General features: G+C 65.6%; 70 protein-coding genes (1 of these 70 only partly in view). 30 read left to right on the forward strand and 40 right to left on the reverse strand.

The window, feature by feature from the left end; genetic code table 11:
• The first annotated feature begins 188 nt into the window (after positions 1-188).
• Positions 189-965 carry a hypothetical protein gene (locus JHY01_RS17455; RefSeq protein ID WP_205326944.1) on the forward strand — a complete coding sequence of 259 codons (777 nt, stop codon included), beginning with the start codon at positions 189-191 and terminating at the stop codon, positions 963-965.
• Positions 966-1,094: 129 nt separating this feature from the next.
• Here the strand turns inward: JHY01_RS17455 and JHY01_RS17460 are convergent, their stop codons facing one another.
• The gene (locus tag JHY01_RS17460; RefSeq protein ID WP_240192925.1) at positions 1,095-1,874 is read right to left on the reverse strand and encodes an RNA ligase family protein; all 780 of its coding nucleotides are present in this window, start codon (positions 1,872-1,874) and stop codon (positions 1,095-1,097) included.
• Positions 1,875-2,072: 198 nt separating this feature from the next.
• On the opposite strand from JHY01_RS17460, the gene JHY01_RS17465 reads away from it, so the two are divergent.
• The 3 genes from JHY01_RS17465 to JHY01_RS17475 all read left to right on the forward strand — a co-directional run bounded on the left by JHY01_RS17465 (position 2,073) and on the right by JHY01_RS17475 (position 3,835).
• Positions 2,073-2,423, forward strand: coding sequence for an Lsr2 family protein (locus JHY01_RS17465; protein ID WP_205326946.1), 351 nt, complete (start codon positions 2,073-2,075; stop codon positions 2,421-2,423).
• A 182-nt stretch (positions 2,424-2,605) separates the two neighbouring features.
• The gene (gene hemC, locus JHY01_RS17470; RefSeq protein ID WP_205326947.1) at positions 2,606-3,535 is read left to right on the forward strand and encodes a hydroxymethylbilane synthase; all 930 of its coding nucleotides are present in this window, start codon (positions 2,606-2,608) and stop codon (positions 3,533-3,535) included.
• Positions 3,536-3,574: 39 nt separating this feature from the next.
• Positions 3,575-3,835 carry a hypothetical protein gene (locus JHY01_RS17475; protein ID WP_205326948.1) on the forward strand — a complete coding sequence of 87 codons (261 nt, stop codon included), beginning with the start codon at positions 3,575-3,577 and terminating at the stop codon, positions 3,833-3,835.
• Here JHY01_RS17475 and JHY01_RS17480 read toward each other — a convergent pair whose 3' ends face one another.
• The 4 genes from JHY01_RS17480 to JHY01_RS17495 all read right to left on the reverse strand — a co-directional run bounded on the left by JHY01_RS17480 (position 3,836) and on the right by JHY01_RS17495 (position 8,013).
• Entirely contained in the window at positions 3,836-5,104 is a 1,269-nt protein-coding gene (locus tag JHY01_RS17480) for a hypothetical protein (protein WP_205326949.1), read from the reverse strand.
• A 172-nt stretch (positions 5,105-5,276) separates the two neighbouring features.
• Positions 5,277-6,071, reverse strand: a complete 795-nt coding sequence (locus tag JHY01_RS17485; protein WP_205326950.1) for a hypothetical protein — start codon at positions 6,069-6,071, stop codon at positions 5,277-5,279.
• 163 nt (positions 6,072-6,234) lie between these two features.
• Positions 6,235-6,930: a GntR family transcriptional regulator gene (locus tag JHY01_RS17490; protein ID WP_205326951.1), complete on the reverse strand. Its 696-nt coding sequence runs from the start codon at positions 6,928-6,930 to the stop codon at positions 6,235-6,237.
• Positions 6,931-7,176: 246 nt separating this feature from the next.
• The gene (locus tag JHY01_RS17495; RefSeq protein ID WP_205326952.1) at positions 7,177-8,013 is read right to left on the reverse strand and encodes a phage antirepressor KilAC domain-containing protein; all 837 of its coding nucleotides are present in this window, start codon (positions 8,011-8,013) and stop codon (positions 7,177-7,179) included.
• A 176-nt stretch (positions 8,014-8,189) separates the two neighbouring features.
• Between JHY01_RS17495 and JHY01_RS17500 the strand changes: the two genes are divergently transcribed.
• Together JHY01_RS17500 and JHY01_RS17505 are read left to right on the forward strand one after the other, a co-directional pair.
• Positions 8,190-8,675, forward strand: coding sequence for a GNAT family N-acetyltransferase (locus JHY01_RS17500; protein WP_205326953.1), 486 nt, complete (start codon positions 8,190-8,192; stop codon positions 8,673-8,675).
• Positions 8,676-9,115: 440 nt separating this feature from the next.
• Positions 9,116-9,481, forward strand: coding sequence for a histone-like nucleoid-structuring protein Lsr2 (locus JHY01_RS17505; RefSeq protein ID WP_205326954.1), 366 nt, complete (start codon positions 9,116-9,118; stop codon positions 9,479-9,481).
• Positions 9,482-9,497: 16 nt separating this feature from the next.
• Here the strand turns inward: JHY01_RS17505 and JHY01_RS17510 are convergent, their stop codons facing one another.
• Complete coding sequence (locus JHY01_RS17510) at positions 9,498-10,175, reverse strand: RibD family protein (protein WP_205326955.1); 678 nt, start codon at positions 10,173-10,175, stop codon at positions 9,498-9,500.
• A gap of 81 nt (positions 10,176-10,256) precedes the next feature.
• Between JHY01_RS17510 and JHY01_RS17515 the strand changes: the two genes are divergently transcribed.
• The gene (locus JHY01_RS17515) at positions 10,257-10,676 is read left to right on the forward strand and encodes an NUDIX domain-containing protein (RefSeq protein ID WP_205326956.1); all 420 of its coding nucleotides are present in this window, start codon (positions 10,257-10,259) and stop codon (positions 10,674-10,676) included.
• A gap of 41 nt (positions 10,677-10,717) precedes the next feature.
• On the opposite strand, the gene JHY01_RS17520 is transcribed toward JHY01_RS17515, so the two are convergent.
• The 13 genes from JHY01_RS17520 to JHY01_RS17580 form a co-directional block, all read right to left on the reverse strand.
• The gene (locus tag JHY01_RS17520; protein ID WP_205326957.1) at positions 10,718-11,299 is read right to left on the reverse strand and encodes a plasmid pRiA4b ORF-3 family protein; all 582 of its coding nucleotides are present in this window, start codon (positions 11,297-11,299) and stop codon (positions 10,718-10,720) included.
• 49 nt (positions 11,300-11,348) lie between these two features.
• Positions 11,349-11,612 carry a hypothetical protein gene (locus JHY01_RS17525; protein ID WP_205326958.1) on the reverse strand — a complete coding sequence of 88 codons (264 nt, stop codon included), beginning with the start codon at positions 11,610-11,612 and terminating at the stop codon, positions 11,349-11,351.
• Entirely contained in the window at positions 11,605-13,359 is a 1,755-nt protein-coding gene (locus tag JHY01_RS17530) for a HEAT repeat domain-containing protein (RefSeq protein ID WP_205326959.1), read from the reverse strand. The genes JHY01_RS17525 and JHY01_RS17530 overlap by 8 nt, the downstream gene beginning before the upstream one ends.
• Before the next feature lie 149 nt (positions 13,360-13,508).
• Positions 13,509-13,763: a hypothetical protein gene (locus JHY01_RS17535; protein WP_205326960.1), complete on the reverse strand. Its 255-nt coding sequence runs from the start codon at positions 13,761-13,763 to the stop codon at positions 13,509-13,511.
• Positions 13,764-13,839: 76 nt separating this feature from the next.
• On the reverse strand, positions 13,840-14,520 hold the full coding sequence (locus tag JHY01_RS17540; protein ID WP_205326961.1) for a GNAT family N-acetyltransferase: 681 nt from the start codon (positions 14,518-14,520) through the stop codon (positions 13,840-13,842).
• A 47-nt stretch (positions 14,521-14,567) separates the two neighbouring features.
• Positions 14,568-15,233, reverse strand: coding sequence for a GNAT family N-acetyltransferase (locus tag JHY01_RS17545; protein WP_205326962.1), 666 nt, complete (start codon positions 15,231-15,233; stop codon positions 14,568-14,570).
• Between the two features lie 69 nt (positions 15,234-15,302).
• Positions 15,303-16,040, reverse strand: coding sequence for a hypothetical protein (locus JHY01_RS17550; protein ID WP_205326963.1), 738 nt, complete (start codon positions 16,038-16,040; stop codon positions 15,303-15,305).
• Entirely contained in the window at positions 16,037-16,846 is an 810-nt protein-coding gene (locus JHY01_RS27810) for a DddA-like double-stranded DNA deaminase toxin (protein WP_205326964.1), read from the reverse strand. The genes JHY01_RS17550 and JHY01_RS27810 overlap by 4 nt, the downstream gene beginning before the upstream one ends.
• A gap of 598 nt (positions 16,847-17,444) precedes the next feature.
• The gene (locus tag JHY01_RS17560; protein ID WP_205326965.1) at positions 17,445-18,176 is read right to left on the reverse strand and encodes a 5-formyltetrahydrofolate cyclo-ligase; all 732 of its coding nucleotides are present in this window, start codon (positions 18,174-18,176) and stop codon (positions 17,445-17,447) included.
• Positions 18,173-18,412, reverse strand: coding sequence for a DUF397 domain-containing protein (locus JHY01_RS17565; protein WP_205326966.1), 240 nt, complete (start codon positions 18,410-18,412; stop codon positions 18,173-18,175). Before JHY01_RS17565 ends, JHY01_RS17560 begins: the two co-directional genes overlap by 4 nt.
• Positions 18,412-18,609, reverse strand: coding sequence for a DUF397 domain-containing protein (locus JHY01_RS17570; RefSeq protein ID WP_205326967.1), 198 nt, complete (start codon positions 18,607-18,609; stop codon positions 18,412-18,414). The genes JHY01_RS17565 and JHY01_RS17570 overlap by 1 nt, the downstream gene beginning before the upstream one ends.
• A gap of 265 nt (positions 18,610-18,874) precedes the next feature.
• Positions 18,875-19,075 (reverse strand): DUF397 domain-containing protein, encoded by a 201-nt coding sequence (locus JHY01_RS17575; RefSeq protein ID WP_205326968.1) that lies wholly within the window; start codon positions 19,073-19,075, stop codon positions 18,875-18,877.
• The gene (locus tag JHY01_RS17580; protein WP_205326969.1) at positions 19,072-19,938 is read right to left on the reverse strand and encodes a helix-turn-helix transcriptional regulator; all 867 of its coding nucleotides are present in this window, start codon (positions 19,936-19,938) and stop codon (positions 19,072-19,074) included. The genes JHY01_RS17575 and JHY01_RS17580 overlap by 4 nt, the downstream gene beginning before the upstream one ends.
• A 742-nt stretch (positions 19,939-20,680) precedes the next feature.
• On the opposite strand from JHY01_RS17580, the gene JHY01_RS17585 reads away from it, so the two are divergent.
• The 4 genes from JHY01_RS17585 to JHY01_RS17600 all read left to right on the forward strand — a co-directional run bounded on the left by JHY01_RS17585 (position 20,681) and on the right by JHY01_RS17600 (position 22,221).
• A complete protein-coding gene (locus tag JHY01_RS17585; RefSeq protein ID WP_205326970.1) occupies positions 20,681-20,956 on the forward strand; it encodes a hypothetical protein in 276 nt (91 codons plus the stop codon).
• Positions 20,953-21,255, forward strand: a complete 303-nt coding sequence (locus JHY01_RS17590) for a hypothetical protein (RefSeq protein WP_205326971.1) — start codon at positions 20,953-20,955, stop codon at positions 21,253-21,255. The genes JHY01_RS17585 and JHY01_RS17590 overlap by 4 nt, the downstream gene beginning before the upstream one ends.
• Positions 21,252-21,623: a hypothetical protein gene (locus JHY01_RS17595; protein ID WP_205326972.1), complete on the forward strand. Its 372-nt coding sequence runs from the start codon at positions 21,252-21,254 to the stop codon at positions 21,621-21,623. Before JHY01_RS17590 ends, JHY01_RS17595 begins: the two co-directional genes overlap by 4 nt.
• A 163-nt stretch (positions 21,624-21,786) precedes the next feature.
• On the forward strand, positions 21,787-22,221 hold the full coding sequence (locus JHY01_RS17600) for a hypothetical protein (RefSeq protein ID WP_205326973.1): 435 nt from the start codon (positions 21,787-21,789) through the stop codon (positions 22,219-22,221).
• Between the two features lie 264 nt (positions 22,222-22,485).
• Here JHY01_RS17600 and JHY01_RS17605 read toward each other — a convergent pair whose 3' ends face one another.
• A complete protein-coding gene (locus JHY01_RS17605) occupies positions 22,486-23,481 on the reverse strand; it encodes a DUF4238 domain-containing protein (RefSeq protein WP_205326974.1) in 996 nt (331 codons plus the stop codon).
• 93 nt (positions 23,482-23,574) lie between these two features.
• Here JHY01_RS17605 and ligA point away from each other — a divergent pair, with 93 nt between their 5' ends.
• Positions 23,575-25,659, forward strand: coding sequence for an NAD-dependent DNA ligase LigA (ligA, locus tag JHY01_RS17610; RefSeq protein WP_205326975.1), 2,085 nt, complete (start codon positions 23,575-23,577; stop codon positions 25,657-25,659).
• Between the two features lie 90 nt (positions 25,660-25,749).
• Here the strand turns inward: ligA and JHY01_RS17615 are convergent, their stop codons facing one another.
• The 3 genes from JHY01_RS17615 to JHY01_RS17625 are packed head-to-tail and all read right to left on the reverse strand — an operon-like array spanning position 25,750 to position 27,753.
• Complete coding sequence (locus tag JHY01_RS17615; RefSeq protein ID WP_205326976.1) at positions 25,750-26,157, reverse strand: hypothetical protein; 408 nt, start codon at positions 26,155-26,157, stop codon at positions 25,750-25,752.
• Positions 26,157-26,987 (reverse strand): phosphoribosylaminoimidazolesuccinocarboxamide synthase, encoded by an 831-nt coding sequence (locus JHY01_RS17620; RefSeq protein ID WP_205326977.1) that lies wholly within the window; start codon positions 26,985-26,987, stop codon positions 26,157-26,159. The genes JHY01_RS17615 and JHY01_RS17620 overlap by 1 nt, the downstream gene beginning before the upstream one ends.
• Before the next feature lie 4 nt (positions 26,988-26,991).
• Complete coding sequence (locus JHY01_RS17625; RefSeq protein ID WP_205326978.1) at positions 26,992-27,753, reverse strand: GntR family transcriptional regulator; 762 nt, start codon at positions 27,751-27,753, stop codon at positions 26,992-26,994.
• 219 nt (positions 27,754-27,972) lie between these two features.
• On the opposite strand from JHY01_RS17625, the gene JHY01_RS17630 reads away from it, so the two are divergent.
• On the forward strand, positions 27,973-28,755 hold the full coding sequence (locus JHY01_RS17630) for a hypothetical protein (protein ID WP_205326979.1): 783 nt from the start codon (positions 27,973-27,975) through the stop codon (positions 28,753-28,755).
• On the forward strand, positions 28,752-29,918 hold the full coding sequence (locus JHY01_RS17635; protein ID WP_205326980.1) for an acyl-CoA dehydrogenase family protein: 1,167 nt from the start codon (positions 28,752-28,754) through the stop codon (positions 29,916-29,918). Before JHY01_RS17630 ends, JHY01_RS17635 begins: the two co-directional genes overlap by 4 nt.
• A gap of 16 nt (positions 29,919-29,934) precedes the next feature.
• Here JHY01_RS17635 and JHY01_RS17640 read toward each other — a convergent pair whose 3' ends face one another.
• Both JHY01_RS17640 and JHY01_RS17645 read right to left on the reverse strand, forming a co-directional pair.
• Positions 29,935-30,459, reverse strand: coding sequence for an NUDIX hydrolase (locus tag JHY01_RS17640; protein ID WP_205326981.1), 525 nt, complete (start codon positions 30,457-30,459; stop codon positions 29,935-29,937).
• Positions 30,452-31,807, reverse strand: coding sequence for a M20 family metallopeptidase (locus tag JHY01_RS17645; protein ID WP_205326982.1), 1,356 nt, complete (start codon positions 31,805-31,807; stop codon positions 30,452-30,454). The genes JHY01_RS17640 and JHY01_RS17645 overlap by 8 nt, the downstream gene beginning before the upstream one ends.
• Between JHY01_RS17645 and JHY01_RS17650 the strand changes: the two genes are divergently transcribed.
• Complete coding sequence (locus JHY01_RS17650; protein WP_205326983.1) at positions 31,806-32,048, forward strand: NUDIX domain-containing protein; 243 nt, start codon at positions 31,806-31,808, stop codon at positions 32,046-32,048. The two genes, JHY01_RS17645 and JHY01_RS17650, sit on opposite strands and share 2 nt — an antisense overlap.
• 250 nt (positions 32,049-32,298) lie before the next feature.
• Here JHY01_RS17650 and JHY01_RS17655 read toward each other — a convergent pair whose 3' ends face one another.
• The 5 genes from JHY01_RS17655 to JHY01_RS17675 form a co-directional block, all read right to left on the reverse strand.
• The gene (locus tag JHY01_RS17655; RefSeq protein ID WP_205326984.1) at positions 32,299-32,511 is read right to left on the reverse strand and encodes a hypothetical protein; all 213 of its coding nucleotides are present in this window, start codon (positions 32,509-32,511) and stop codon (positions 32,299-32,301) included.
• An 80-nt stretch (positions 32,512-32,591) separates the two neighbouring features.
• Positions 32,592-33,143: an HAD domain-containing protein gene (locus JHY01_RS17660; RefSeq protein WP_205326985.1), complete on the reverse strand. Its 552-nt coding sequence runs from the start codon at positions 33,141-33,143 to the stop codon at positions 32,592-32,594.
• 329 nt (positions 33,144-33,472) lie between these two features.
• Entirely contained in the window at positions 33,473-33,709 is a 237-nt protein-coding gene (locus tag JHY01_RS17665; protein WP_205326986.1) for a hypothetical protein, read from the reverse strand.
• Positions 33,710-33,713: 4 nt separating this feature from the next.
• The gene (locus JHY01_RS17670; protein WP_205326987.1) at positions 33,714-34,082 is read right to left on the reverse strand and encodes a hypothetical protein; all 369 of its coding nucleotides are present in this window, start codon (positions 34,080-34,082) and stop codon (positions 33,714-33,716) included.
• The gene (locus JHY01_RS17675) at positions 34,082-34,381 is read right to left on the reverse strand and encodes a hypothetical protein (RefSeq protein WP_205326988.1); all 300 of its coding nucleotides are present in this window, start codon (positions 34,379-34,381) and stop codon (positions 34,082-34,084) included. The genes JHY01_RS17670 and JHY01_RS17675 overlap by 1 nt, the downstream gene beginning before the upstream one ends.
• A gap of 198 nt (positions 34,382-34,579) precedes the next feature.
• Here JHY01_RS17675 and JHY01_RS17680 point away from each other — a divergent pair, with 198 nt between their 5' ends.
• The 5 genes from JHY01_RS17680 (at position 34,580) to JHY01_RS17700 (ending at position 38,290) form a co-directional block, all read left to right on the forward strand.
• Positions 34,580-35,776 (forward strand): helix-turn-helix transcriptional regulator, encoded by a 1,197-nt coding sequence (locus tag JHY01_RS17680; RefSeq protein WP_275889814.1) that lies wholly within the window; start codon positions 34,580-34,582, stop codon positions 35,774-35,776.
• Between the two features lie 7 nt (positions 35,777-35,783).
• Positions 35,784-36,275, forward strand: coding sequence for a hypothetical protein (locus tag JHY01_RS17685; protein ID WP_205326990.1), 492 nt, complete (start codon positions 35,784-35,786; stop codon positions 36,273-36,275).
• A gap of 18 nt (positions 36,276-36,293) precedes the next feature.
• Positions 36,294-36,884, forward strand: a complete 591-nt coding sequence (locus JHY01_RS17690; RefSeq protein WP_205326991.1) for a class IV adenylate cyclase — start codon at positions 36,294-36,296, stop codon at positions 36,882-36,884.
• Positions 36,885-37,055: 171 nt separating this feature from the next.
• Positions 37,056-37,823 carry an XRE family transcriptional regulator gene (locus JHY01_RS17695; RefSeq protein WP_205326992.1) on the forward strand — a complete coding sequence of 256 codons (768 nt, stop codon included), beginning with the start codon at positions 37,056-37,058 and terminating at the stop codon, positions 37,821-37,823.
• The gene (locus tag JHY01_RS17700) at positions 37,820-38,290 is read left to right on the forward strand and encodes an NUDIX domain-containing protein (RefSeq protein ID WP_205326993.1); all 471 of its coding nucleotides are present in this window, start codon (positions 37,820-37,822) and stop codon (positions 38,288-38,290) included. The genes JHY01_RS17695 and JHY01_RS17700 overlap by 4 nt, the downstream gene beginning before the upstream one ends.
• Here the strand turns inward: JHY01_RS17700 and JHY01_RS17705 are convergent.
• On the reverse strand, positions 38,287-38,844 hold the full coding sequence (locus tag JHY01_RS17705; protein WP_307814491.1) for an HD domain-containing protein: 558 nt from the start codon (positions 38,842-38,844) through the stop codon (positions 38,287-38,289). The two genes, JHY01_RS17700 and JHY01_RS17705, sit on opposite strands and share 4 nt — an antisense overlap.
• Positions 38,845-38,940: 96 nt before the next feature.
• On the reverse strand, positions 38,941-39,972 hold the full coding sequence (locus JHY01_RS17710) for an NAD-dependent epimerase/dehydratase family protein (protein WP_205326994.1): 1,032 nt from the start codon (positions 39,970-39,972) through the stop codon (positions 38,941-38,943).
• A gap of 124 nt (positions 39,973-40,096) precedes the next feature.
• On the opposite strand from JHY01_RS17710, the gene JHY01_RS17715 reads away from it, so the two are divergent.
• The 9 genes from JHY01_RS17715 (at position 40,097) to JHY01_RS17755 (ending at position 46,530) form a co-directional block, all read left to right on the forward strand.
• Positions 40,097-40,579 (forward strand): SAM-dependent methyltransferase, encoded by a 483-nt coding sequence (locus JHY01_RS17715; RefSeq protein WP_205326995.1) that lies wholly within the window; start codon positions 40,097-40,099, stop codon positions 40,577-40,579.
• A 36-nt stretch (positions 40,580-40,615) separates the two neighbouring features.
• Positions 40,616-40,942, forward strand: coding sequence for a PCC domain-containing protein (locus JHY01_RS17720; protein ID WP_307814495.1), 327 nt, complete (start codon positions 40,616-40,618; stop codon positions 40,940-40,942).
• The gene (locus JHY01_RS17725) at positions 40,939-41,469 is read left to right on the forward strand and encodes a flavoprotein (RefSeq protein ID WP_205326997.1); all 531 of its coding nucleotides are present in this window, start codon (positions 40,939-40,941) and stop codon (positions 41,467-41,469) included. The genes JHY01_RS17720 and JHY01_RS17725 overlap by 4 nt, the downstream gene beginning before the upstream one ends.
• A gap of 114 nt (positions 41,470-41,583) precedes the next feature.
• On the forward strand, positions 41,584-42,186 hold the full coding sequence (locus JHY01_RS17730; protein WP_205326998.1) for a hypothetical protein: 603 nt from the start codon (positions 41,584-41,586) through the stop codon (positions 42,184-42,186).
• A gap of 117 nt (positions 42,187-42,303) precedes the next feature.
• A complete protein-coding gene (locus JHY01_RS17735) occupies positions 42,304-42,870 on the forward strand; it encodes a class IV adenylate cyclase (protein ID WP_205326999.1) in 567 nt (188 codons plus the stop codon).
• A gap of 317 nt (positions 42,871-43,187) precedes the next feature.
• A complete protein-coding gene (locus JHY01_RS17740; RefSeq protein ID WP_205327000.1) occupies positions 43,188-44,012 on the forward strand; it encodes a hypothetical protein in 825 nt (274 codons plus the stop codon).
• Between the two features lie 157 nt (positions 44,013-44,169).
• A complete protein-coding gene (locus JHY01_RS17745; RefSeq protein ID WP_205327001.1) occupies positions 44,170-45,369 on the forward strand; it encodes an RNA ligase in 1,200 nt (399 codons plus the stop codon).
• 398 nt (positions 45,370-45,767) lie between these two features.
• Positions 45,768-45,992 carry a hypothetical protein gene (locus JHY01_RS17750; RefSeq protein ID WP_205327002.1) on the forward strand — a complete coding sequence of 75 codons (225 nt, stop codon included), beginning with the start codon at positions 45,768-45,770 and terminating at the stop codon, positions 45,990-45,992.
• 31 nt (positions 45,993-46,023) lie between these two features.
• Entirely contained in the window at positions 46,024-46,530 is a 507-nt protein-coding gene (locus JHY01_RS17755; RefSeq protein WP_205327003.1) for a hypothetical protein, read from the forward strand.
• A gap of 105 nt (positions 46,531-46,635) precedes the next feature.
• Here JHY01_RS17755 and JHY01_RS27815 read toward each other — a convergent pair whose 3' ends face one another.
• Both JHY01_RS27815 and JHY01_RS17765 read right to left on the reverse strand, forming a co-directional pair.
• The gene (locus JHY01_RS27815; protein WP_307814493.1) at positions 46,636-48,408 is read right to left on the reverse strand and encodes a TROVE domain-containing protein; all 1,773 of its coding nucleotides are present in this window, start codon (positions 48,406-48,408) and stop codon (positions 46,636-46,638) included.
• 304 nt (positions 48,409-48,712) lie between these two features.
• A complete protein-coding gene (locus JHY01_RS17765; protein ID WP_205327004.1) occupies positions 48,713-49,495 on the reverse strand; it encodes a DNA polymerase beta superfamily protein in 783 nt (260 codons plus the stop codon).
• A 142-nt stretch (positions 49,496-49,637) separates the two neighbouring features.
• On the opposite strand from JHY01_RS17765, the gene JHY01_RS17770 reads away from it, so the two are divergent.
• The gene (locus tag JHY01_RS17770; RefSeq protein ID WP_205327005.1) at positions 49,638-50,150 is read left to right on the forward strand and encodes a DUF6221 family protein; all 513 of its coding nucleotides are present in this window, start codon (positions 49,638-49,640) and stop codon (positions 50,148-50,150) included.
• Between the two features lie 331 nt (positions 50,151-50,481).
• Here JHY01_RS17770 and JHY01_RS17775 read toward each other — a convergent pair whose 3' ends face one another.
• The 6 genes from JHY01_RS17775 to JHY01_RS17800 all read right to left on the reverse strand — a co-directional run.
• Entirely contained in the window at positions 50,482-50,895 is a 414-nt protein-coding gene (locus tag JHY01_RS17775; RefSeq protein ID WP_205327006.1) for a hypothetical protein, read from the reverse strand.
• 9 nt (positions 50,896-50,904) lie between these two features.
• On the reverse strand, positions 50,905-51,132 hold the full coding sequence (locus tag JHY01_RS17780) for a hypothetical protein (RefSeq protein ID WP_205327007.1): 228 nt from the start codon (positions 51,130-51,132) through the stop codon (positions 50,905-50,907).
• A gap of 366 nt (positions 51,133-51,498) precedes the next feature.
• Entirely contained in the window at positions 51,499-51,852 is a 354-nt protein-coding gene (locus JHY01_RS17785) for an ead/Ea22-like family protein (RefSeq protein WP_205327008.1), read from the reverse strand.
• 23 nt (positions 51,853-51,875) lie between these two features.
• Positions 51,876-52,220 carry a hypothetical protein gene (locus tag JHY01_RS17790; protein WP_205327009.1) on the reverse strand — a complete coding sequence of 115 codons (345 nt, stop codon included), beginning with the start codon at positions 52,218-52,220 and terminating at the stop codon, positions 51,876-51,878.
• A 99-nt stretch (positions 52,221-52,319) separates the two neighbouring features.
• Entirely contained in the window at positions 52,320-52,739 is a 420-nt protein-coding gene (locus JHY01_RS17795; RefSeq protein WP_205327010.1) for a hypothetical protein, read from the reverse strand.
• On the reverse strand, positions 52,736-53,070 hold the 3' portion of the coding sequence (locus JHY01_RS17800; protein WP_205327011.1) for a hypothetical protein. Its footprint extends 217 nt past the window's final position; 335 of the gene's 552 nt are visible here — the last part of the coding sequence; its start codon lies off the right edge, out of view; the stop codon is at positions 52,736-52,738. The genes JHY01_RS17795 and JHY01_RS17800 overlap by 4 nt, the downstream gene beginning before the upstream one ends.

A 53,070-nucleotide genomic window follows, 5' to 3' on the forward strand; every position in this document is an offset into this window, starting at 1 on the left:
CCGGGGGTTTCGCTGGGTTTGGCGTCCATGGTTTTGGGGGGGGGGGCCGCCCGGGGGGGGGGGGCCCGCCACACTGTTGCCTCGGGTAGGGAACCGGTGACGACTCGGCTCGCTTCGATCTTGCCACAATCGGGCAACAACCACTGTTTTTGCAGGTCAAGTGCCATACTGCACGACAACATTGGGGTATGGAACCTGCAGCGTTCAAGCGAGCCACTGCGCATCTTCGCCCCCCGATCTGGGTGATGCACCTTCCTGTCGACGGTGCATGGACCCTGGCTGGCACGTACCGGCACGACACCGGGTTCGGCCTGGCTGTGACGATCGAACGGGTGCTCGGCGACGCACCATTCCTCAGTGTTGCCTTGACGTGCCAGCGTCTTGACCAGCCCCACAGCCCTGTCATGCCCCTCGCGGAAGCCACTCTCCCCGACCCGGGGGATCTCGTCAGCATGCGTGCCGCGCTGGCCCACTGCGACTCGGTCCTCATCCCATGGGAGGTGGAGACGATCTTCAACTTCGACCCCGACCAGTACCGCCAGTTTGAGGCCGATCATGCCGTCGCGTACGCCGCCGAAGCAGCCGTCCAAGATGCGGACTTCCCTGACGAGGACGACGGCTGGGAGGATGACTGGGACTGCGACGTTGACTGGTTCGCAGCCGAGTTCGAACGTGACGACGTGGACTTGTGGGAAGGCCAGACAGCAGCTGACCTGACCAAGGAAGATCCCGGCCGCGACCAGGTGGACGTGTTCGACGCGCTCACCGCTGCCATCACAGCCGTAGCGGACCACGAGAGCGCGGCCCCGGTCGTGTGCCGCGAGGTCCGGCACGCCCTCGTGAGGCTTGCTGTCGTCGTTGGCGACACCGTAGCCACACCCGCGGAACGAGCCGACCTTGACCGTGAGGTCATGGCGCTGGCCGATCGGCTCGTCCACATCGAACAGCGGGCGACGATAGACTGAACCTGTCGCCCCTAGCTAACCGCGACATGGCGGCGCTCTGCTGGTACCAGGGCCCGCATCGGCCGTTCACGGCAGGCAGGAACACCGAAGCCGCCGCACTCGATGAGTGCGGCGGCTTCACGTTCGGCATTACCGGCGTTGACGTGTCGCGTTCTCCAGGATCCGCGCATGCTTCTGGTAGTCAGGGTGTCGGAGCTTCGCAATCCGGTCCCTGCTCGCAGTTCGGATGACGATCCCTTCCGCTTGGCCTTTCCCGGTGCCGTCCAACCGGACCTGGGTTTCGGTGAGGACCGAAGTCAGCCACGCGTGCGCGCCCTCGATGTCGGTGGGAATGTCGTCCCCGTTCACGACGCCGAGCTCAGGGACACGCTCGAGCGGCAGGTCCATCTTCAGGTCCAGCGGCGCGAACTGCTGTCCTCCAGCGTCCCGCCACGCGGCCGCGGCCGCGGCGGTCTGCGTGAGGATGGCCGGGTCGATGAGCGCGACGTCGAAGATCCGCGCCCCGACCGTGTGCTTGTCCGTCGAGTAGTTCTGCCAGCCTGCTGCAGTGGCTGCACCGTACACTTCCGCCCAGATGACCAGCGCGTCCTTCCCGTCCCAGGCCGCAGCGGCCTGCTCGGCAGCGGGAACCAACGCCCGCGCCATGGCGAGGTTCACCGGGCCTTGGTTCGGGACGCGGTCACCGCGCGCGGTGATGAGGTCTTCCCGCGAGCCGATGAACCAGTCGCCGCCGGGCAGGATGATGATCCGACCGTTCGTCCCATCCACCTTCTCAGTAAGGATGACGTCCCGACCGCGAAAGTCAACGCATGGTGTTGCTTCCAGCTTGCCGCGATGTTCAGGCTGCGGCTGGTGGTAGGCGAGAATCGACGGGTACTTCGTTGCTGAATTGAGGGTACGGAAGTCCATTAGCGACCTTTCGCGTAGGGGTGTTCACTTGCTTGTGCTGCAAGTATATCTGCCTTCTGCCTGCTTGCAACCTTTCATTGTTGCGTTGCGACACAGTTGTTGCCGCGTTGTGGTACGGCCCAGACAACATTAAGAATGCAAGTAGGGAAACGTCATTGACCGTTTCCGCAACGCCTCAATTGGAAGGCCACATTCGACATGGCGAAGCAGCGCATCATCCACCTCATTGACGACCTGGACGGCACGACCGCCGACGAAACGCTTCGGTTCGCGGTTGACGAGCAGGTGTACGAGATCGACCTGTCCACGGCGCACGCGAACGAGCTGCGGCGAGTGCTCTCCAGGTACCAGGTGAAAGGCCGCAAGCTCGGCCGGGCCCGCCTCCTGGCCCCCGGCGAACGGCCCAAGCGCCGCCGGGTCACCAACGGGGAGCCCGCCCGTGTCCGCGAGTGGGCGAAACGGAACGGGTACGGCGTCCAGCCGTACGGGCGCGTCCCGAAACCGATCCTTGAGCTGTACCGAGCTGACACCGCCGGGGCTGCTGCCTGACCCGGTCGCACCGTATCGGGGCCCGGACAGGTGAAAACCCGCTGACGCCTTGGCGTCAGCGGGTCCTGGGTCCCTACCCCACGATAGGTCACACGTTCCGCGGCCGCGGAGCCGATCCAGCACCACGCCAGTCGCGGCGTGCCCACCGTCGTAGCGCACACGGATCGCTCTACGGTGAAGCCATGAGCGACACCATCATCCGTCTGGCCTCGCGCGATTCGCCTATGGCGCTCGCCCAAGTCGAACGCGTCCGGGTTCTCCTCGAGGACCATCACCCGGGGATCACCGTCGAAGCGGTCACGACCACGACCGAAGGCGACAGGTGGACTGGCGCGCTCGCCGACCACGGCGGGAAGGCCCTGTTCTGCAAAGAAGTCGACCAGCTCGTCATCGGCGGCCGCGCAGACGTGGCCGTTCACTGCCTCAAGGACGTGCCGGGCGATTCGCCAATGCCCGAGGGCACCATGTTCGCGGCGTTCCGCGAACGGGACAGCCCCGCCGATTGCCTCGTCCACCCTGGAGGCCTCACGTTCAACCAGCTGCCCGCCGGCGCCCGCGTCGGTACGTCTTCGCCGCGCCGGACTGCGCAACTGCGAAGGCTCCGCGATGACCTCGACTACGTGCCCATCCGCGGCAACGCCGGGACCAGGCTTGCGAAGTTGCACGCTGGCGACGTTGACGCGCTCATCATGGCTGAAGCCGGTCTCGTCCGCGTCGGACAGATCGCCGCGGCCACGGACACGTTCAGCACTGACGACCTCCTGCCTGCGATCGGCGGCGGCATCATCGCGCTCCAATGCCGCGTAGACGACGCACCCACACGGGCGCTTCTGGCCCCGCTCGACCATCCCGCGACCCGCATTGAAGCGACGTGCGAACGGGCGCTCCTGCGAACGCTCCGCGGGAACTGCCGAACTGCCGTTGCCGCGCACGCGATGTTCAACGGCCAAGACGTGTACGTGCACGCCCGCGTGTACTCGCCGGACGGCCGCCGTGCCCTTGATGCATCCGGGACCGCAGGCAGCGGCGACGCCGCGAAGCTCGGCGACGCAGTCGCGCAGCGGCTCCTCGACGAAGGCGCGCGAGACCTCATCGACGCAGCGACACCGTGAACGATGGCTTATCTGTGACGCCACGCCTACGATGACGGCATGAGTGGCAACGAGCCCGCACCGGAAGCACACGTCACCCTGCCGTTGACGGCGGCCGAAATTGCCCGGATCAACGCGGCCGCCCAGCGCGCAGGGCTGACCCCAGAGGTTTGGATGGCGCGTGTGCTCCGCAGGGAATCCCGGCGTGCCCAGATCGCCGCCTATGAAGGCCCAGACCCGGACACGCAGGCGTGGATGGCCGCTGTCGACCGTGAGACCGAAGCGATGCTCACAGAGGCCGCTATGCGCGACGAGCGCTGATCACTGCGGCAGCACCCACTCGAGAAGGTCCTTGCCCGTGACACCATCTGCAACCAGAAGTATCAAGACCACCGTGACCCCAGCGAGCAGCATCAGCGTCCGAACCGTCTTGTCCGTGAGTTCAACAGTGGTCGAGAGCCAACTCGACCATGACCGACGTTGAGGCGCGGCTTGGACCTGGTCTACCAGGTGCCGCGTTCGAACCTCGCAGCTTTCCAGGAACTCCCGCCCTGAAGCTCCCGCGAGCAGCAGCGTCATCCGTCGCAGCGTCACGTCGAGCTCGTCGGGAACGTGACCGCTGACCGACGCGAAGGTCGATAGGTGACCCCGAATCTGGGCGGCGCTCAAATGCAGGAGGTGCGCGACAGGGTGGCGTACATCAAGGCCCTGCTTGCGTTGCAGACGATGCGCGTACCGCTCCGTTTCGGCAACGATCCGAACCAGCGCTGCACGCGATTGGGCCGCGCGGCGCTGGCGCGCCGGTGGCTGCACGTACGCGGCAGCGAGGCTGAGGGCGCGCAATCGTCTTCTGAACTGCTGGTCTATTACCCAGCCGAGCACCATCACCACACCGAGCGCGACGGCGTACCCCAGCCCGGGGAACTGATTGGAGCGAGGCGGCAGCACCATGGGCAGCGCCGTCAACAACACCGTTGCCACCAGTGCAGACTTCAACAGGAACTGCTGCAGACCGAGGTGGTAGACGTTGACCGCAGCCGCGAACCGGTCATCACGCGTCACCCCAGCCCGGACGTCGGGAATCGACAGCGGCCAACGGACATGAAGCGAATGCGGTGCCCCGGTGAGCTTGACAGCGTGCACCAACCCGATCCTTGCGCGAAGTGCCACCACCGCAGCAAGCAAGGCGAACACAACGATCCCTTCGTGCGCGAGACGTTCAGTGTCGCTGAACAAGGGGCGCCCATCGGCGATGACCTCGAACCGAAAACCCATCAGGACCACCGCGGCCCCAGCCAGACAGCAGCTGAGCACGAGACCGATGACCGCACTGCCGACTTTGCCAGCTGTGGACCACCATGTGCCACCGGCACGCGAGGAAGGATTGGTCCTCGCGATCCGTCGTCCTCGCCGCGCGACCATAAACGCCCGACGAAGCCCTCGCCTGGCGATCAGCCCTGCAGATCTCGCGGGAATCTCCGAAAGCACCATCCCGAACGTCACACCCGCGGTGGTGAGCAGGAGCGCGAAAGCACCGAAGAACACCACCGCTTGCAGCGCGGGGAACACGAACGTGGAGGCGGCGGCCATGAGACCTGCTTTCGCGGGAGCGAGCCGCCGCAGCGGGGACCGCACCTGAAGGGGGATGAGAAGGGGACCTCCGCATTATCCCTGCCTCCCAACAGACCTGCGTCCCCGCGTTCGCTGGTGCAGCCTCGACGCTTGCACTCCGGTTTGGCTGCGCCGCACACGCGACCGTGGTTCAGTAGCTGGCGAGGAGCACACCGGTCGCGTCGTCGCTCGCTTTCCCGCGGCCGCCGGTCGCGCCGGCGGCACGGTCGGCTTCATGGACGACGCGAATGAGTTCCGGCACGCCGCGGGCCGCCCCTGCCTCGAGCAGACCCGCCCACGTCCACCCGTACCGTTCGACGAGCCGCGTGAGCCCGTCCGAGAGCAGCGCGATCGTCCCAGGCCGGTCGACGGGAATCTGCCCCGACAGTCCCTCCGCCGCCGCTTGCGGGTCAGTGGACGCAACCCAGAATCCGCCCTTCGCATCCGGGTTGTTCCTCACCCGCGCGATGTAGTCGAGCGGGTAGCGGCGAACACCGTTGATGAGGACCGGTGCCGGCGGGTTCGGCAGCCGGTCCACGCGGTCGTCGCAGACCGCGACCGGCGCATCCCCGTCGACCTGCCACACAACCGTGCAGTCCCCGAGCACCAGATACTCGCCGATGCCGCGCTGAACGCGGACGATCGCGACCTGCGCTGCCGGGCTCGTACGGTTCTCCAAGTCGCACGTGTCCCGGTGCGACTCGGCCACGTCGTGGATCGCCGCGGCAAGAATGGACTCCAAGCTCGTGGAGCCGCCAGGGAGGCGTGCGGCGAGGCCGTGCACGAGGCCTTTCACGAACCAGGGCACGTCGTGCACGCACCCGTCGTCGGGCGTGCGGGTGACGCCGTCGATGACGAGCGCCCAGCCGGGCCCGGTCGCGTACGCGTCCTCGTTCGGAACTGAGGGGGATCCGGGCAGCGTTGCTGCGGAGACGTTGTGAAGCATCCGGTAAGCGTATCGGCTTTCGACTGCCCGCTCAGCAGTCAAAACTCCTCATCGAGTCTCTTTAGGACACTAGTTCGATTGCGGCGCAATAGAATCGATTGCTGGATGCTCAAGAACCAGTCGACTCTGCACGCGCCGCCAGCGACGACCTACCGTTTTCGTGTCAGTAGGCGGGGACGTCAGTACCAGGCCGATACGACGTCTCGCCGCATACCTTGATGCCGCCGTCGACCGAGTATTCGCGTCGAGCAACGAGAACCGCTGCGGTCTCAGCGAGTTCGAACCGGTCGCGGTCGACATCGTCGGCCAGACGGGCACAGTGGACCACCTTGCTGTGGACTGTGACACCGGTACGGTCGCTGTACATCTCCTGCCAAGGTCCGTGCAGCGCCCCCGCGAAATCCAGCTCGGGAACCACTGCCGCCAGGTCCGGGGCGAACCAGATGAAGTCGTGCTGAAGACACACACCACCTGATTCGATCCAGTGGAAGCGGCGAATCACGTCAGCGCCATCGAGACGTGCGCAGACCCAAGCGGGGATGTCGCTGGTGCGCACCGGCTGGCCGTCATGCACAATCCGACTCGAGCTGGCCGGACCCGTGTGGCCGTACTGCGAGGCGATGAGGTCGGCAACTTCAACACCGACGCCCTGCACGCCTCTCAACAGTCCCTCACGCTTGAGGACGGCCCACGCCCTGTCGACCGTAGCCGTCGAGACGCCCGACTCCTTAGCGGTGACTCGAACCGACGGGAGTCTCGTTCCAGGTAGTGCCGTCCCCTGAATGATGAGCGACCGCGTGTAGTTGGCGAGTTGGATGTAGGGCGCCAGTGCGCCTTGCTGGCGGAACTCGGCGAACATGGAACCTCCTGCGCAGTCAGCCCAGATGGTACGGAAGACACACCAGCTTGTCGACAGGCGTCAATCGTCCTCTTGCGGTCAAGTCGAAGGTCGGTGCTGGGGTGTGGGGGCGCTGAAGTCGATGTGGGCGCGGAAACGGTTGTCGGCGTCGACGCCAGCGCCGGCTCCGCCTGGCAGCGGGTAGCAGGCGCCGCCCACGCCTTCCGATCGACGTGCCGTGGCGGCGGCGTGCCGCGCCCACCTCGATCACGACCTTGCGGTGGCCTTCGCCCGCTCCACGTCCACGACAGTGGTGAGCCGCTGATGCAGGTGCTGCAACCCCTTCACGGTGACGCGCACCTGGGGGGCATCCACCTGCCATTCCTCAGTTTTCGGGTTCCAGTGCGACTGGGCGCGTTCGGCCAGACGGCCAGTGTCGATTGCCGACTGGTAGACATGCCAGCACCCGTCGCCTTTGTGACGGTAGATCAGACCTTCCGTGTTGAGGAACTGGAACAAGCGGATCTTCCCGATGGTGACGCGGGAGTCCCGCGACAGGAGCTTCGCGGCGTCTTCCACCGAGTAGTCGCCGGTCGCGGACGCGAGGACACGCCACGCGGCCGCGTCGGGTTCCAGGACGGCCACTTGCGCTTCGGCAGCGTCGGCCCGGTCCGCTTCACGAATGACCAGTTCCGCGATCTCCCTTGGCGTGAGGGCCGCCCGCGGCGGGGCACCCACTTCGGCTTCCCTGGTCTTGACCGCGAAGTACGTTTGCGCGGCGGCCACTTCGGGCTTGTTCGGGTCGCCGTTCATCGCCACGAGGTAGGCGGCGTACCGCGTCAACCGGAAGTTGCCCCGCACGCGATTCGGCGTGTTTCCACTGGTCGTCACGTCTTCGGTGATCCCCGCAAACGCAGCCTCCGCGTCGTGGCCGGAGTTGCGGGCGGCCTTCTTCGCCCGTTCGGTGATCTTCTTGAAGTCCTCCCACCGCTGATAGTCCAGCAGCGGCATGAGGTCACGCCCGGACCAGTACTCGCCGTACTCGTCCGTGCGACGGATCTGATCGAATGGGGAAGTGTTCGCGTCGATAGGCTCGGGAAGCATCGCGTCTCACTTTCGCTCACAGTGCTGCCCACTGTCATGTCCGGACAGCAATCAAGGGGATTGACCTGGTGTTTCACCGGTTCTGCTTGCCCAAATGTATCGTCCTGATGTGACTGTGCTGCAGCGATTGCTACTGCGCTGCAACAACAATCGAGCAACGACCTTGGAGGGCTTACGTGCGAATTGCCGCTCTCACCACTGACCTGACCGGACCGGTGCGCGACCTCATGACCACCGGTGAACCGTGGGTTCGACCCCGTGACCCTTCCGACTACTGGCTGGCCGCGGCGCTGTTCGCCGACACGTGCCCTGTCGCTCTCGCCGACAACGGGACCGTCATCGGCGCCGCCATCGGATTCCGGTCCCAGACTCACCCGGTCGACGTGTACGTCCAGGACGTCATCGTGCACCCGGACCACCGCCGGCAAGGCATCGCGGCCGAGCTCATCGGACATGTCCGAACCGTTGCGAGCGCAGCGGGAAGCAAGCGGATCTACTTGACGTCCGAACCGGCGAACTCGGCCGCGCACGCCTCGTGGCTGGCGCTCGGGTTCACGAACCGCCGCGGCGACTACCGCGACCAGCAGACCGGCGTGGAGGTCGTCGCCGATTTCAAAGGGCCCGGGAAAGACCGCGCGGTGTACGACCTCAACCTTGCGTGAACTGCTCGGATTGACCCGGAGCGCGGTAGTGAAAAGCGGGTCTCCGGCACGAACGGAGACCCGCCAGCCGCGTTTCCCTGAGATCAACAGGGACCCGCGCTGCGAGCCTTCGACGCCATCGGAGGCCCGCTACCGAGTTGTGCCGCTCATCAGGACTGCGTTCGGTATGCCAGCCAGTCTGCCCGCCGAAACGGCAGACCCGAAACCATGTCTCGAACCTGGACGGAACCAGTCCCCGCACGCCGCCGAGGCACGCTACTGACCTGCGTTGACATTGCGGCTCAAGCGGCACAGCGCGAAATAAAAAGGGTGCGGTCCTTGCCGAGTGCTGTTCGACCTCGGCCTGTTGAAGGGGATCAACCGGTGAAGTCAGACCAGCTGGCAAACCAAAGGAACTGAAACAGTCTCACGAACCCGTTTCAGCAACTACGGTCAGGCAGATGCCCCCGTTCAAAGACGACCTCGACGGCCGCGAAGCCGACCTTGGGATCACGTTCGGTATCGACGGTGTCCTCTACCGCATCCGGCTCTCCGTCGAACACGCCGCCGACCTGTACGAGCTCCTTGGGCCGCTGCGCGAGCGCGCCCAGTTCGTCGGCCTCGTGCAGCTGCTCGAACCGGAAGTGCCGCTGCCGGCGGTGTCATTTCCTTCAGGCAAGGACCGCGCCGCCGCTGCGCGCGCTTGGGCCGCAGCTCGCGACATTGACGTGGCAGCCAGCGGACGAGTACCGCACGCGCTCGACGGGGCGTTCGGCCTGGAACGCGCCCTTGAAGAACGCGACAACGCTGACTGCGACTCGTTCTGAACCCGATCAGGTCCGATCAGTGGCGCAGGTAGCGTGCGAACACCACCTCGCCGATAGCGCGCGTCTCCGCGAGCCGGAACGGACTGTCAGGGCCCTGCGGGAACGGCGCGTCGTTGACGAACCGGGGCGCGCCAGGGTGACCGACGAGGAAGGGTGCAAGCGCAACGTGGACCTCATCCACCATGTCCCGAAACATGAACATCGTGTGCATCCTCGAGCCGCCCTCGACGAGGAGCCGCTCGATACCGCGCTCGGCAAGGTCATCAAGGACGTCCCACGGCAGGACATGCCCGCCCGCGTCAACCACGGTCGCGACGGTCCCGTGCGAAGCCTGCAGCGGCCCGGCCGAGCCGCCTGCCGCGTATACGATCTTGTCGACCGCTCCTTCGGTAAAGAACCTGGCGTCGTCAGCGATCTTCCCCGAGTACGTCATGGTCACCTTCACCGGCGAGAACGGCTTGCCGGCCGCGACCCGCGCGGCACGGCGGGCTTCTGAACGCACGAGCAGGCGCGGGTCGTCACGGCGGATTGTTTCCGCTCCAACGAGGATCGCGTCAACGCTGGCGCGAACCTCGTCGACGCGGTCGAAGTCTTCCTCGTTGGAGAGGATCAGGCGTTCACCAGTGTCGTCGTCGATGTAGCCGTCAAGGCTCATTGCTACGGAAGCGATCACGTACGGGCGAGATTTGGACACGGTGCAGCTCCTCGAGTATGGGACCCTAAGATCACTGAGCGTATCGGTCACGCCAGACACCGCAACCGTCATGGAGCACGCATGGACACGGCCCGCAGGACCGCTCGAGTGTTCCTCTTCAACAGCGAGAACCGCCTGGTCCTCATCAAACGGACTCGGCCCGGCCGAGACCCGTACTGGGTGCTGCCCGGCGGCGGGATCGAACCTGGCGAAACTCCGGAAGATGCGGTGCACCGTGAAGCGTTCGAAGAACTCGGTGCTCACATCACCGCCGTGCACGACGCGGTGACGCTGCACAGCACCCCAACGCAGATACTGTTCATCGCGAAACTGGTCGACATGGACGTGAACGCCCGCACCGGAACCGAGTTCACCAAACCGGACCGCGGCACCTACGACATCGAACTGGTCCCTCCGGAAGCACTGTCGAGCATCAACTTGCAGCCGCCTGAAGCGCTCGCGTTTCTCCGCGAGAACCCCGCAGTGTTCTCCCGAACATGACTTGACCCGCGACCTGTGGCGCCCCAGGACGTGCGTGTTGTTCAAAGCATGAAGCGCTTCTTGACGTCGCGGAGGCGGCCGTTCGCTGCGTCACGGTCGAACACGTCCGGTCGGAACTGTGCAGGGTCATCCAGACCAAGCCATTCCATCCAGTCATGATGATCTTCGTGACCAGGGTCCGCGACCACGGGCTTGACCATGTTCCACCGGTAAGCTCCACCTGCGTCCTCAGGAGGACAAGCGCCGGCACCGTCGGCGCAGTTCGGATAGAACAGTCCCTCCTTCGCGCGGCTCACTGAGCCCCGGGTGACCCGGTGCCGCCAGTTGTCGCCGAAGTCGTACGTGTACAGCAGTGTTCGTCCACCGTCGAGCAGGTCGGCAACCGTTGCGGTGGTCTCGTCTCGACCGTTGAACTCCGGGTCAGCTTCCCCGTACTCGATGCCGTCCTCGGTCTCGAACACGTGCAGGTGGCAGTCGTCCCAGCCCATCGCAGCTTGGATCACCTCGTGGAGCACTTCCAAGTCGATGCGCGGGTCGAGTTCCACCAAACGCCACACGACCGGGTTGTCCACTTCGACCATTTCGATCCTGAGCCGCCACACAGGCTGTCGTGCGAACAGCACCTGCGTCTCCTTCCGGCCGCGGTAGCGGTAGAGCTTGGTTCGGGTTTGGTTACGCGAGCGGCCCGAACCGGCGGAAGTCCTCGACCTGCATTTCCTGCCACGCATCGTCGCGGACGTGCAGCTCCTTAAGGATCTTCTGTCCCACCGCCGGTGACGGTGCCTCGTCGACCAGCTGCCGGTAGAACCGCACGCGCACCGCCTCCAGCAGCAACAACTGCTGCCGTGCACGGTCGATCGCCTGCCCCAGCGCGATTTCGACGTCCAGGTCCGGCTTCTCGGTCGGGCCGTCGCCAGCGAAGCCGCGTTCACGCACCGCATCGACGTAGATCCGCGTCAACGCTGCCGCAGCGCGGCTCTTGACCGGGCTGCCATTCGTAGCCGTGGTCGAGCAGGTTCCGCAACTGCGGCAGCAGGCCGCTCGCCTCCGGGCCGATGCCGGCGGCGACATCGGCAGCTTCAGTGAGCCAGAAGGTGATGGTGCTGTCCAAGAGGTACTGGACATGCGGCAGCACTATGCTGGCGTCTCGCGTGAGAGCCCACAGCGCTGCGACTGCCGCAGGCCGAGTGTGTGCATCGTCGGAGCCGATGAGCGCGCGGACGTGCGGAAGCGCCGCAGCCGCGTCGGATCCGAGCGCGGCAAGCGCCTGCAATGCAGCGGTGGTGGCCAAGCCGGGGCCTGTGGAACCGGGCGCGGGAAGCTGTTCAATGAGCACGGGAACGGCCGCAGGGTCGCCCAACGTGCGAAGCGCAGCCACGGCCGCGTTCCGAGTCATGTCATGCCCGTCGCCGCGCGGGAGGCCGCGGAGGTAGCCGGCGAGCAGGGGAACGAACTCGCCTGCGGCGCCCGGGAGATCCCCGACGACTTGCACAGCCCGCCACACGTCCATGCCCGAGTCGAACGCGTCCACGAGGGACGGCACTGCTCGCTCGTCACCGAGGCGAGCGAGCGCGCGTACCGTCTCCTGATGGCATTCGCGAACCACCGGGTCGGATGCCGCCCAGGCGGCAGGCCCGTACTCGGTGCGGTGGCGTGCGGCGGCGGCCGCGAGCGCCGGCCGGGCCGCTTCCGCGATCGGGGCCGCTGCACCGAGGGCACGGGCGGCTTCAGCGGCGGTCCGGTCGTCACCGTCAAGGAGTGACGCCAGAGCGGCGATGATCGGACCATGGTCGCCTCGCCACTCGCTCATGAACCCCTGCGCCTGTTTCACGCCGTCGAGACGCAGCGCGGGATCAGGGTGTGCAAGTGCGGCAGCGAGCAGCTGTGCACGCAGTTCAGTGCGGCCCGCGAGCCCGTCATGGAACACCTCGAGCAGGTCGGAGACCACCGTCCGTTCCAGCGCGGCCCGGTCCATGTCCTCGAATGCCGCGCGGATCTGCGGCGGCACGTCACCGGCTATCGGCTTCGGGGCTGCAGGCTCGGGCAGGCCTGCCACGGGGAAGTCGCCGAGCAGGCGGACCGCCGCGGCCACATGCGCAGCGGTGGCGTCATCCGGAGCACACTTGACCCGGTAGGCGAGCGCCCCGAACCGGACCTCCGGCACCAGTCGCGGATCTTCAGCGACGGTGTCCAGCCACGCGGTCGCGGCCGCCGCCGTCTCTGGTGCGGATTCGACCAGGGCCGCCATTGCAGCCGCAAGCGCCAACTGGACATTCGGGTGCGGCTCGGCAGCGAACCGGCCCTTGATGAAAGCGGCCGCATCGTCTGGGGCGAGACCGCAGTGCACGACCGATTCGGCCGAGGCTGCACGCACGCGAGGGTCCGCGTCGGCCGTGAACTCTCGGAAACGGTCCGCGTTCACTGCGAAACAGTCAACGATCGCATCAGCGACACCGTCGCTTTCATACCCGGCGCCGAGCCAATACGACGCTTCCTTCCCGATGCTCGCCACGAGCGACACCACGCTGCCCCGGTCGGGCGTACGAGCGTCGGCTGCGATGTCGATCAGGAACGGCAGTGCCGCAGCCGTCGACGAGTAGATCGAACCCTGATGATGGACCTTGACCCAGAAGTCACTGAGCGCCTGGCGTCGCCGCTCCGGGTCCGGGGACCGCAGCAGCACCAGCAGCGCCGGTACTTCGCCCGCAGGGCCGTACGCGTGATCCAGAGCGGCCCAGTTGATAGCGTCAAGTCCAGAGAACATGCACGCATTCTCGCAGCTTGCTGTGACACTTCGACGTACATGGCACTGGGGCCTCACGGCAGCGGCCGTCAGCGCTTCAACAGCTCGACCCGTTCCTGCAACATCGCGAGGTCACTGGTGAGATGGTCAGCGCGTTCGCGCATGGCCACCAGATCCACACAGATCGCTGCCGCTTCGTGTGCGTGGCCTTCAGCGCCGAGCGCAGCGACCGCTGCAGTGAGCTGACCGAGGACGTCAGCGCCCGCGCCGATGCTTCCTGCGAGATCCGAAGCGTTGCTGGTGCTACGAGTGATGGCGTCGGCAGCGTCGTTGACGGACGGCATGGAACCTCCAGTGTGCGGGCAGGACGACAGGATATGGCGTACCGAGAGGACCGTGAATCGGGAACGTTCGCTGAACTCAGCTCACAGGCGGGCCCTCATCGAGCCCGAACCAGGAGCGAACCGGCGCGACACCATCAACCTTGACGTCAGGCCGTGCCCTCGACCTCCAAACCGCCGCGGACATTCGGTACCGGTGCACCACATGGGCTTTGCCGTCCTCCTTTGCGACGATATCGACCCCGTCCGGTTCGTACCCGAGCTTTTCGGAGACGCGGTTCGACGCGACGTTATGGTCGTACGTGAACGTGCGCGCCCAAGCACCGTCAAGATGGTCGAACACCAAGGCGAGTGCCGCTTCGCGCATTTCCGTACCCAGCCCTTGCCCGTGCCGGTCAAGGCGAAGCCAGGACCCGGTCGTGACCTGCCGAGTGATCGCGTAATGCTCGGCGTGGACCGCTTGCACACCGATGGGCTCGCCGTCGACGAACGCAGCAAGCTCGAGTCGCCACTTCGTGGGTTTCCAGGCGCCGAGCGCGCTCAGATTCCATTGGATGAGGCTCATGGCGCGCTCCTGGGGAGGCAGCAGCGCCCACGATCTCTCACCGGGTCCAGCGAGGAAGGGCCGCTCATCCGGGCGGTGAATCCCGGATGCGGCGGCCGCCGCGACCGCGGGCAGCTCGTCAGGGTGCGGTAGGCGCAGTTCCAGGCGAGTCGAACGGATCAGCAAGCGAAACAGCGGGATGGTGTCGGCGAGCATCAGCACTCCATTGAAAATCGGACGGAAGGCAGCAGGTCGTTGCGTGATCAGTGCGCAGCATCGAGGAAGTACGACAGGGCATCGTCCAAGCCCGTGACGACTACGGGCGGCCGCGTTCGGGAACGCCACTGGTCGACGGAGATCCTGAAACGCTGCGCGGTGTGCGCTTGGCGGTTCTCGCGGGCAGCGATTTCGGTGCCGTCACGGTGATACCCGACCTTCTCGGACACGCGGCACGCGGCCCGGTTCGTGTCGAAGCTCCGGGTCAACGCAGTACGGGCCCCGAGTGCGAAGGCGAACACGAGCATCGCCTCCCGCATTTCAGTGCCGAGTCCTTGACCGTGGCGGGCCAGCGTCAACCAGGACGACGACGCTACTTCGCGAGTGACCGCGAAATGCTTCGCGTACACCACTTGGACGCCAACAGGATCGTCGTCGACGAACACACCGAGCGGCAAGACCCAAGCGTCACTCGACCACGCACCGATCGCCGCGAACTGCTGCATGACGACCGCCCGCGCACGCTCGGGTGGTGGCAGCAGTACCCAGGACTGTTGTCCAGGTCGGGCGAGATAGGGCCGCTCGTCGGGCGCATGGATGCCGGCCGCGGCGGCGGCGCCCAGGCGCGGCAGCTCCTCAGGCGTTGCCAGGCGAAGCTCCAGGCGCTCGGAGCGGATTCGGATCCCGTACAAGGGAACAGCGTCAGCGAGCATGGCCCCAGCATCAATGCGGGTGTGGGTCCGACGCAACCGCAAAACCACAACGATCCAACTTGTGGGGCATCAGGACGCTCGAACCCAACTCACTGATCCCGGTGGCGTCTCGGGTGCTTCGATGAGTTCCTCAAGTACTCCCTCAACGGCACTCCAAGGGATTCTGGCGCTCTCCGGTACCGGTTCCCTTGTCTCAAGGGCGGTGTACCAGGCGACGAGATGACGAAGCGTGTCATCGTCACGAACCGGTGGTGGGGATACTGCCAACCAGGTGCGCGCGCGGTTGACATATTGCATTGCGAGGAAGTCTCCCTCCGCGGAGATATCCACGTGCAGGGCCCCATCGGATTCGACTTCGACTCGGAGTCGTCCGTGGCGTTGCGTATCTCGTTTGAACTGGCGAAACGCTTCGATGGTCTCGTGATGGCTGTGGCACAGCTTTACGACGTTCTCGTCGCCAGCGGTGTAGGTCAGACGCATCCAAGGTGGTGGAGTCCAGCCGTCAGCGGTCCATCCAGTGGACTCCCAGCCAGCGCCAGTCGGGTCAAAGTCGTCCTCGGGGTCAGCTTCAGGAACGTCATGAAGGCCCCACACCAGGATGCCCTCGTCCGCGCCAGGAAGCCAGATTTCAACAATGTCGGGAACCTGGTTCGCGCCGTCAAGACGCGGTGGTTGCAGGCCAAGATGCTCAGCAGCGAACTGGCCAAGTTCGCGCGACCCCATGCCTTCGCTGTCCTGGTGCCTCAATGCAGCTAGGAGCTCAGGATCGTCGGTGACAGGGAAGACTTCACCTCCGTTGACGATCACTTCAGAGCCTCCCCTGTTCCTGGATACTTGATCTTCTCACGCATGCCGTTCTCGTGGACAATCCAAACGACCATGTGCGAGCCTTTCGGTAGCAGGTGCCGGAGATTTTCATGGCATCGCCACTGGTCCCGGGAGGCTTTGCCGCACGGGACGATATTGATGTAGATCACTGCCGTATTGAGCTTGTACTGGCGCATGATCGCAGCGGCATGCCCTTCGATGTGCCACCGGGTTCTCATCCGTTCGTCTGAGGCCCACGGCTCCTTGAGATCTTTCATCTTGTCGGCTGGGCCGTTGCCGGCTTTGACGGTGCCGGTGATTGCCCGTCCATCGGAGTCGTAGATGCGGCCTCGTGCCGAAATCTGGCCGTTCTCGTTCAAGGGCCAGCCGACGCGCTGGGTCTCCTCGACACAGGTGTCGTTTGGCCGTTCAGGATGGAAATCTGGGACGGGAGGGTTGTTGGCCCATGGTCGTTTGGGTGGGGTTGCCGTCAGCGATGGACCGGTCGGGTTCTGGCTACTGCCGCTGCCGCTGCCGCTGGAGCCGGCCAGTAAGCCTTTCAGCGCTTCGACACGAGCAAGAAGCTGGTCAAGCACATCCGCGAGCGCCACGGCGCGCCCCGTTGCCGCCTCAAGGTCATCGCCAATTGCGCTCGCGACTTCGGCCTTGGGCTCCAGGCTTGCGGCAGCGATCGCCGCCGTGAGCTTGTCGTGCTCCTCCTTCGTCCTGGCGATGCCGGCCGCAAGCTGACGGGCCTCATCAGATCTCGCAGCGACGGCACTGGCAACCTCGTCGATATTGGACACGCGCCCTCCCGAGGGGTTGGGAGAGGCCAGGATAGGGATCCAGGGCCTTCAACGCAACCCTCACGGAGGGATCGAGGCGCTGGTGCTCGACCGCGGCCGAGTGGTTGGGGCGCTTCGTCTGTCCGGGAGCTCGCGCAAGGCGAACTCGAGGACCGAGCCCTCGATGCCCTCGTTGGTACGCTCACGCGCATGGCCGACTTGCATTGGCACTACGCCCAACTTGAACTAGTGCCCGAAGACCTGATGGCACGGTCGCAGCTGTCACTTCCGGTGAGCACCCGCAAAGGAGCGCACCGGCAAGTTGAGGGTCTCCTCGACCGGTTCGGGAAGCAGGTGCCGCGAGCCAAGCAGCTCGCCGAAACGTGGCGTCGCGGAGCCAAGGACGACTGGGTGGCGTACGGGCTCTTCCAATGGACAATCTATGAGTGCACGGGGACGACATGCCGAGACTCTGCGCAGGGGTTTCTCGAGGATTGGGCCGAGACGACAAGGGACGCAGGCTTGAGTTGGGTGCAGACGCCGAAGCTGCCGGACAACTGGCCCGAGGCGCACAGGGAGGGTTAGGCCGGGAGCAACGCGGTTGGGGTCGAGCCCTAGTTCACGAACCCGAACCTGCCCGAGGCCACCGTTCGGCAAGCGCTGGAATCGCTGCGACTTTCTCCGCTGGCAGCACGTCCCAGTCGATCCCTCCGGGCCGCTGCGCGCGCTGGCATTCGATGACCTGGCTCGGTGTCACGATGAGGTCCAGGCGGAAGTCGTGAGGCTCCTCAGGGAAGTCGTCAATGCTGAGCACCTGGACGTCGTGGACGGTGGCGGCGAGGACCGTGGCGTCGTCGACGAGTCCCGCTTCGACGAGGAGACCCATTTCGATGTCGGCGTAGCCGGCGCCTTTCCCGAGCCGCGCACCTGCGTGGTTCACGGCGGTGCATCCGGAGACGACGAGGTCGATGTGTCCCATCGCTTCCAGGTCCACCAGCGGAGCGTGAGCGGCGACGACGGCACTCGTTGCGGCCTCTTCGGACGTGTGACTGTCCAGGATCGGGTTGACGTGGAAGAACGGCTTCGCCTCAGTGAGCGCAGGGACGGCCATGTAGAGCTGTTTGCCGTCCCGGAGCGCCTGGGCGCGCACAGGCGCCTGCGCCTTGTCGGGGTTGCACTTGATGACGCGAGCGGCCTGCCATTGTGGTGTGGCGGCCATACGTTCAGCGGCGGCCGCAGCGCCGTCGAAGTTCGGGATGCGCCCGTGCGGGTCGCCCACGACGGAACCAGTCCGGGCAAGCAGATCCCAGACGCGTTCGCGGACCTCCTGCTTACGTTCGCGAACGCTCATGGTGTCTCGCGTACGAGCCGAGCGAGCTGTGCCCAGTCGCCGCGACCGAGCCACAGCACCGGACCACTCGAGCCTTCTTTCGTATCCCGAACGCCGACGCGTGCGGCGTCGGCGGCCACGGCGACACAATCGCCGCCATTGCCGCCGCTCCGTGACGCCTTCCGCCAGGTGAGTCCGTCGCCGAAGTCGATGCGGGACGTCGAGCGCTCGCGAGTCCCGCTGGCGCGCGCCACCATCAGCGGCCCAAGTGCCGGGTCAGGAGCGACCAGTCGCGGCGGCCGACCCAGAGCGCCGCGCCGGCGGGACCTTCTTTCGAGTCGCGGACGCCGACACGGGTGGCGTCAACAGCGACGAACACGCATTGGCCGTCAGTATCGCTGTAGGAGGCCTTCCGCCAGGTGCGTCCGTCTCCGAAGTTCGTTCTCGTTGCCATGATCTTGAGCCCCTTCACTGTCGGGTATGGCCTGCTGCGCCAGTGTGTAGCGCGGAGCGTCTTCCGTCAACCTCAACGGGCGCAGTCCGAGAACACGACGAAGGGGCGTGCCGAGCACACGCCCCTCCTGTTGTCCTGGGTGTCGTTCTGGGATCTTTGGTGACCTACTCGTCACACCGATCCGCTATGGTCGTTCAAGGTTGTCTTGCTTGCCGAAGCGAACCGTACGTGTCGAGCGGAGCGGTTCTACTCCCACCAAATGGAGCTAGCGCGAGGCGGCCTTGGCCAGGGAGGCCCACGTGTTCTGGTCGAACCAGATCACTGGGCCTTCCGGCCCCAGTTTGGAGTCTCTGACTCCAACCTGGTCGCCGTCGAAGGCTACGTACAGGCACGCGCCGCCGTTTTCATTACTCTTGCTGGACTTGCGCCAGACGAACTGGTCGCCGAAGTCGCAGATCGTGGTCATGGGTACAGGCTGTCCTTCACTCGTTGCATCAGCTGGATCGACTTGTCGTCGTTCAGCGCGGTCTTCATGAGCTGTCGATGCGCCAGGTCGTACCGTTCGACCTCCGCGGGATGATCGTAGTAGTAGGTACCTCCGTGGTGTTCGACGTAGATCACCCCAAACTGCGGCGCAATGGCAAACCGCATCTGGATGAAGCTGGTTCCCATGGCCGGGTGGGCACCGATCGAGTTCGGAATGACCTGGATCGTGACGTTTTCAGTGTCGGCAATGCTGATGAGATGGTCAATCTGAGCGGACATGACCTTGGGCCCGCCGACCGCTCGACTGAAGACGCTCTCGTGGATGATTGCCCAGAACTTCAGCGGGTTTTCGCCCTCCAGCAGGGCCTTGCGGGCCATCCTGGTCTCCAAATGCTCTTCAAGTTGGGAGCCGTGCTGCCCCACCTGAAGAACGGCGCGGGCGTACTCGCGGGTCTGCAGAAGCCCAGGGATGACGCTCAGTGAGAGCTCGGTGATCTGTGACGCTGCGCGCTCGAGGATCGCGTAGGACTGGAACCAGTTCGGTAGGCCTTTGACGGAGACTGCCTCGCTCGTTCGCTTGCGTGAGCCTTTGGCGATTTCCACCAACGCTTCGAGCTCACCTCCGCTGACACCGAGGAACGAGAAGACACGACGAGCAGTGCTTGCGCTCATCGACGAGTAGCAGGTCTCGTATCTCGAAGTTGAACCGCGGCTCATCTCGCACGCTTGGTCGACGTCGACCTGGTCGATGCCGGCGGCTTCACGGTGGCGCACCAGTTCGGCCGCGGCGATGCGGCGCAGCACTGTCGGCGAAGTCATTGTCATGCCCTGAGTCTGTACCATGCCGGGCTCCTCGAGGCTTGCGCCCTGTCATCCGATAGTAGGAAGCCTCAAGTTTAGCCGTCCTAAAATCAGATGTCTTATGTTAAGATTGATCCATGGCGCTCCTCACTGGAGTGGCGTCGTTCGTCTCAGGGGAGGTGTGGGCATGGACCAGTCGTCACTAGACAGTCGAAGCCCCCTTCGCTCTGCGGCGCAACAGGCTTGCGCGTTCATCGGGTCGGCTGGCGCTGACCGCGGACGTGCCGACCGGTCACTGTCGACGCTCGCACTTGAGGGGTGCGCGAGCGTCGACAGTGACCACACGCCGGTGGCCCAGCCTCGACACCTGGCGCCCCCGGGAACGGCTGGGGCTCGACTCCCGTTGAGCCCCAGCCACACCTTGACTTTGATCCGCTGCTCTTTCGCGTCTGCGCTCCTGAGGGGTGGGTGCAGGCGTGAGCACGCAGCACACGGCGGACCGGGTGCTCCTGTCGGTCGCACGAGGCCCGCCGCGGGCCGGGCCGGTAGGGGGATCTACCGTCCCGGCCCCGAACTTGAACGTTGCCCCTCTGCGGCCGTCCGTCAATACCGAGCCTTGACGGACGGCCCAGCACAGGACGGAACCGCCCGAGGCGCACCGGCCTGAGCGGCGCGGTCCTTGGGAGGGGGCCGCGCCGCACCAAAACTCGCACAACGAAGCACTCAACAGGAGCACGAACCTGTTGAGTGCTTTGCGTTTACCAACCCGGAGGTGGGGATGGGCGTGGCAGAAGCAGTACCGGATCTGCGCGACGACGTGTTCTATCTGGACGACGTCCTCGTTCGCATGGAAGCTGAACCCTGGTCAGGGCAAGTGATCCTGCATGTTGACGACGGTGCGGAATGGCTGCGCATCGGATGGGTGGTCAGCGCCGACTCGATCCACCCGACCGTGCACGTCGTTCCCGACATGGAAGCGTGGGCGTCCCGCGGCGGGAACCGCGCCCGGATCGCTGCGTGCGCGGCCGACTATCTCAACGTCGTGCGGCAGCGGTTATGACGTCCCCGTTCGAGCTCCGTGTCCTCCGGTACGGCGCGCAACACTGCGGCACGTTCGACCTCGCAGGTTTGGCGTTCACCGTCCACCGCGACCGTGAACGCCAGCTGTGGGTGAGCGTTGCCGCCGCTGGCGACCCGGCAGTGCACCATCTCGGCCTCATCACCGGCATTCCCGCCGGCGCCCCCGAACCCGCATTCGAGCGCGTCGCTATCGGCGACCGCGTCCTTTTCGACCCCGCTTGGACACTCGCTCATCTTGTGTTCGCCCAAGCACTCCAGATTGGATCCTCCACCTCATGACCCCGTACACCACCCACGACCAAACGCAGCTCCTGGCCGTCATCACCCCGGCTGAACCTGCGTTCGCTGAACAGCCGCAGCGCGCCAACGTGCCCGCCGAACAGGGCCTCATCGGCGCGTTCGACTACGGGTACCACCGGTACCTCGTGTACCGGCAAGGGGACCGCGGCGTGTGGGTGTACATGCATCCGTGGCGGCGCGACTACGCCCGCCAGGCGGTCGGGGCCGTCCTCGGCCTGGTGACCCCTGAGCAGCATGCCGTGTTCAGTGACGTGCACGCTGAGGGCTACCACGTATTCGACCCGAACTCGCATGTCGCGGTGACTGTTGAGGAAGTCGCGGCCGCGTTCTGGAGCGAAGCGCGGTGAACGAGCAGCCCCAACCGGCGAACAATGCTGCGCCGGGCACGGACACTGACCACTTCGAGAACGGTGTCCGCTGCGGCTTCTGCGGTCGTGCGTGGCCGTGCCCTGGGTACCAGTCGGATTACCAGGCGAGCATGCGAGCGCGGAACGCCGTCCAAGATCAGCAGTGGGCGCAGCCGACCGTGACGCCGGTCGCGCCGGTGCCTCGGCAGCGGCGGCCGTAGTGGGCGGCCAGATCCGCTGGCGCCGGTACCGGTACCTGACCGGGGACCCGGAAACCACCGTCTATGACCTGTCCGGGCGACGCAAGCCTCTATTTCCCGGCACTGACCCGCTCGTGTGGCACGTGGAGCCATGGCGGCACTTCGAGATCGAACCGGTCGCCAGCGAAGCGGCCGCGCTCACGTGGCTGCGTCACCACATGACCGAAGCCGCGAACGAGCTCCGGTCGCACGGCCAGCGCCTCCCCGCCATCGAAGACGACATGGCCGCCGCGGCTCGCGCGTTGAACGACCGCGACCACGGGTTCGCGTACGACTGGCGGATCTGGCTTCCCGGCGACGCCGGCCTCGTCGTCGCCGTCCACACCCGATACGACTAGCGACCGCGAGGGAGCCTTCATGAACACCGTGACGACGAGCCCGAGACGCCGCCTGCACCTGCCGCGGCTGTGACACTGACCTGCGCGTGCGACTGCTCACGGAACCACGCCGGGTCGGCGCTCTGCACGGGGGCCGCCTCAGACGGTCGCCTCTGCGCCGCCTGTGCCGCCCACCTCCCGCTGCCACGGTTCATCTGACGTCGCGCGACCCGGAGGCGGAACGGAGCAGCCGGCGCATTGCCTCTCGCGCGCTTCGCCATGGACTCAATCGTGCGACGGTGGAAGCCCGGATGCGCGGCCCTGCGAGCGCGCTGCCGACTCGATCCATTCGTTGATCTGTTCGTGCAGAATCCGCATTTCCTGCTGGCGCGGTGTCGGCATGTCGAAGCCCGTGAACGGATCCGTGCCCGGGTGGTAGTAGAGCTCCTTGAATGCCGTATGCAGTGTGTACTGGTTCAGCCTGCGAGCGAAATCGGTGCCGCGAGAAACCCGCACATCTTGATCGGTACCGCCCACCCGACCGATCGACAGGCCAGCCCTCGCGCTTAGAGGAACGTACAGTTCTGGGGCGGTGGCAATCCCGACACCGCGAATGCCCGCTGTCGCTGCGTCATCGCGAATCAGTGTGACTGGCGTGTCCGACGTTCCGATTGCATTTGAGGGGAAATCGATCAGGACCCACGGGCGGCGATCGAATACGGCTTGTGTTGCCGGTTCGAGTACGTCTTCGATCGACGCGAGATGAACGTGGTGGTCGACGGGTTGAGTGTCAGCGGTCGCAAGCATTTCTGCTCGTGTTCGTTCGACCTGATCATCGGGAGTGTCCTCCGGCAATCCAAGGTTCTCGCGAAGTTGGTCGGTCGTGGCCATGCCTACTTCGAGTTTAGCCAAAGATCGATGCATTTCCGCGACTGAGCGGCGTTTGTTCTTTCCTCGCAGGAACTGCAGCCCAATCCAAGCGGACATCGCGAGCCGGTGCTCTCGTGTAGGCGGCCACTCTCCGTCGCGCAGGATGGCAGCGAACGCTTTCCCTGCCTCGGTTTCGAAGTTGCGCAGCCACGATTCAAAGGCATCCGGCTCGACGCCGTCTCTGTAAACAGTGTAGAAGTCCTCATGCACTGTGAGGTTCCCGGCCGTTTTGAGATGCGCTGTCCCATCGAGGGGGCGGCACATGAGTCCCCCTCGTGGGTCCGCGAATCGCTTCAGGTAGAACTTGGAGACCACATGGTGGCGGCGCGCCGGATTCTGCTGTTCGGACATGGCTCAGCATAGCGGCCGTCTCTGTTTGCAGATCACGTGTTCGCGCAGGTCAGCACTCAGGAAATTGTCGTACTCGCATGACAACATGAGAGCATGACAACGATCCCTGCGGTGCCTGCCGACACCATCGACACTGAAACCGACTACCTCGCTGCGGTCGCCGCGGCCCGCACCGCCGCGGACGCCTACTACGGCTCCGGCGAGTCCGGAATGGACGACGACGCCTACGACAGGCTCCTGCGCGGCATCACCGCGTGGGAAGCCGAGAACCCCGATGCGGTAGCCGACGACTCGCCCACCCGCGAAGTCGCCGCAGGCGTCACGACCGGCGACGTGCCGCACGCGGTGCGGATGCTGTCGCTCGGCAACGTGTTCTCACCCGAGCAGCTAACCGACTGGGCGGCGTCGCTCCAGCGCCGCATCGGCGGCCGTGACGTTGCCGGGTGGGTCGTCGAACCGAAACTCGACGGTGTCGCACTCGCGGCCCGGTACCGCGACGGCCGCCTGGTGCAGCTCGTGACTCGCGGGGACGGGTCCACAGGCGAGGACGTGTCGCACGCCATCGGCCACATCATCGGACTGCCGCTCGAACTCGCCGAGCCGGTCACCGTTGAAATCCGCGGCGAAGTGCTCATGACCTCGGCGCAGTTCACGGCCGCGAACGCTGCCCGCGTCGCCCACGGCGGCCAGCCGTTCGCGAACCGCCGCAACGCCTCCTCGGGTTCGCTGCGCGCTAAAGACCGGGCCTACCAGGTGGAGCAGACGTTCATCGCGTACGACGCCCTCACCGACCCCGCGCACACCAGCAACCCAGAGCTGGCGGACCTCACACACATCGACCTCATCAACTGGCTTCACACGATCGGCATCGGCACCACCGTCGGCAGCCGCATCACCGCGCTCGCGTGCCACACCCTTGATGAGGTCCAAGCGCGCATCGACCGCATTGGTGCGATCCGCCCCGACCTCGACATCGAACTCGACGGCGCGGTCATCAAAGCGAATACCCCCGCTGACCGCGCCGACGCTGGGACCGGGTCCCGCAGGCCGCACTGGGCGACGGCGTACAAGTTCCCGGCGGACAAGAAGATCACGGTCCTGCGAGGCATCGAATGGAACGTCGGCCGGACTGGCGTCATCGCCCCGCGCGGCATCCTTGAACCTGTCGAAGTCGGCGGCACCACGATCACGTACGCGACGCTTCACAACCCGGACGACATCCTCCGCAAAGACCTCCACCTCGGGGATCGTGTCTACGTCCTGCGCGCCGGTGAAGTCATTCCGCGCGTTGAAGGTGCGATCGTCTCCCAGCGGACCGGCGACGAACAGCCGATCGTCTTCCCGGACGACTGCCCGCGGTGCGGTGCGGCGATCGACAAGTCCGAAGTGCGGTGGCGGTGCGTCCGAGGCCGCGCGTGCGGGCAGGTGGCAGGCCTCAAGTACGCCGTGTCCCGCGACTGCCTCGACGTTGACGGCCTCGGCGAAGCCGTCATCGTCCAACTCGTCGAACGGGGCCTGGTCAGCGAGGTTGCCGACCTGTTCACGGTGACGCGCGACCAACTCATGTCGTTGGACCGTATGGGCGACAAGAGCGCCGACAACCTCATGGCCGCAATCGAAGCCGCGAAGGCGCAGCCGCTCAACCGCGTGTTCTGCGCGCTCGGCATCCGCAAAACCGGTCGAAGCCTTTCGCTGCGGATCGCCGCGCACTTCGGAAGCATGGAGGCCATCCAGGCTGCGGACGCCGCCGCGTTCGAAGCGGTCGAAGGCATCGGAGCCGACAAAGCGGCCGTGATCGTCGAAGGCGTCGCCGAACTCTCCGACGTGATTAAGAAGCTTCAGGCCGCGGGCGTGAACATGACCCAGCCCGGGTTCGTCGCACCCGGCACGGCGGCCGAGGACGCGGGCGAGGCGGCGGAAGGCGGGCTCCCGCTCGCGGGCATGGCCGTCGTCGTGACCGGCGGCATGAGCGGCCCGCTCGCGGACTACTCCCGGACCCAGATGACTGAGCTGGTCACCCGCGCTGGAGGGAAGTACTCCGGCAGTGTCTCCGCGAAGACCAGTCTCGTTGTAGCGGGAGAGAAGGCAGGCAGCAAGCTCACGAAGGCAGAAAACCTCGGTGTAACGGTCATGGACCCGGGTTCGTTCGCGGAACTTGTTGCCGCGTACCTCGACTGACGTTCCAGCAGCACGAATGACGGCCGGGCCCGCAGGTTCCTCCTGCGGGCCCGGCCGTCCGCGTTCAAATGCGGTGTTCCAAAGCTGCGACTACCAAGGACTATCGGTTTCTTCGCGCCTCGAAGGCCAGGTCCGATCCACGACGTCTTGAAGCTCAAGCACTGACTTGACGCCGAGACCCCTCAGCATTCGGTCGCCGCCACCAGAAACGTCGAGATAGTTCACCATCTCGGGCTCCAGGCCCTCGTCGATCAGCAGCTGCTCGACTTGCCTGATGAACTGGTGCTCGTTGTACCGCTGCACCTGATCGAACGGCCCCAGTTCATCGGTGATCCCCTCCGGTTCGAACACAGCTTCAACGCCGAAACCCTTCAGCATTCGCGCTGCGCCGAACACGACATCGGCGCGGTTGACCACTGCCGCGTGAAGGCCAGCGTCGGAGAGCAGCTGCCTGACGTGCTCAATGAACTGGTCACGGTTGTACTCCTGCCAGGTCACTACTGCCACCTCTCCCCAGTAATCCGCTCGTACGCTTCGATGTAGCGGTTCCTGGTCGCTTCAACGATCGACTCGGGCACTTCGGGCGCCGGCGGCGTCTGGTCCCAGCCGGTCGACGTCGACCAGTCACGAACGAACTGCTTGTCGAACGAGAACTGGCTACGGCCAGGCTCCCACTGGTCCAAGGGCCAGAACCGGGACGAGTCGGACGTGAGTACTTCATCCCCGAGTGTGATCGCTCCTGAAGCGTCCCTGCCGAACTCGAGCTTCGTGTCCGCGATGATGACGCCCCTCTCGGCTGCGATCGCCGCACCGCGCCGGTAGATGTCGAGCGTGAGCTCGCGAAGCTGGTCGGCGGTGTCCTTGCCGATCTCGCGGGAGACGTCGTCGAAACTGATGAACTCGTCGTGGCCTTCAGTGGCCTTGGTCGTCGGAGTGAACACCGGCTCAGGCAGCTTCGAGCCTTCCTTGAGCCCTGCGGGGAGGCCGACGCCGGAGATCGCGCCGTCACGCTGGTACTCACGCAGGCCGAGCCCGGCGAGGTAGCCGCGGGCGATGCATTCGACCGGAAGCATGTCGAGCTTCTTGCAGCGAATTGCCCGGCCGGCGAACTCGGCGGGCACGTCGTCAGCAGAGATGACGTGGTTGGGGACGACATCGGCAAGCTGGTCGAACCACCACAGGCTCAACGCCGTCAGCAGTTTCCCCTTGTCGGGAATGGGTGTTGGCAGGACCACGTCGTAGACCGATACTTTGTCGGAAGCGACCAGGATGATGTCGCCGCGGTCTTCGTACAGGTCGCGGATTTTGCCGGAGTGCAACAGTCGCATCGGTTCAGCTTTCGGTCGCAGGTTGAATGTCGTAGCTGTAGGTGGACCAGCGAAGTGCAGCCGAAACCGATTCGCCGTACTCGATGACGTCGCCGTCGGCGTCGAACATCCAGTTCCGGCCGCGCTGTACCGGTGCGCCAGGGTCGACGCCGAGAAGTTCAGCGTCGCGTTCGGTAGCGGCGTCAGCGGTGTGCTGCTCACGCCCGGCGGTGATCCGCCGGCCGGTGGTCCGTTCGATATAGGCCGGGGTGCCTTCAGGAAGCCGCTCGGTTTCAAGAAGTGCCGGGCAGGCGGTGGCGAGCTCCCCTGCAAACCAGCTTGTCGAGACCGACACGGGCTGCTCGGTGTCCTTATTGAGCGTGACACGCAGTCGGCGAATGACGGCCGCACCAGGTTCGACCCCGAGCCCCGAAGCGATTGGCTCTGCGGCCGTGGTCAGTTCCGCTTCTACGATGCGTGCATACTCGCTCTTGGGGTAGATCCGGCCAGTTGCCCGTGTGGTGCGGAGCCGGTCTTGCGCCGTGCGGTGTGGCTTGTGAGGCCGGGCAAAGGTGCCCTTTCCGTGCTCAGATTCGGTAAGTCCTTCACGATGCAGAGCCGCGAGCGCTTTTTGGACGGTGCTGGTGTGGGTGCCCCAATCTGCCGCAAGTTCTCGGACCGAGGGCAGGCGGGCCCCGTCGGCGATCGTGCCGTCGACGATTTGACCGCGAAGATGTTCGTAGATCTGCTGGTACGCCGGCTTGGCGCGTTCAAGGTTAGGTGCCATCGGAGCCTCCTGAACGGGGTGTACTGCTACACCATACGAAACTTCTGTCACGAGCGCAATGACCTGCGCTGATACCACGAAAGCGTGATTGACAGGTGTACTAGCACACCATATAGTGTGTGTAGCGCCACACCCCTTGATGCCCTTACCGGTCTCACATCTCAGGTACGGCGTGCGAACTGAAAACGGTCCCACCACATCGAGGACTTGGAGGTTCCCATGACACCTACACCTATGGTGTCCACCTGGGCCGACCTGGCCGCCGAAGGCCTGGTCAACATCGCCCCCAGCGCGATCATCCATCCCACTGCCGTTGCCATCCCAACCGACCGAACCGGCCACCAACGACGCATCATCATCGGACCCAACGCCGTCATCGGCGCATTCGCGATCCTTCACGGAGGCACCGAGATCGCCGCCGACGCAGAAATCGGCGACCACTGCAACATCGGCCTGCCCGAAACTGGGTACGCCCTGCGTGAGCACCACGCAGGAGAAGGCGCCTGCACGCTCATCGCCACCGGCGCTGTCCTTCGCTCGGGCGTCATCGCTTACGCCGGCACCAAAGTCGGTCCTGGTTCGGCCGTCGGGCACCACACGCTCCTACGCACTGCCGTGGTCGTCGGCAAGGACGCCCAGCTGGGCCACTCGATGACCGTCGAGCGCGGCACGCGCATCGGCGACGGGGTCCGCTGCTCGCCCCTAACCCACCTGACCGCGAACATGCGCATCGGCAACCGGGCATTCATCGGAGCACGGGTTGCCACCATCAACGACAAGCACCTCATCTGGCGCGACCCTGAGCATGAAGCGCCGCTGGAACCGCCGCGTGTGGAGGCGGGCGCGAAGGTCGGCACCGGCGTCGTCCTCATGGCCGGCGTCGTCGTCGGCGCCGGTGCCTTGGTCGGAGCCGGATCGGTTGTCACCCGCTCGGTCGAACCCGGCGCCGTCGTCTACGGCAGCCCCGCCAAAGTTCACGGGAAAAATGAGGTGCTGCGGTGAACGGCCCGCTCGACTGGCTCGGTGACCTGCGCCCGAGCCTGCGCGCAAGCAAAGAGGCATGGGCCGCCTGGCGGCGGCTCGACGCCGATCTTGAAACTCTGGCCGCCGCAGACCCGGGCCGGGGTGACCAGCGGGCGCGCTCATCCTGGCTCGCCCTCATCCGGCGGGACCTCGCCGCCCACGTCCCTCCAGAGGGCACCGGGGCCGCGCTGTGGCAGGCTGGGGCGCAGTTCATCTCCGGTTACCGCGACCTCGACCTGCGCGAGGCCACGGGCGCCGGGCACGGCCAGATGATCCTCGACCACGCGGTCCCGGCCCTTGCAGATATGTGGCGGGCGCGTCTGGCCGGCGGTGACCTCGTCGGCATCGCTGCAACCGAAGCACATGGCGGCTCGCGAATCCAGGAGATCACCACTCGCGCCGCCGAGACCACAGACGGGGCCTGGAAAATCACGGGTGAGAAATGCTGGGTTTCCCGGCTGGAGGAATCGAGCGCGTTCGTCGTGTTCGTTCGCGACCCCGCCGGCCAGATCGCCGCGGTCGTCGTTGACGCTGACGCACCCGGCCTCCACCGGCAGGTCATCGACCCCGCTGGACTTGGCGGTTGGACTTGGGGCCTGGTCGCCTTCGACAATGTGACCGTCGACCCCGAGCAGCACCTGCTCGGCGGTCCGGGGCAGGGCCTGGCGATCTTCCAGTCCCACTTCGCGCGTTTCCGGCCGCTGGTGACCGCGTGCGCGCTCGGCTGCGCGGCAGGCGTGCTTGACCAGGTCCGCTCGATGCTCGTTGCTAAGCGCGCCACCGGGATCCTGCCGCGCATCCGCGATAATGCGCTGATCGAGCTCGGCGCCGCTTGGGCGGACATCACTGCGTCGGCACTGCTGGCCTTCCATGGACTTGCGGAGGCAGGCGCCGCAAGCGACCTGGCGGCTCGGCTGGGCAAGGCGCACGGCGTCGACGCCGCCTGTCGGGCGGTGAACCGGCTCGCACCCCTCGTCGGCGCCGCCGGGTTCCAGCGACACCACCCGATTGCTAAGGCCCGCTTTGACCTCGCGGCTTTGCAGTACGCGGACGGCATCCATGACTCGCTGTACCGCTCGGGCGGGTCGGAGCTGCTTCGCACGGTGGGTTCCCCGGCGGCCGCATGGGGACGTGCGGCCTGAGGGAACATTGGGACGGCTATTCGGTGGGTTTCGACCCGACCGGATAGCCGTTCTCCATGTAGAGGGTCTCGCCGGTCGCGATCGCCGTCAGCGAAGCCTCGATCCGGCGGGCCACGAGCGAGCGCATCCGCTCGTGGACCTCTTCGACCGTGCACCACGACCAGGACTCGATCTCGGTGGCGTCCAGGATGATCGCGTCGGTCTGCTCAGGAGTGAGACGGCCGCCGTCGAACACGAAGATGATCCCTTCGGTGCGGCTGGTCGCCGGAACGTAGTCGATGCAGACCAGGCGGCCGGGCTCGACAACGAGTCCCAGTTCTTCCTTGACCTCGCGTGCGGCGGTGTCCCGCGGAGACTCGTCCAGCTCACCGGCTCCGCCCGGCACCTCGGCGACCTCTTTGTACGTCGGCTGGCACAGCAGCACACGACCGTCTTCGTCGGTGAACACCATCGACGCGGCGGTGCGTTTGGTCGGGATAGTCCTGGTGTGCTCGGAGGAACCGATGTCCTTGCCCTGCTCGAGCTCCGGAGAATCATTCACCCTGCGAACCTAGCAGCCGATTACACCCTGAACCGTCTACCGACCCGCAACGATGTGCTGAGAAGTTCGCCGTCTCTGAGAAGCTACGAGACAAGCGGAGTGCGCATAACCACCCGTGTGTAGGCGAAGGTGCTACGGAGACTCCGAGTAGTTGCAAGGCTGTGGCGTGATAGGTCGCTTGAACTGCGGGTATCGACTCGATCCTGATGCGTTCGTTTGTTGCGTGGAGCCCCACGTAGTCGACGCCGAAACCAGCAGTTGCGGGGATCCCAAGCCCCGCCAGGTAATTGCCGATGTTCGAAGGACCTGCAACCTTCGGCACGGGGTGCAACCCGAACAACCGAGCGGATGGAAGCAACGCGGCTGGCAGTGGCGATTCAGGGGGCAGCGCGTACGGCTGCCACGAGGACACGACCTCGGTGACCGTCGCTGCTGTGTCAGGCCAGCGTGCGTCAATGTGCGAGATGATTTCGTTTGCGACGGCATCCGCGAGGCCGCCGTCGAACGCAGGCGTGGTTCGCACGTCAACGTTTAGCGTGCACCGGTCAGGGTTCACGGAGAAGCCCTCGCCGCCGGTGACAGCCGTGACCGTGATCTTCCCCGGGAGGGGGAAATTTGAGCTGCGGTCGGCCGCTGGCAAGTTCACCTTGCTGAGTTCAGTGATGATCTCGGCAGCTTTCACGATCGCGTTCGGGCTCGACTTGCTCGACCCTGAATGTGCTGACTGCCCGAACACGTCGAGTTTGAGCCGGTGAAGGCCTCTGCCGCCGGTGACAAGGTGGTCGACACCCGGGTAGGCGATCATCACGGCCGCGACGTTGCGCTCCTTGGCGAAAAACACTTTCGCGCCGCCGAACACGCCTGTGTGCTCGTCCAAATCGAGCAGCACCACGAGGCGGCCGTGCAACTGGCCGGCGGCCGCGGCAAGTCGTACCGCAAGATGGCAGAGGATAGCCACTGCTGCTTTCGAGTCGGCACTGCCGCGCCCGTACAGCCAGCCGTCTTCGACGACGGCGGACGTCGGTCCGTGCGTCCAAGCGTCCTCGTCACCGAACCCTGCCGTATCCAGGCACGCGTCGAACACCCATGTGGGGCCGGGCCCCGCTCCTTCGACCGTGAGAGCCAAGCCGACCACCGCGCCGCTCTCGTTGTGCAGCACTTCCGGTGCAACGCCGCGTGGAGTCGACCACGCTGCAAGAAGGTCTATCGCTGGCTGGTAGGAGTCGATGCCGCCGCGTGTGGGCACTTGCACGAGTGAACGGGTCAGTTCTAGGACTGAGTCCGCATCCTCATGCGCAGCAACAAGCAGGTGTTCAGGATTGAGCGATACGGCAGGATCCGTGTTCATGCAGAACCTCCAGTTCCGGTGCATTCATAGTCTCCGCAAGCACGTCGGCACCGTCAAGCTGGCAATGCCCGGCGGCGCATGCAACGTCGGCGAACCGTGGGCAGCGACGGTGGCCCGTGAATCGCGTGAGGAGATCGGCCTCGCACTCAACCCGGCCGCGCTGCGCCTGGCGGACGTGTTCGACAACCGCGCCGTCACCGCCCGTCGGAATCGAGCAGTTTTGGACTACGTCCGCTCGTAGCCCACAACGTAGCGTTGAAGCTGAGTCACAAGCTGACCACACCGGGTGCGTTGCTGCCATTCCAGGTCAGCGGGCCCTCGTACGCTCCAAGGTTGAGCACACACCTTGACGCGGAGGCGGCATCATGCCAACAGACATACCAATTGGCAAGATGCCGAACTGGTGTTCCCGCGGCGCTGAGGGTGGTTGCGGACGCCGTAGATGCCAGCAGCCCGGTTGGACCGGGCCGCTGGCGTGAGGTCTCCGTGTCTTACGGTCCGGCAGTCGGGAACTCCGCTGCCAGCGCCGCCTGAGCAACCCGCACATGCTCCGGTCCTGCAGGCCCGTCGAACGGCGGGAGAACGGCCAGGCCGACGCCGTCCACATGCATGAACCGAACTTCTGCCTGGTCGGCGAACGTCACGTACCCGGATGGTGCAGTGTCGCTGCCGAGGTTCGCGATGTACACGATGACAGGTTCCATGGTCGGCCTCCTCGATCGATGGGGGAGCAGTGGTGGCGGAGTGTCGGCCGGACCGCTGGGGAGCGGCCCGGCCGGTCCGCCTACTGGTGGGTCTTGATGAAGTCAGCGATGCGGACCATGTGGTCTTGGGACAGGCCACGCTCGGAGTCGGGCCGGATCGCCAGGTAGTTCGGGCCCTCGAAGTTCACGGCGACATGGTCGTCGGTGTGGATGACGGGTCGCCCGGTGTCGAGGGCGACTTGCAGCGACGCGAGTTTGAGCAGCATCGCGGGCTCGCCGTTGCAGTACCAGTTCCACGCTTCGACGGTGCGGGCCTTCGCCGGGTCGGGGGAGTAGCCGGGCAGGTCGAACACGTCAAGCATCCGGTCGACGCGTCCGCACCACGTGGTCGACCAGATGACGTCTACGGCCTGTTCGCGGACGAGGTCTTGAATCCAGTGGATGAGCGACGGTGCGAACTTCACGGAAAAGCCTGCACTGGTGCGGGTGCGGGGCAATTCGGGCCAGTCCGGGTCGGCGTCGAACGCGCGCAGGACACCGTCAATGTCAAGGAGCCACAAGGGACGATTTGAATCGGTCAGTGCGCGGAGGTATTCGTTTGCGAGTTCGTCAGTGATGCTGAGACCGGTCACGGGGATCTCCTTGGGGTGAGCGTTGTTTCCTTTCCGCAATTCTATCGCCGATATCGAGTGTTTCCCCAGGTCAAGACCGCTTTGTGGTGAGGTTGTTGCTGCCTTGTAGTCAGTGATGGAATATCTCTTTGCGACGTTCGATGGCGATCGTTCACGACTGCGCAGGAGAAAAGAAGTTGCCCGGCCGGTGCTTGGTGGGCGACACGGCCGGGCCTTCACCCGCGGCATATACCCGAACGCGGGCGCACCCGCCGCGCTCGGGGGAGCTGGCGGGAGACGAGGGGCGGGCCGCCGCCGCTCGGAGGCGGCGGCCCAAACCAGGAGGAAAGTCAGGTACCAATGTCAATCGGTGTTACGGCGAGGAAGTCAAGCAGCACCCGTTTGAACTCGAGCTCGTCAATGTCGATCCACGACGTGACCCGCAGCCCGCCTACGCCGCGCTCGGCAACGGGAACGGGCGGGTCCACGTCGACGCGTTTGCAGTACAGGACCAAGCCCCACAGCGACTTCATGGATTCGACCTCGATCACCCAGTCGCCGAACTCGAACGTGCCTAGAACCGTCACGGGGTCAACGCGCCTGCCCGGTCCAGTGCGCAGCGATCGTTTCCGCAGCCCATGCTTCGGCGCGGTCCATCCACGCCCCCGCGCCGCCCTTTTCGCTGTCGCCATCGTCGTGTCGGTGCTTTTTGTGCCACTGGTCCCATTCGAACGCCGTGATGTGCCCTGCCGAGTGACTGAGGGCCGCAGCAACATCGGGGCCGCGCTCGGAACTGCGGTGCCGGCGGATGACCGCTGTTTCCGGGCCGGTGGCATGCAGCGTCAGCAGGACGGCGCTGGATGGGCGGAGCGTCCCAAGGTGTCGTTCCGGTTGCCCTGCCTCCAACGATTCGAGTACAGGGTTCAGGGACGCGAACTTGCCGATAGTGTCGGCGTCCATTACCGCTGCCCCCGGTACACCGCTGCGGCGGTCGCCGCTTGCTCCTGCAGAAATGACTCCGGCCGGTCGAGGTCACCCGTCCACGACACGGTGAACGCTTCGTTGGCTTCCGCAATCGTTGCAGCGCACACACACCCGCGAGGAATGGCGAGCAGGCGCCCGTCCCCTGCATGAACGTCGACCCACAGTTCAAAGTTGAGGCCGCCGGCGCTCCACTCGTCGATGTGTCGCATTCGGTCCGGAATCCGCGTCAAGTCTTGCCCTGCCGCAGGTTCACCTTCTACTCTGATGTCAGCCACTGGAGGCTTCCTCTCTCGTGGTCAGGGCCGCCAGGCTGGTTGGACAGCCAGGTGGCCCATATCGTTTCGAATCAGCAGGCCGTCCGCGCCGTCGATGGGCGCCAACCTGCATGAGGCCATCTCTGTAGTGTGGAACAGGAGCCTGCGGATATACCAGGCCTGCAGCGATTCCATTCGATTCCATGCGGAGGAACGGCAATGACGGTCAGCGAGAACGGACGCGTTCTCGGACGTACCATCCGAACGTTGCGTGAGCGAGCTGGCCGGTTCTCGCGGACCGAGTTCGCGCGCGCTTGCCACACTTCCGAATCGCACCTGAGGAACATCGAGAACGGCCACAAGGTGCCCTCGAAGGCGCTGCTGGCAGCCATTGAAAACGAGTTGGGCACCTCCGGTGTCCTGGCTCAACTCGCCGAGAGCACGCACCTTCCGACCCAGCGGCGGTCGCTCCTGCGAACCCTGAACCTCGCGGGCGCCGTGTTCCCCGACATTGATGAAGCCACGCCCGCGGCACGCATCGACCCTGCCGTCATGCGGTCGATGACGACTACGCTTCGCGACCTGGACAACCGGCACGGCGGCGGCCACGCCCACCATTCGATCGCCGCGTACTTCGACAACCTCGCGAACCCGACGCTCACCGGGGCCCGCTCCGACGCGGAACGCCAGCTTCTTGCGCCCGTCGTCGCCGAACTTGCGTTGGTCGCCGGATGGTCCGCGTTCGATGCTGGCATCGCATCGGCGGCCCGCCGCTACTTCGACCAGGCCCGCACCATCGCGCATACGGCGAGCTTGAAAGCCCTGGAGTGCGAAATCGTCATCGCGATCTCGAACCGGGCCGCTATCGCCGGTGACGCGAACGAAGCCGTGAACGCCGCCGAAGGTGCGGTCCGTGCGGCTGCGGCGATCGGCGACTGGTCCTTGACCGGTGAAGCGCGCATGGCGCTCGCCCACGGCATCGCACTCACTGGCGACGCCAAAGCCACCTCCCGCGCCATCAACGCAGCGGCTACCAATTTCGACCGGGCCGACCGCGTCGACGCCCCCGCGTGGATCGCCCACGTCGGTGAAGGCTGGTTCGACGGACGCATAGCCCAATGCCTGCGCCTGACCGCCGACCATCGCAGTGCCGCGGCCGCCGCTGAACGCACCGCCGCGCTCGCGAAACCGGGGCCTCGAGGCAACTCGCTCAATCTCGCCCACTGCGCGCTCGTCATGTTCGCCGCAAGCCGCCCCGAAGAAGCCGCCCGCTACGCTATGCAGGCACTGCAAGCAGGCCGGACCGTTCACTCGGCTCGACTCGACAGCTACCGGTGGCAGATCGCCGCGGCCGCGCGCCCGTTCACCGGTGTCGAAGCGGTCGCCGAACTGGAATCGGTCCTGGCTGAACACTGAGGAGAACATGGTGCGCATCGGCATCACCGGACACATGAACCTGTCACCGGACACTGCAGACCTCATCAGGGACACATTCTTGGCCGCGCTCACCGAATCTGAGCGCACGGGAGGCGAACTGGTCGGCGTCTCCTGCCTTGCCGAAGGCGCCGACGCCATCTTCGCCCAAGCCGTCCTGGACACCGGCAGCATCCTTGAAGCGCTCCTGCCTGCCCCCGACTACCGCGACACCCGCGTCAGCGAATCGCACCTGCCGACGTTCGACGCGCTCGTCCAGCAGGCCCACACCGTCCGCTACGCCGCCGATGTCTCCTCGATGGACGCGTACGAAGCAGCGAACGCCGCCATGCTCGACTCCATCGACGTCCTGTGGGCCGTGTGGGACGGACAGCCGTCCCCAGCGTGGAAACACGGCGGCACGGCTGACGCGGTAGCGGCCGCTGAAGCTCGCGGTGTTCCCGTCCGCCGGTTCTGGCCGGCAGGCGCCGAACGCTCCTGACCGTTCAAAGCGACCACCGTGATCGAGGCCGAACTCAAAGCCCGCGTTGACAAACCCGCCCGCGTCCGCGCCGCACTCGCGGCACTCGCCGACGCCGAGAACGCCACCTACCGCGACACGTACTTCGACTGGCCCAGCCACCAGCTCGACGCCGAAGGCACCGAAGTGCGCCTCCGCACGATCGAGACGGCCGCCGGCGCCCGCCATCTCCTCACGTACAAGCAGCCTGCCGTGGACGCCTCCGGATCCAAACCCGAACACGAGACCACGGTCGCCGCCCCGGAACCGGTCGCAGCCATGCTGACAGGCCTGGGCATGGTCATCCTTGTGGCGTTGACGAAGCACTGTGTGAACTACCGGTTCGACCGCGCTGGCCGATCGATGCTGGCCACGCTCGTGACTGTCCCCGAACTCGACGGGTATTTCCTCGAAGTTGAGACAGTGTGCGAACCGGACGCCGTTGACGCTGCGCTCGCGGAGATCCGTGCGGTGCTTGAGGAGTTCGGACTTGCCGATCGTCTCGACACCAGTACCTACACAGGGTCGGTCAAAGCCGCCCGTGCAGGTGAGGGCACTGGAAAGGGAGCCTCGTCGGCGGCTGGAAGCTGAAGCTTCGCATGCAGTGCCGGGGAGTCTCATTGATGGTCTCCGTCGCGTGGCCGGGCCGGGGTGTCGGTCTCCTTCATGGTGGTTGACGGGACAGGACGACTGAACTACACAATGGGACGCAAAGGGACGTCTTCAATGCCAGAAGTCGTCCCCAGCTGAGGAAGAGGCCCCATGCCCAACGAACGGTTGAAAGATGCGCTGCAGGCGGCGGGAATGACTCCCGAATCTCTAGCTGCCGCAATCGAAGTCGATGACAAGACCGTGCGGCGCTGGATCACGAGCAGTCGGACGCCGTACCCGCGCCACCGTTCAACGGTCGCAGCGATCCTCGATGAGACTGAGGAATACCTGTGGCCGAGTATCGACACCGCCGAGCGTCAGGCTCGGGTGTCGCAGTCCGAAATCGTCGCCACCTACCCGCGCCGCTATCAAGTACCGCCTGACCTGTGGCAGCGACTGTTCGACAACGCCACTGAACGCATCAGCATCCTCGTATACGCCGGGCTGTTCCTACCCGAGCATGACTTGCACCTGATCGCGGGCCTCAAACGGAAAGCCGCAGCCGGTACGAAGATCACGATCCTGCTCGGCGACCCCGACTGCGAAGCGGTGGCGGTCCGCGGCCGGGAGGAAGGCATTGGGGACGCGCTTGCAGCGAAGATCCGGAACGTGCTCGCTTTCTATCAGGAACTGCAAGGGACCGAGGGTGTCTTCGTCGGCTTCCACACCGCGACGCTGTACAACTCGATCTATCAGTTCGACGGCGAGATGCTGGTCAACACCCACCTGTATGGCTTCCCTGCTGCACACGCCCCGATCCTCCACCTGCGCAGGCTTGCCGGTGGTGCACTGTTCTCCTCCTACGCTGACAGTTTCGACCGGGTCTGGAGCGCCGCCCGTGACGTCTGGACCGGCGACCATGGCAAGGTGAGGCCATGAGCCGAATCGACCACATCAACAACCCGAACGCGCCCGCGCCCAACAGCGTCGTGCCCTCGACAGTCGCGTTCGTGACCGACAGCGAGGGGCGGGTGCTGCTCATCCAACGGTCGGACAACGGAGACTGGGCCCTACCCGGCGGCGGCCACGACCTGGGTGAGCGCATAGCGGACACCGCGGTCCGCGAAACGAAGGAGGAGACGGGCCTCGACATCGAAATCACCGGTGTCATCGGCCTCTACACCGACCCCGGGCACCTCATCGAATACAGCGACGGTGAAGTGCGGCAGCAGTTCTCGATAGCGTTCCGCGGCAAACCGGTCGGAGGCTCGCTCGCCACCAGCGCCGAATCAGTCAAAGTCGCCTGGGTGGGCGCTGGCGAACTCGATGCCCTGCCGATTAACCCGTCGATGCGACTGCGGATCGAACACGGCTTCGCCGATCGACCCGACCCGTATATCGGCTAGCGCTCCTGCAGCCTGGCCTCAACACGTTCGGCAACGTCGAAGAACTCGCCCGCGCTAGCGCTGATGAACTCGTAGACGACCGAACCGGGCACATAGCGCTCCTGGACTTCAGCAACGCGTTCCTCGACAGTGACGTCCTGCCCGTCAGGCCCGGTGGTCAGGTCGCAATACCAGAGCAAGTCCGCCACAGGGCCGACCTCTCGAACGAACTCACTGGACAGCTCCTTGTCCAGGCCGCGGAGCTCCGCTTCCGCGAGCGCGTTCGTGTGGTGCGCAACCAAGGCGGCGACGCGGTCGTCGAAACGTTCCGCTCGAAGCCAGCGCGCGCCATCAAGCGGATGGAAGCCGCTGGAGGCGACCTTCGGGGCGTAGCCGACGTCGTGCAGGACCGCGGACGCGACAAGGACCGATTGGTCACGTGGATCAGGCAGTGTGGCGGCCAACGCGTCGGCTTTGGCGGCCACCGCCTCGACATGCCGCCATCGGCGAGGCAGCGTCGTTCCCAGGTTCAGCTTCGCGAGCGAGCTTGCGCATCTGACCAAGTTCGTTTGCACTCGCCGATCCTAGACCGCGTGAGACTCCCGTTGAGGGGCTCTGAACCTCGACTTACACGGCAGGTGGCCTCCCTCCAAAGCCACCAGTACTTGGGGCTACTTCGCTCCCGAAGCGAGACTGGCCGCGTCGGCAGCGGTCGCCAGCAGAACCCGTTCGATCGCTACAGGGATGGCGTGCATTGCCGCCCGCGGATCCTCGAACGGCTCCCCGCCGTCCTGCATCCACGCCCACGTGTCCCTGACTGTGTCAGCGAGCGGCCGCGGTGCGAATCCAGCCGCGAGCGCCCGTGACGGGTCGACCTGCCATGTTCCCGTGGCGGTTCGCCACAGTGGCGGCTGCGTCCACTCCCGAAGGTCGGCAGCCTGCAACTGGGCATCAGTGACCCACACCGGTGCGCCGGCAGCGCCAGTTGCCGCGAGGCACGCGTCGATGAGGCCGCCGAACGTGTCGCGGTCGAGCGGCGCCGCGAGGTTGAAGACGCCCGTGCTGGCGGCGGCCGCGTGGTCGAGGACGAACGCGGCAACGTCGCGAACGTCAACAGGCTGGATCCGCGTGCCCGGATCGCCGGGGGCAACGAAACGGCCCCCAGCGGCGATGCGCTCCAGCCACCACGTGAGCCGCCCCGAGTACTCCCACGGGCCGAGAATTACGCCGGGGCGGATAATGAGCGCCTGGCCGTCCGTCTCCCGCTCCACGGCGGCCTCCGCACCGGCCTTGTATATGCCGTACACGCCCGCTCCCCAGTCCCACGACGCCACGTCCACGTCCGGGTCGCCAGCGCGCCGCGGCGAGCCTTCATCGACCGGCTGGGCGGGCCAGTCCTGGTAGGCCGACACCGTGGACACGAACACGTACCGGCCCGCAAGCGGGGCCAGGACGCGGGCGGCGTCGCGAACCTCCGCGGGGATCACGCCAGGAACGTCAACAACGACATCCCACGGGCCGTGCCCGGCCAGTCGGGCAAGGTCGGCCACGTTTCGACGGTCGCCCTGCACCGCTTCGCACCGTTCCGGTGCAGGCCCGGAGGATCCGCGGTTGAACACGGTGACCGACCAGCCGCGTCCGGCGGCATCGTCGACCACGGCACGGCCGAGAAACCTGGTGCCGCCCAAAACGAGTATGCGCATACACCGATACTGCACTGATATACGCAACGGCACCAGACACGAAGCTGCCATCATGTCAGGACCAGAGGAACCGGCACCCGGCAAGAGCGCCTACGCTCGAACTCTGAGCACCCCAAGGAGTCGCATGCCAGAGGAATTCACCGTCCGACCAGTCGCCCACGTCATCGGCGGCAGAGAGCAACCCACGGACGACTACTGGGGCGGCACGAAGTCGATCATCCGCATTGACGACCCGCGGTTCGACGAAGAGTCCACTCGGGGTTTGGAAGAGTTCACCCACCTTGAAGTCGTGTTCTACTTCCACTTGACCGACCCCGCAGACCTGCACTTCGGCGCTCGCGCCGCCCGCGACAACCCCGAATGGCCGAAAGTCGGCGTGTTCGGTCACCGGAACATGCGGCGCGTCAACTGGCTCGGCGTCAGCCGCTGCAAACTCCTCAAAGTCGACAGACTTGACCTGCACGTGGAAGACCTCGACGCTGTAGACGGCACCCCCATCTTGGACATTAAGCCCTGGTTTGCCGAGATGGGTCCGCAAGGCGAGACGGGACAGCCTTCGTGGGTTACTGCGATGCTCGTGGACTACTTCGCTCCCAAGCAGACCTGACCACCGACCTCAACTCGGGAGCACCTTGTGACGATCGTGATTGACATCCGCTCCGGTGAAGTCCTCGAGGAGCTGCAGCAGGCGGTAGCGGACCGCGGCATCCGCAACGCGGCCATAACCCTAGTGGGCGGCGTTGACGCGTTTACGATTTCGACCATGCCAGCGCACAACGCCCTCCAGGACGACATCACCACGTACGACCAGCGCGGCGAACTCACCGGCACTGGCGAGGTCGTCGACGGCCGAGTCCATGTGCACGTCGTGTGCGGGATCGAAGGCGACGTGGCGAAAGAGGGCCACCTGCACGCTGCGACCGTGGCCACGTTCTTCGTGCGCGCCTACGTCAACGAGATCACTGAATGAGCACGGTCTACCTGATCGTCTGCGGCGCAGGCCCAGCAGCGCGCGCCCACGAGTTCACTGAGCACACCGCGGCACGGGGATGGGAATGCCACGTGATCGCCACCGACATGGGCGCCCGCTTCATCGACCGCGAACGCCTCGAGACCGCCACCGGCCACCGGGTAATCACGACCCACCGGGAACCGGGAACACCCCGCCGGGACCGGCCCGCAGCGGACGCGGTCGTGATTGCCCCAGCGACCGCGAACACCATCTGCAAACTCGCCGCCGGGATCACCGACACGTACGCTCTCGATGTCGCCTCCGAATGCATCGGTCTCAGCGTGCCCACCGTCATCGCCCCGTTCGCGAATACCGCCCTGACCGGGAGAGCGCCTTACCAGCGCGCCGTCCAAGCGCTGGCCGCTGAGGGCGTCACGATCCTGGACGTGCCCAGCCACCGCCCGCATGAGGGCGCTCGGCACCTCGACCGTTTCCCATGGGCGCAAGCGTTCGACGCCGCGCTCGCCTCTGTTCGGAGTGGATGACCCCGGAACGAGCTGCCTGTGCGGGGGATGGCGCCCCTATGCCTCGCATGCGTACGCTGACTGCTCAAGGTGTTGCGCGCGTGGGAGTCCACCGTGAACGGGTGAGGTGGTGTGATGATCGAGTTCGGGAACGGTGAGATTGGATGCGACCATGACGCGTTCCGTAAACGCTTCAACACGTCCGACTGGAAGTCGATTACGCCCGCGACAGGCGACGAGGGCCTGCGCGCCGACATGTACAGCGACCCCGACGCCGGTCCAGGGCACGTGCGAGCCATTGTCGCCGAAGCGACCAAGATCGGCGACGTCTGGCAGATGCGGCTCTGCGCGACCGTGGTCGACAATGACGGTCAGGCGCACACAGGAACCCTCGGGAAGCACTATAAGGAACTGACCTCAGCGGCCTCGGCGAAGATGCAGGCGACACGGAACGCGCACGGGTTCGCGCGGGGCAACCGCGTGGAGTTCGAACCTGACGTTCACAGCGGGCCGTGGCAGCCCGGCGACTGGGTGATCGACGCGGCCGGTGCTGTATGGGTTCGCGCCTCAGAAACGGATGCGGCCGCGGGCATGGCCTGGGCGAAACCGCCAGCGGCGGCGAGACGCCAGCGCGCGAGCACGACCGTCGTTGCCGTTCCCGCGGGCCGCGTGGACGATGCGCGGGTGACCCTTCCGGTGCACCTGCTCATTCGGAACGGGTACCCAGTGCAGGCCTGACGGCGCCGCCCGGCACCAACGCGCACCACCGGGCCCCGGTCACCTGGGCAACTCGGTACGGTCTCATCTGGACGCCCGAGGTGAGCGAGTGTCGGCCCCAGCGCTTACCGTTACCGGATGCGTCACGAAGTCGAATGCAAGTACCGCCTGGGCGACCCCGCCGAACTCGTCATCGCCCGCCTCGCCGGCCACGGGGCCATCTGGTCCGATTCGAAGCTCCAGGATGACCAGGCGTACGCCGAAGTTGGCTGGAGGCACGGCATGGCGAAAGTCGGATACACGTTCGCGCGCCTCCGCACCGAGAACGGGACGCGGACGTGGTTCACGGTCAAGGAGCCCCGGGTCAACAGCATGGCCAGCCTTGAGCAGGAAACCGAAGTGCTCGACCGTGACGCCATGCACGAAGCGCTCCTCATCATGGGTTACCGGCCGACCGTCCGCATCCGCAAGACCCGCCGGGCCGCCACCGTCGACGGGATCGTGATCTGCCTCGACGACGTGGAAGGCCTCGGAATGTTCCTTGAAGCGGAAGTCATGATCGGTGAGGATGCCGACGCGATCGCCACGCAAGCACTGCTGCATGAGCGGGTGACCGCGTTCGGATTCGACCTCGAGCGCGTCGAGGACACGTACGACACGCTGCTGGCGAACGCCAGTGGTGCCGCGTCTGCGATCGCGGCGTGATGATGGACGTTGACTGTGGGCGTTGACCTCTCCGCTCTTCGGACGAACCGACACGGTAAACCTGGTGACAGTCTTGCGATCATGAACGCATGGCTTTGAACGATGAGACGTGCGCTGCGCCCGGGTGTTCGAATCTGAGCTCCCGACACGGCGAGCATGTGCTTCCGAACTGGCTCATGCGTGCCTTCACTAGCCACGTGTGGCCGCGAGGGCCGTATTCAGCCGGGAATTCCAGGTCGGGCCTGGAGCTCGAGTCGACCCAGCCCGCGTACGCGAAGCTGCCCTGCTGCAAGGTGCACAATGCACAGCTTGACACCGTGTTCGAAACGCATGGTCACAAAGCTGCGAAACGCCTGTTCGGCATCGAATCGCTACGAAACGACAAGGGCCGCACCGACTACGCGTTGCTGCCCCTGGAGCAGCAACCACCGCTTGATCAAGCCGAGGCGGACCGGTTCGCGCGGTGGCTCGCGAAGACCATGGTGTTGCTCAACCACCCGCGGACCGTGGAGGCAATGAACAGCCAGCCGGTGTGGGCTGACCGTGACCGTGCCGCATTTCCGACTTCGGTGTTCACCGACATCTTCAACGGGACGGTGCCCGAAGGGTTGCACCTGTGGATCACCGTCTCCGAACTGGGAGCGGGCGAGACCGAGTATGTAGACGTTGGCGCTCGCGTGCAGTTGGACCGTTCACTTCGACATCCAGTCGCAGGGGCGTCGCGCGGACTTGCCCTGCGGCCCGGTGCCGCGGGACTGTTCCTGAACGTCCAGGTCGTGTGGGCGCCGGGGCTCATCGTGGTCCACCCTGATGAGGAGACCGGAGCGGCAGTCCGCGTTTGGCCGTGTCCGCCGGCGCCGCTTCGGATCGCGGACCTGCCGGTCTTGGACGAGTGGACGGCGAGCCGGTTCCGGTCGACGTTCTACATCGGTGGGGTTGGGTTCGCGCACGAAGCAGGGCGCACACCGGTGATCGCTGAAGGCGTGTCCACGCTCGCGGTCACCGACACTGCTCGCGGACATGACCTGCACTGGTGGGATTTCATGAACGCGGATGCCCGGATTGACGCCGTCGTATTGCACCTGCGGCGCACTGGTGTGCTTCAAGGCGAAATCACGAGGAATGGAAGCCTCACCGACTAATTGAGACTGTCACATCGTGGCAAGTTCGCACGTAGTTCCTCTTCGAGTAGATCACACCACGATACGACTACAACTCGCAAATGATCTGGGAAAATGATGAGCATTTCGCATAGAATTGAGACACCTCAAACGATTCAATGCGAAGGACGCCCCAGTCATGCTCGCTCTTTCTACTGTCCTTGATGGACTCAACGATGCGATTCGAGACGGTCTCGTTACCGCTCGGTGGCACCCCACGCTGCCGTTGACCGTGTACAACTACACGAACGCCTGCCAGTACGCGTGGGCGTGGACTCCGATCACGACCGCTGCCCGTGGCCTGGTCATTGACGACCACGGGCAAGTCGTTGCTCGCCCGTGGGCGAAGATCTTCAACGCACATGAGCACGACCGCGGCCATGCTTTCGCCCCGCCGCTGCCGGACGAGCCGTTCGAGGTGTACGAAAAAGTCGATGGGTCCCTCGCCATCATCTTCTGGTACCAGGGCGCATGGCGGGTCGCCACGCGGAGCACGTTTGAGTCCGCGCAAGCGCAATGGGCGCAGGCGTGGCTTGACAAGTCCGACACCAGCCGCCTGATCCCTGGCGTCGTGTACCTCGCCGAGGCCGTGTACCCGCTCAACCGGATCGTGGTCGATTACGGCCCGCGTGAAGACCTCGTGCTGCTCGGCGCGACTCGTTCGGACGGGTCGGAGTTGCGACTTGCGGAAGCTGCCGAACACTGGCAGGGGATCGGGTCAGTCGTTACGGCGTTCCCGCCGGTGACGTTCCTGGAGTTGTCCCGGCGAGCCGCCGCCGGTCTTGACCTGACTGGTAAGCCCGTGACCGGCATCGAGTCGGAAGGCTGGGTCATCCGCTACGAGTCCGGTCTGCGCGTCAAGGTCAAGAACGAAGACTATGTGCGGCTTGCCGCCGTCGTCGGCGAGATCGGCACTGAGGACGTGTGGCGGTGGACAGCAATCGCTAAGTTCGGCCCGCACTTCCCCGTGAAGGTGCTCGCCAGGATGCTTTCCTGCCCGTGGTCGGACATTCTCGACCTCGACGGTGACTTCGAAGCCCCCTCACGAGCGGTCATCGAGCAGATCCCCGACGAGTACTACCAGCAGTACCGCGACGCTGTCACCCGGTTCGAACAAGAGGCCAGCGCTGTGGTGGAGACCTTGCGGAGCGAGTTTGACCGGCTGCGGCATTTGACCGACCGGACCGTGTTCTCGGCTGAGGTGCGGAAGATACCGGACCCTACTGTCCAGCAAGGCCTGTTCCTGCTCTTTGACGGCCGCGACCGGTCAGTGGAACTGCATGCGTGGAAAGCCGTACGGCCCAAACCTGAGCGGCTGTTCCGCACGTTCAGCTCCTAGCCCCTGCGCCTTTGCGGCCCTGCCCGTTTCGACGGGCGGGGCCGCGCCCATGACCAACTCCCGATATGAGAAGACCGCTGCCAACCATGACTCGCACACCAGCTTCTGCCGCTCGAGCGGTTCGTCTCGGACACTGCGCCGGAACACTGCTCAGCCCCGCGCTCGCTGCGGCCGCCGCCACCGAAACCGCCGCTGCCCTCTGGCCAGCGCTTCACCTCACGCTCGGCCTGGCCCAATGGGCGCTCATCGCCGCTGGGCTCATCACGTACGCGACCGTCGGCCGCGCCCACGCGACCGGTGGTCCCTGTCGGCGCTGCACCCGGCGCCCCGCGGCCGGCACGCGCTGGCACCGGTTCGCGGGCACCCTCGTACAGGCGCTCCTCCGCAGCATTGCGCGCGTGCACCAGCGCACACGCATCCCCGTGAACTTGTGGACCGTCACGGCCGCGACCGGCGCGTCAGCGCTCGCGCTTATTGCGGTACTCACCTGGATCGTGCCCGGATTCGAGTTCGCGATTGTGCTCGCATTGTTGGGAGCCACCATCACGGCGCTCCGCAGTAACGATCCCGCCGCCGCTGTTCCCGAAGACGCAAGCGACGCAATGGCAACAGGTCGGCTCTGAATCCGCGGACGCGCTCGGTAAGGTCGTGGACATGAACGTGCACTTCACTCACCCGTCCGTTCCACCGCTGCATCGCAAGCTCAACCGCGAGGTGAGCCACCGCCTTGCAGTGATCCTGTTTACGGACGGAGACGGGCACGGTTTCGGAGTCGTCGAGGGAAACACCGGCAACTGTCTCGCGTGGGACGGCCTCTACCGGAACGAGGACGTGCCCTCCACGACACCGCTCGACGAGCTCGACTGGGAAACGTGGGACGACATGAGTTCCAAGCTCGTGTTCAAGACGCAGCGTCCCTGGCTTGCCGGCCCGCTCGGCTTTTGGCTGATGCCGTCCTACAGCGTCGCGAAAGAAGCCGCGGAGCTTGTGAGCAGCTGGGCCGATGACCGCATTGGCGAGGGGCGCCACCATGCGAGTTCGACGCTGCGCTGCTACCTCCCGCTGACCGACGAAGCCGCATACGAGGCGCATCTTGCAGCCGAGGACGAGCGACACCAACGGATCCGTTCGCATCTGGCTGGCGGTCCGAGCGAAACCTGACCGCACGCCCGCCGGTAGCGCGCCGAACTAGGACGCCAGCGAACGCAGCGGGCCTTGCACACCACGAGGTGTGCAGGGCCCGCTCTCGTCTGCGTCTAGCTGTCGCTAGAACGGCCAGGTGGCGTTCCGCCCGGACTCAAGCAGGCCGATCAAGCGGAAAGCCGCGTCCGAGAAACCGCCGAACTCGTGCCGGTTTCCAGACCCGGTCGGCATGGCCGCGTTCGCGTACCCGACCAAGTTCCACCCGTAGACGGGGATGTTCGCCGGGACTGCCGAGTTCACGTCCCGCCCGTAGTACCCGGACATCGTCTGCATGTCCGACAGCAGCACCACGCGGTCATGCCCCTTGAACGAGCGACGCATCGACTCGCCAATCTCGGTGCCGTGCCCGACTTCACCGACGCGCTTGCAGAACCGCTGCACCTCCTGCAGGACCGACCCTCCCTTGGGAATGTCATGCCGGAACGTGCCGGAAGCGAACCCGACAAGGTCAACGTTCGCGCCCCGATAGGCAAGCGCGACACCGAACAGTGCCGCGGCCTGCACCGCCGACACCTGCGACCGCGCCGACAGCTTCGCCCCCATGGACGCGGACGTGTCCACCAGGACCAAGGTCCGGCCGGGCAGCGCGGGGATGTTCTCGCACGCCGTGTCCAAAGCCCGCTCGAGCGCATGCCCCCACCGGAGCGACGGCGCAGCCAGGTACGCGGACAGGAACCGGAACGGCAACTGCCGCGACCGGCGAACCTGGTCAGGGTCGGCGATCCGCGCGGCCAGCGTCGCCGCCGCAGCGTCGGACACACCGGCTTCGTCCATGGCCCGAAGGTTCCGGATCGCGGCCATGTAACCCATGGACGGCATCAGGGCCTCCCACAGTCGGGCCTTGTCCACGCTGTCACCGGCGAGCGACAGCGCGTCCTCCCACGTGAACCCGGCGGCCTTCAACCGGTCCGCGTCCAGCAGGACACGCAGGTTGTCGGCAGCGTCGGCGCGCAGCTGCCGGTTCGCAGCGATCATCTCCAGCGACTGGGGCAGCGGCACGTCATTGTCGAACCGGCGGTTCTGCAGGAACGCGAACAGGTCGTCCTGGCGGGTGTCACCGGGGACCGCATGCACCCGGTTGAGGACGTCAGCGAACCGGAGGCCCTTCGATGCCGTGTCGTACTTCAGTGCCGCGTACTCGGTGTACAGCCGCCGGGTCGCGTCCGCGATGCCGCGCTTGACGGCTTTCGGCTCGTTCCGGCCGAACCGGGAGTGCCAGTACGCCAGGAACTCGCCGGGCTCGTCCGCGCGCTGCAAGACCGAAGCGACGATCTGCCGCGGCGTCGACGGCACTACCGTCGCGCTGAACTCGTCGTCCAGGTTGAGACGCACCTCCTGGTACGCGGCAGGGTTCGCGATGAGGGCCTTGACGGCCTCGGCTGCGCCAACGAGAGACGCCGACCGCATGTTCGCGCCGTTGCGCAGCCACGCGAGGAACCGCACAGTCCACTCACGGTCGACTAGAACGACGTCGCGGATCAGTTCAGCGAAGCGGGAGTCGCGGTCGCCCGCAGGCTCATAGAAGGTGGCTTCGCCGACCATGTTCGAGACCGCAAGCAAGAAAAGTTCCGACTTAGCGTCCCGCGCGAAGCCGGGACCGCCTTCGAACGTGGTCGTGGACGGGGTCGTCTCGGTCCGGACCGGGGAGGTCACCGCGGCGCGCGTGGTCGGCTTGTTGAACTTTGCCATAGGAAAAGGGGGTCCTTCCGCATAGCGGGAGGACCCCCTTGTTGCCATAGTGGATGCCCGAGAATAAGTCGGCGCGGGGAAACGTAGCGCTCTAGGCCACTGAGCTACCCGCCCTTGCGGGCGGGCCGGGATTCGAACCCGGGTCACTCTCTTAGCAGGAGAAGTAACCCGCGCCTGCGCACCGGGCATCCACTATGCAAAGGTCAGTCCTCCCGAGAATTAGGCGGCCACGGGTGTATCGCGTCAATACCAGAAATTGATGAAGTATCCGTAACCTTCGCACCGGGAGGCGCGTCTCCAAGTTTAACGCACTGTACCTGTTGCAGGCCAAGGGATATTCGCGAATGTAGTCGCGACTACACTTTGCACAGTGTTGCACTGCAACGACAGTGCAGGACGGAGCATCAACCGAGCGCGTCACTGCGTATGCCGCATCGCCCGGTTGAAAACCCTAGGCAGCATCCCAGTGGCGACGGTGCGCTGCCACTGCCCAAGCCGACACGCGCTCCACATCGGCAGAGGGACGCAACGGCGTCCGACTGGCGTCCAGTGCCGCGGCGGCTCGCGCGCGAAGGTCAGCGACCTCAGCGAACACGTCCTCGAGGCTGACGCCGCCGGTCTTGATCGCCAGCGCCCGCTCTCGGTCAGGGGACCGCATCGGGAGGGTCAACGTGCCGTCTTCGGCAAGTTCGACTGCTTCGGCGCCGAGCCGGTAGGCGTGACTGGCGGCTTTCACGTCGAAGCCCCACTTCTCGATCAGTTCGGTCCGGACGGGGATGCGGTGCTTGCGGCCTTCACCTTTGAGCTGGTCCACTTGACTGTCGAGGAACCCGAGGAAACGACGGACGGCCTGCTGGGACACGACCGCGGGCGCGAGCGCTCGGAGTTCCCCGCCGAGCTCCGTCGACGCATACACCGACGATTCGGGTGCGTACAGGGGCACGAGCAGGTTCGGGTTGCCGGCGACGACCAAGGTGAGGAATTTCCGCAGACTGTAGATCGTGCCTTCGGAGTCGTCGGCTTGCGACCGGTGGCCTTCCGGCTGGTCGCGCCACACGTACTGTTCGATCGCGCCGGCGAGGCCGATGACATGCTCGGCCGGTTCGATGAACACGCCGATCTCATCCCGGTCGCTCACCCCGGGGATCGCAAGGCCGTGAACGCCGGACCCGTCGAGGGTCCGCAGGATCGTGTTCGCGCGGGCGATCGCGCCGCGGTCAGTGTCGGTGGTCAAGGTGGTGATCCGTTCTGATGGGGCAGAGAGTTGACGGTAGTCGCGGGGGGAGCAGGCATCGCGACCAAGTTTCGGCCGTTCGGCTGCCGCCCTTGTCGTCTCGGGGGAGTACGCGTGGCGCATTCGCCCGGAGAATGGTCGGATGGATATCGAGGCGTTCATTCGCGCGGAGATCGACGCTAATGAAGCGTGGGCGCTGGCATGCTCGGTCCCACCGGTTGAAGGGCAGGACTTGGTCAGCGGCGGTGTGCACTGGCAGTGGGTTCGCGGTCCTGAGGAAACGCCGATCCCCGTGCCGCGGATGCCGCCCGACGACACCGAGTTGCCACTTGCCGAGTACGGCACCTTGGTCTGGCTTGCAACGAAGGAAACCTGGCCAGTAGAGGACCCTGAAGGAGAAACCGTGGAAGTGACAGGCGGCTACTCGGCCGGCATCCACGACTTGGACCTCGCCGCGGCCGCGAGCATCGCCCGCTACGACCCCGCACGTGTCCTCGCCGGCGTCGCGACCAAGCGCGCCCTGCTCGAGCTGGTGCTTGCCGACCAGAACGCGAACGGTGGGAAGAACTCGGACGCCTGGAACCAGGTGATGCGCCTCCTGGCGTTGGAGTACCGGGACCGTCCGGAATACCGGAAGGCGTGGGCGCCGCGGTAGCGCTTCGCTGCCGTGAGCGCGCGTATCTGATCGCCGCTTCGTGGTCGGTGGGGCGGGGTACGGTCGCGGTGTTGCGCCGGACGGAGATCGCAAGGGACTCGCGGCCATGGAGGGCGGGTATGGAAGGTCCCCGGCAGCCAGCTCGGAACTGGAATGAAGTCCGTGTCCCCGCCCTCCACCTTTCATCGCATCGGGCGGCGCCAGGTGTGCTTCCATGAGAGCTTGAGCTTCAAGCTGGTTGCATCGACGGGGTCTTTATGCAGGTCGTTGCCCGCTTCGACAGTCATTGCGGCCTTTCAAGTAGCTTTCAAGCTGTTCCTGTGCGGCCCGGTCACGGCTCCGGGTTGATGATCGCGAGCGTGCCGTCGTCGAACAGTTCACTGTCGACCATGACGTGCTGGTAGCTGCCGTTCGTGGCCACGAGCGTCCACCGGTGGTCTTCGGCGGTTTCCGGCTCGATGAGCGCACGCTGCTGCAGGCGCGTTGCCAGCGCGATGGCGATTTGCAACGTGGCCAGGCCGCCAGTGTGGGCGGCGAACGCGTCGAAGCCTACGAACTCGGCAGACACCCCTTCCATCGGTGAGGCGGCGACTTGCGCGATCCCTGGGCTGGTTGCCGGTGACGTGAACTGGCGGCCGTTCCAGGTTTCGATCTGCTCGAGCGGTACCGCGAACGCTTCCGCGGCAGCTTGCGCGAGCGTGGACAGGTCTACTGGGTCGATGAACATGACGGTGCAGGTCGACATCGGTCCTCCTTACTGGTGCTTGCGTTCGATGGCGGCCAGGTAGCCGTCCACGGTTGCGTCCGACAGTTCGAGCGCGTCGCAGATGCGCGTGATGCCGATGCCTCGCTCATGCCGGAGCCACCATGCGGCGGCGGGCCGTTCGTGATCCGGTATCGGCACCGACAGGTCCCCGTTGAGACGCCGGTCGAGCGCGACCGTGTCGACTGGCCCTGCCGGGGTGACCGCAGTGAGGCTCATGCACGCTCCCGCGCCGCGGTACGTTCGATGACGAGGGTCGCGCGGAATGAAGTCAGGTTCATGTGGTCTCCGGAATGAAGGAAGGCACCTCGGTGGGGCACATGCCCAGCAGCGTCGCGAACGCGAGCGCTTTCGCTGGGGTTGGTTCGTGCAGGGTCACGCGGTCGTAGCCGTGGTGCAGTGTGAGCGTCCACTTGCCAGGCTGGGACCGGTCGAGTTCGACGGTGTAGTGCCCGGTCCCCGTAGCTGCCCAGTAGTACCAAGTGCTGTAGCCGACGCTGTCGCTGTCGCGGTAGTACCCGGCTGCGCGGGCGGCGGCGCGAAGGCCCGCCCACGTGGGCGGTTCCGAGCGATCCTCAGTGCTGGTCAGTTCGCGTTCTCCCGGTGCAGGGCTCGGGCGTGGTCGTATCCGACCCAGTTGTCGACCCCCGCAGCTTCCAGCGCGCCGAGGAACGCCGTGTCGGCTTCCAGTTCGGTGATGCGGGAACGGAGCCGGTTGCATTCGTCGAGGAGCGCCGGGATGTCGTCGCGGGCGTGGGCGATGAACTCCGCGTCGCGTTTGAAGAAGCCGTGGTGTGCGCTTCGGGCGGGGCCGGTGATGTCATGGTCAACGTAGCGGCCGTGACCGCCGGAGACGACGGTCCACGGCCCGGGGGAGGCGTTCTCCGAGCGCGCGCGCATGGCGGCGAGGTCGGTCAGGGGGATTGCTGTGGTGGTCATCGGGTTCCTCTGCTTTCGTTGGTTTACGGGGTGCCGTTGGCATGTCCGTGGCATTCGCGAATGGAATCTCGCAGACGGTCGCGGTCGTCTTCAAGGTCGACGTATTCGAGTTCGAGCTGGTGCGTGCGTTCACGGGCCGCCTTGAGTTGTGCCGTGAGGTCAGTGATAGTCGTCGCCGCGTTCACGCAGTGGGTGAGGGCCGCATCTGCGCCGGGGTGGTCGCCGAACGCGGCGATGACCGTGCCGTCAGCGGCGACGATCAGGCGGACGGTCGCGCCGGTGCTGGTGCGGGCCACGACGGGTTGCCACGTGTCCGGTGTGGTGCCGGCGGGGCCGCCGGAAGCGGTCGTCTCGCGTGTGGTGTGCAACGGGGTGGTCCCGATCGTTAGAATCCATTGTGGTGCTTCAAGTTTACCCAGTTAGAGGTCCATTCGCGTTGCTCTCTCAGTGTTGTAGTGCGATCGTGGTCAGGTCGTTGTTGCGCCCGTCGACGCGAGACCGTCGCCCTGGTCATCCTCAGGGGCGTAAGCGTCAACATGGTCGTGTTCGCACGCTTCGATAGAGGCCCACAAGCGGGCGTTGTCGACGTGGAGGCTGTCGCGTTCGTTCATGACCTGATGCCAGTGGTTCTGGGACCGGATGTCGCTGCCCCGCATCCACGCAAGGAGCCGCGGAGCGTCAGTGAACGCGGTGAACATGCTGTCCATGCCAGGCAGGTCGGTGAAGCTCGCGACGACGCGGCCGGTGTGGTCGGTCAGGAGCCGGATCGTGGTGCCGTCCGTGTGCTCGTGCACGATGGGGATGAGGCCGGTGCCCTCGTAGACCAGGTCGCGGATAGCTTCAGCGTTGGCCTCGCAGGCGTCAGTGTCGTAGCCGTTCTCGATCATGCGGCTCTCACCATCTCGGACGCGGCGCTCGCGGCCGGGGAGTCGGATGAGGCTTCGTTGCGGGTGCGCCACACGGCCCGCCTGGCTGCCGTGATCGCCTCGTCGAAGCCGTACTCGGTGAGCATTCGCCATCCGATCGCGGTCACGGCCGCGTGCTCGCCGTCGACTTCAATCCAGCCGCGGTCGATCATGGCCCACGTCGTGTTCGATGCCGTCCATGTCGAGCCGTACCCGACGCGGAGACCGCGGCCGCGGCGGACGTCGATCCGCGGCAGGTACGCGATGCGTCGCAACGCCGCCCACGTGCCCGCGGTCGGAGCGGAACGGACCC

The organism is Glycomyces sp. YM15 (assembly GCF_016918015.1).
Taxonomy (GTDB): Bacteria; Actinomycetota; Actinomycetes; order Mycobacteriales; family Micromonosporaceae; genus Glycomyces.

What these genes read in the sequence shown, in the direction of transcription:
- JHY01_RS17495 (WP_205326952.1), bottom strand. Translation starts at nt 8,013, where the DNA reads ATGCTTCCCGAGCCTATCGACGCGAACACTTCCCCATTCGATCAGATC.
- JHY01_RS17505 (WP_205326954.1), top strand. Translation starts at nt 9,116, where the DNA reads ATGCCCCCGTTCAAAGACGACCTCGACGGCCGCGAAGCCGACCTTGGG.
- JHY01_RS17735 (WP_205326999.1), top strand. Translation starts at nt 42,304, where the DNA reads ATGCGTCACGAAGTCGAATGCAAGTACCGCCTGGGCGACCCCGCCGAA.
- JHY01_RS17670 (WP_205326987.1), bottom strand. Translation starts at nt 34,082, where the DNA reads ATGGACGCCGACACTATCGGCAAGTTCGCGTCCCTGAACCCTGTACTC.
- JHY01_RS17590 (WP_205326971.1), top strand. Translation starts at nt 20,953, where the DNA reads ATGACGTCCCCGTTCGAGCTCCGTGTCCTCCGGTACGGCGCGCAACAC.
- JHY01_RS17755 (WP_205327003.1), top strand. Translation starts at nt 46,024, where the DNA reads ATGAACGTGCACTTCACTCACCCGTCCGTTCCACCGCTGCATCGCAAG.
- JHY01_RS17725 (WP_205326997.1), top strand. Translation starts at nt 40,939, where the DNA reads ATGAGCACGGTCTACCTGATCGTCTGCGGCGCAGGCCCAGCAGCGCGC.
- JHY01_RS17540 (WP_205326961.1), bottom strand. Translation starts at nt 14,520, where the DNA reads ATGCTCGCCGACACCATCCCGCTGTTTCGCTTGCTGATCCGTTCGACT.
- JHY01_RS17770 (WP_205327005.1), top strand. Translation starts at nt 49,638, where the DNA reads ATGGATATCGAGGCGTTCATTCGCGCGGAGATCGACGCTAATGAAGCG.
- JHY01_RS17695 (WP_205326992.1), top strand. Translation starts at nt 37,056, where the DNA reads ATGCCCAACGAACGGTTGAAAGATGCGCTGCAGGCGGCGGGAATGACT.
- JHY01_RS17745 (WP_205327001.1), top strand. Translation starts at nt 44,170, where the DNA reads ATGCTCGCTCTTTCTACTGTCCTTGATGGACTCAACGATGCGATTCGA.
- JHY01_RS17580 (WP_205326969.1), bottom strand. Translation starts at nt 19,938, where the DNA reads ATGGTACAGACTCAGGGCATGACAATGACTTCGCCGACAGTGCTGCGC.
- ligA (WP_205326975.1), top strand. Translation starts at nt 23,575, where the DNA reads ATGACAACGATCCCTGCGGTGCCTGCCGACACCATCGACACTGAAACC.
- JHY01_RS17630 (WP_205326979.1), top strand. Translation starts at nt 27,973, where the DNA reads ATGACACCTACACCTATGGTGTCCACCTGGGCCGACCTGGCCGCCGAA.
- JHY01_RS17715 (WP_205326995.1), top strand. Translation starts at nt 40,097, where the DNA reads ATGCCAGAGGAATTCACCGTCCGACCAGTCGCCCACGTCATCGGCGGC.
- JHY01_RS17680 (WP_275889814.1), top strand. Translation starts at nt 34,580, where the DNA reads ATGACGGTCAGCGAGAACGGACGCGTTCTCGGACGTACCATCCGAACG.
- JHY01_RS17595 (WP_205326972.1), top strand. Translation starts at nt 21,252, where the DNA reads ATGACCCCGTACACCACCCACGACCAAACGCAGCTCCTGGCCGTCATC.
- JHY01_RS17560 (WP_205326965.1), bottom strand. Translation starts at nt 18,176, where the DNA reads ATGAGCGTTCGCGAACGTAAGCAGGAGGTCCGCGAACGCGTCTGGGAT.
- JHY01_RS17700 (WP_205326993.1), top strand. Translation starts at nt 37,820, where the DNA reads ATGAGCCGAATCGACCACATCAACAACCCGAACGCGCCCGCGCCCAAC.
- JHY01_RS17545 (WP_205326962.1), bottom strand. Translation starts at nt 15,233, where the DNA reads ATGCTCGCTGACGCTGTTCCCTTGTACGGGATCCGAATCCGCTCCGAG.
- JHY01_RS17455 (WP_205326944.1), top strand. Translation starts at nt 189, where the DNA reads ATGGAACCTGCAGCGTTCAAGCGAGCCACTGCGCATCTTCGCCCCCCG.
- JHY01_RS17645 (WP_205326982.1), bottom strand. Translation starts at nt 31,807, where the DNA reads ATGAACACGGATCCTGCCGTATCGCTCAATCCTGAACACCTGCTTGTT.
- JHY01_RS17490 (WP_205326951.1), bottom strand. Translation starts at nt 6,930, where the DNA reads ATGTTCGCCGAGTTCCGCCAGCAAGGCGCACTGGCGCCCTACATCCAA.
- JHY01_RS17480 (WP_205326949.1), bottom strand. Translation starts at nt 5,104, where the DNA reads ATGGCCGCCGCCTCCACGTTCGTGTTCCCCGCGCTGCAAGCGGTGGTG.
- JHY01_RS17565 (WP_205326966.1), bottom strand. Translation starts at nt 18,412, where the DNA reads ATGGTGGCGCGCGCCAGCGGGACTCGCGAGCGCTCGACGTCCCGCATC.
- JHY01_RS17620 (WP_205326977.1), bottom strand. Translation starts at nt 26,987, where the DNA reads ATGCGACTGTTGCACTCCGGCAAAATCCGCGACCTGTACGAAGACCGC.
- JHY01_RS17710 (WP_205326994.1), bottom strand. Translation starts at nt 39,972, where the DNA reads ATGCGCATACTCGTTTTGGGCGGCACCAGGTTTCTCGGCCGTGCCGTG.
- JHY01_RS17465 (WP_205326946.1), top strand. Translation starts at nt 2,073, where the DNA reads ATGGCGAAGCAGCGCATCATCCACCTCATTGACGACCTGGACGGCACG.
- JHY01_RS17650 (WP_205326983.1), top strand. Translation starts at nt 31,806, where the DNA reads ATGCAGAACCTCCAGTTCCGGTGCATTCATAGTCTCCGCAAGCACGTC.
- JHY01_RS17570 (WP_205326967.1), bottom strand. Translation starts at nt 18,609, where the DNA reads ATGGCAACGAGAACGAACTTCGGAGACGGACGCACCTGGCGGAAGGCC.
- JHY01_RS17485 (WP_205326950.1), bottom strand. Translation starts at nt 6,071, where the DNA reads ATGCTTCACAACGTCTCCGCAGCAACGCTGCCCGGATCCCCCTCAGTT.
- JHY01_RS17730 (WP_205326998.1), top strand. Translation starts at nt 41,584, where the DNA reads ATGATCGAGTTCGGGAACGGTGAGATTGGATGCGACCATGACGCGTTC.
- JHY01_RS17515 (WP_205326956.1), top strand. Translation starts at nt 10,257, where the DNA reads ATGGACACGGCCCGCAGGACCGCTCGAGTGTTCCTCTTCAACAGCGAG.
- JHY01_RS17475 (WP_205326948.1), top strand. Translation starts at nt 3,575, where the DNA reads ATGAGTGGCAACGAGCCCGCACCGGAAGCACACGTCACCCTGCCGTTG.
- JHY01_RS17780 (WP_205327007.1), bottom strand. Translation starts at nt 51,132, where the DNA reads ATGAGCCTCACTGCGGTCACCCCGGCAGGGCCAGTCGACACGGTCGCG.
- JHY01_RS17625 (WP_205326978.1), bottom strand. Translation starts at nt 27,753, where the DNA reads ATGGCACCTAACCTTGAACGCGCCAAGCCGGCGTACCAGCAGATCTAC.
- JHY01_RS17655 (WP_205326984.1), bottom strand. Translation starts at nt 32,511, where the DNA reads ATGGAACCTGTCATCGTGTACATCGCGAACCTCGGCAGCGACACTGCA.
- JHY01_RS17535 (WP_205326960.1), bottom strand. Translation starts at nt 13,763, where the DNA reads ATGCCGTCCGTCAACGACGCTGCCGACGCCATCACTCGTAGCACCAGC.
- JHY01_RS17795 (WP_205327010.1), bottom strand. Translation starts at nt 52,739, where the DNA reads ATGATCGAGAACGGCTACGACACTGACGCCTGCGAGGCCAACGCTGAA.
- hemC (WP_205326947.1), top strand. Translation starts at nt 2,606, where the DNA reads ATGAGCGACACCATCATCCGTCTGGCCTCGCGCGATTCGCCTATGGCG.
- JHY01_RS17575 (WP_205326968.1), bottom strand. Translation starts at nt 19,075, where the DNA reads ATGACCACGATCTGCGACTTCGGCGACCAGTTCGTCTGGCGCAAGTCC.
- JHY01_RS17460 (WP_240192925.1), bottom strand. Translation starts at nt 1,874, where the DNA reads ATGGACTTCCGTACCCTCAATTCAGCAACGAAGTACCCGTCGATTCTC.
- JHY01_RS17605 (WP_205326974.1), bottom strand. Translation starts at nt 23,481, where the DNA reads ATGTCCGAACAGCAGAATCCGGCGCGCCGCCACCATGTGGTCTCCAAG.
- JHY01_RS17785 (WP_205327008.1), bottom strand. Translation starts at nt 51,852, where the DNA reads ATGACCACCACAGCAATCCCCCTGACCGACCTCGCCGCCATGCGCGCG.
- JHY01_RS17775 (WP_205327006.1), bottom strand. Translation starts at nt 50,895, where the DNA reads ATGTCGACCTGCACCGTCATGTTCATCGACCCAGTAGACCTGTCCACG.
- JHY01_RS17685 (WP_205326990.1), top strand. Translation starts at nt 35,784, where the DNA reads ATGGTGCGCATCGGCATCACCGGACACATGAACCTGTCACCGGACACT.